General features: G+C 70.5%; 67 protein-coding genes and 3 pseudogenes. 23 read left to right on the top strand and 47 right to left on the bottom strand.

What is annotated here, in order from left to right:
• Positions 1-118 precede the first annotated feature (118 nt).
• Both ACH4SI_RS15850 and ACH4SI_RS15855 read right to left on the bottom strand, forming a co-directional pair.
• Positions 119-517 carry a peptidase inhibitor family I36 protein gene (locus ACH4SI_RS15850; RefSeq protein ID WP_398296281.1) on the bottom strand — a complete coding sequence of 133 codons (399 nt, stop codon included), beginning with the start codon at positions 515-517 and terminating at the stop codon, positions 119-121.
• Between the two features lie 214 nt (positions 518-731).
• Complete coding sequence (locus tag ACH4SI_RS15855; RefSeq protein ID WP_398296282.1) at positions 732-1,187, bottom strand: hypothetical protein; 456 nt, start codon at positions 1,185-1,187, stop codon at positions 732-734.
• 22 nt (positions 1,188-1,209) lie between these two features.
• Here ACH4SI_RS15855 and ACH4SI_RS15860 point away from each other — a divergent pair, with 22 nt between their 5' ends.
• The 4 genes from ACH4SI_RS15860 to ACH4SI_RS15875 all read left to right on the top strand — a co-directional run bounded on the left by ACH4SI_RS15860 (position 1,210) and on the right by ACH4SI_RS15875 (position 4,288).
• Positions 1,210-1,842: a hypothetical protein gene (locus tag ACH4SI_RS15860; protein WP_398296283.1), complete on the top strand. Its 633-nt coding sequence runs from the start codon at positions 1,210-1,212 to the stop codon at positions 1,840-1,842.
• A 606-nt stretch (positions 1,843-2,448) separates the two neighbouring features.
• Positions 2,449-2,622 carry a hypothetical protein gene (locus tag ACH4SI_RS15865; protein ID WP_398296284.1) on the top strand — a complete coding sequence of 58 codons (174 nt, stop codon included), beginning with the start codon at positions 2,449-2,451 and terminating at the stop codon, positions 2,620-2,622.
• Positions 2,623-2,819: 197 nt separating this feature from the next.
• Positions 2,820-3,371 carry a hypothetical protein gene (locus tag ACH4SI_RS15870; protein ID WP_398296285.1) on the top strand — a complete coding sequence of 184 codons (552 nt, stop codon included), beginning with the start codon at positions 2,820-2,822 and terminating at the stop codon, positions 3,369-3,371.
• 122 nt (positions 3,372-3,493) lie between these two features.
• The gene (locus tag ACH4SI_RS15875; protein ID WP_398296557.1) at positions 3,494-4,288 is read left to right on the top strand and encodes an SAM-dependent methyltransferase; all 795 of its coding nucleotides are present in this window, start codon (positions 3,494-3,496) and stop codon (positions 4,286-4,288) included.
• A 6-nt stretch (positions 4,289-4,294) separates the two neighbouring features.
• Here ACH4SI_RS15875 and ACH4SI_RS15880 read toward each other — a convergent pair whose 3' ends face one another.
• The 43 genes and pseudogenes from ACH4SI_RS15880 to ACH4SI_RS16090 all read right to left on the bottom strand — a co-directional run bounded on the left by ACH4SI_RS15880 (position 4,295) and on the right by ACH4SI_RS16090 (position 38,571).
• Entirely contained in the window at positions 4,295-5,245 is a 951-nt protein-coding gene (locus ACH4SI_RS15880; protein WP_398296286.1) for a helix-turn-helix domain-containing protein, read from the bottom strand.
• An 88-nt stretch (positions 5,246-5,333) separates the two neighbouring features.
• Entirely contained in the window at positions 5,334-5,570 is a 237-nt protein-coding gene (locus ACH4SI_RS15885) for a DUF397 domain-containing protein (RefSeq protein WP_398296287.1), read from the bottom strand.
• Positions 5,571-6,026: 456 nt separating this feature from the next.
• Entirely contained in the window at positions 6,027-7,391 is a 1,365-nt protein-coding gene (locus ACH4SI_RS15890) for a DUF317 domain-containing protein (RefSeq protein WP_398296289.1), read from the bottom strand.
• A 61-nt stretch (positions 7,392-7,452) separates the two neighbouring features.
• Positions 7,453-8,568: a DnaB-like helicase N-terminal domain-containing protein gene (locus tag ACH4SI_RS15895; RefSeq protein ID WP_398296290.1), complete on the bottom strand. Its 1,116-nt coding sequence runs from the start codon at positions 8,566-8,568 to the stop codon at positions 7,453-7,455.
• Complete coding sequence (locus ACH4SI_RS15900; RefSeq protein WP_398296558.1) at positions 8,568-9,761, bottom strand: DNA cytosine methyltransferase; 1,194 nt, start codon at positions 9,759-9,761, stop codon at positions 8,568-8,570. The genes ACH4SI_RS15895 and ACH4SI_RS15900 overlap by 1 nt, the downstream gene beginning before the upstream one ends.
• On the bottom strand, positions 9,758-10,621 hold the full coding sequence (locus ACH4SI_RS15905; RefSeq protein WP_398296559.1) for a hypothetical protein: 864 nt from the start codon (positions 10,619-10,621) through the stop codon (positions 9,758-9,760). The genes ACH4SI_RS15900 and ACH4SI_RS15905 overlap by 4 nt, the downstream gene beginning before the upstream one ends.
• Positions 10,622-10,827: 206 nt before the next feature.
• Positions 10,828-11,619 carry a hypothetical protein gene (locus tag ACH4SI_RS15910; RefSeq protein WP_398296291.1) on the bottom strand — a complete coding sequence of 264 codons (792 nt, stop codon included), beginning with the start codon at positions 11,617-11,619 and terminating at the stop codon, positions 10,828-10,830.
• A 29-nt stretch (positions 11,620-11,648) separates the two neighbouring features.
• Positions 11,649-12,086 (bottom strand): hypothetical protein, encoded by a 438-nt coding sequence (locus ACH4SI_RS15915; RefSeq protein ID WP_398296292.1) that lies wholly within the window; start codon positions 12,084-12,086, stop codon positions 11,649-11,651.
• A gap of 142 nt (positions 12,087-12,228) precedes the next feature.
• Positions 12,229-12,576: a DUF317 domain-containing protein gene (locus ACH4SI_RS15920; protein ID WP_398296293.1), complete on the bottom strand. Its 348-nt coding sequence runs from the start codon at positions 12,574-12,576 to the stop codon at positions 12,229-12,231.
• Positions 12,577-12,719: 143 nt separating this feature from the next.
• Positions 12,720-12,932: pseudogene (locus ACH4SI_RS15925) on the bottom strand (hypothetical protein); the annotation flags it as partial.
• Positions 12,933-13,020: 88 nt separating this feature from the next.
• Entirely contained in the window at positions 13,021-13,620 is a 600-nt protein-coding gene (locus ACH4SI_RS15930; RefSeq protein WP_398296294.1) for a hypothetical protein, read from the bottom strand.
• Between the two features lie 473 nt (positions 13,621-14,093).
• Complete coding sequence (locus tag ACH4SI_RS15935; protein ID WP_398296295.1) at positions 14,094-15,878, bottom strand: type IV secretory system conjugative DNA transfer family protein; 1,785 nt, start codon at positions 15,876-15,878, stop codon at positions 14,094-14,096.
• A gap of 275 nt (positions 15,879-16,153) precedes the next feature.
• Positions 16,154-16,687, bottom strand: a complete 534-nt coding sequence (locus ACH4SI_RS15940; protein WP_398296296.1) for a hypothetical protein — start codon at positions 16,685-16,687, stop codon at positions 16,154-16,156.
• 52 nt (positions 16,688-16,739) lie between these two features.
• Positions 16,740-17,561, bottom strand: coding sequence for a DUF317 domain-containing protein (locus ACH4SI_RS15945; protein WP_398296297.1), 822 nt, complete (start codon positions 17,559-17,561; stop codon positions 16,740-16,742).
• Positions 17,552-17,908 (bottom strand): hypothetical protein, encoded by a 357-nt coding sequence (locus tag ACH4SI_RS15950; RefSeq protein WP_398296298.1) that lies wholly within the window; start codon positions 17,906-17,908, stop codon positions 17,552-17,554. The genes ACH4SI_RS15945 and ACH4SI_RS15950 overlap by 10 nt, the downstream gene beginning before the upstream one ends.
• Positions 17,909-17,936: 28 nt before the next feature.
• The gene (locus ACH4SI_RS15955) at positions 17,937-18,737 is read right to left on the bottom strand and encodes a DUF317 domain-containing protein (RefSeq protein ID WP_398296303.1); all 801 of its coding nucleotides are present in this window, start codon (positions 18,735-18,737) and stop codon (positions 17,937-17,939) included.
• Positions 18,734-19,117, bottom strand: a complete 384-nt coding sequence (locus ACH4SI_RS15960; protein WP_398296304.1) for a hypothetical protein — start codon at positions 19,115-19,117, stop codon at positions 18,734-18,736. The genes ACH4SI_RS15955 and ACH4SI_RS15960 overlap by 4 nt, the downstream gene beginning before the upstream one ends.
• A 22-nt stretch (positions 19,118-19,139) precedes the next feature.
• The gene (locus tag ACH4SI_RS15965; protein WP_398296305.1) at positions 19,140-19,265 is read right to left on the bottom strand and encodes a hypothetical protein; all 126 of its coding nucleotides are present in this window, start codon (positions 19,263-19,265) and stop codon (positions 19,140-19,142) included.
• Between the two features lie 131 nt (positions 19,266-19,396).
• On the bottom strand, positions 19,397-19,804 hold the full coding sequence (locus tag ACH4SI_RS15970) for a hypothetical protein (RefSeq protein ID WP_398296306.1): 408 nt from the start codon (positions 19,802-19,804) through the stop codon (positions 19,397-19,399).
• A gap of 16 nt (positions 19,805-19,820) precedes the next feature.
• On the bottom strand, positions 19,821-20,468 hold the full coding sequence (locus tag ACH4SI_RS15975) for a hypothetical protein (protein ID WP_398296307.1): 648 nt from the start codon (positions 20,466-20,468) through the stop codon (positions 19,821-19,823).
• Complete coding sequence (locus ACH4SI_RS15980; protein ID WP_398296308.1) at positions 20,465-21,229, bottom strand: hypothetical protein; 765 nt, start codon at positions 21,227-21,229, stop codon at positions 20,465-20,467. The genes ACH4SI_RS15975 and ACH4SI_RS15980 overlap by 4 nt, the downstream gene beginning before the upstream one ends.
• A gap of 22 nt (positions 21,230-21,251) precedes the next feature.
• Positions 21,252-21,476, bottom strand: coding sequence for a hypothetical protein (locus ACH4SI_RS15985; RefSeq protein ID WP_398296309.1), 225 nt, complete (start codon positions 21,474-21,476; stop codon positions 21,252-21,254).
• 116 nt (positions 21,477-21,592) lie between these two features.
• Entirely contained in the window at positions 21,593-21,949 is a 357-nt protein-coding gene (locus ACH4SI_RS15990) for a hypothetical protein (protein ID WP_398296311.1), read from the bottom strand.
• A gap of 13 nt (positions 21,950-21,962) precedes the next feature.
• Complete coding sequence (locus tag ACH4SI_RS15995) at positions 21,963-22,817, bottom strand: relaxase/mobilization nuclease (protein WP_398296312.1); 855 nt, start codon at positions 22,815-22,817, stop codon at positions 21,963-21,965.
• Positions 22,814-23,239, bottom strand: coding sequence for a hypothetical protein (locus ACH4SI_RS16000; RefSeq protein ID WP_398296313.1), 426 nt, complete (start codon positions 23,237-23,239; stop codon positions 22,814-22,816). The genes ACH4SI_RS15995 and ACH4SI_RS16000 overlap by 4 nt, the downstream gene beginning before the upstream one ends.
• 100 nt (positions 23,240-23,339) lie before the next feature.
• Entirely contained in the window at positions 23,340-23,837 is a 498-nt protein-coding gene (locus ACH4SI_RS16005) for a hypothetical protein (RefSeq protein ID WP_398296314.1), read from the bottom strand.
• Between the two features lie 250 nt (positions 23,838-24,087).
• Positions 24,088-25,278, bottom strand: a complete 1,191-nt coding sequence (locus ACH4SI_RS16010; protein ID WP_398296315.1) for a hypothetical protein — start codon at positions 25,276-25,278, stop codon at positions 24,088-24,090.
• Positions 25,275-25,733: a hypothetical protein gene (locus ACH4SI_RS16015; protein WP_398296316.1), complete on the bottom strand. Its 459-nt coding sequence runs from the start codon at positions 25,731-25,733 to the stop codon at positions 25,275-25,277. The genes ACH4SI_RS16010 and ACH4SI_RS16015 overlap by 4 nt, the downstream gene beginning before the upstream one ends.
• A gap of 32 nt (positions 25,734-25,765) precedes the next feature.
• Complete coding sequence (locus ACH4SI_RS16020) at positions 25,766-26,869, bottom strand: hypothetical protein (RefSeq protein WP_398296317.1); 1,104 nt, start codon at positions 26,867-26,869, stop codon at positions 25,766-25,768.
• A complete protein-coding gene (locus ACH4SI_RS16025; RefSeq protein WP_398296560.1) occupies positions 26,862-27,605 on the bottom strand; it encodes a glycosyltransferase family 2 protein in 744 nt (247 codons plus the stop codon). The genes ACH4SI_RS16020 and ACH4SI_RS16025 overlap by 8 nt, the downstream gene beginning before the upstream one ends.
• Before the next feature lie 49 nt (positions 27,606-27,654).
• The gene (locus ACH4SI_RS16030; protein WP_398296561.1) at positions 27,655-28,212 is read right to left on the bottom strand and encodes a hypothetical protein; all 558 of its coding nucleotides are present in this window, start codon (positions 28,210-28,212) and stop codon (positions 27,655-27,657) included.
• 209 nt (positions 28,213-28,421) lie between these two features.
• Positions 28,422-29,351 carry a hypothetical protein gene (locus tag ACH4SI_RS16035; RefSeq protein ID WP_398296318.1) on the bottom strand — a complete coding sequence of 310 codons (930 nt, stop codon included), beginning with the start codon at positions 29,349-29,351 and terminating at the stop codon, positions 28,422-28,424.
• The gene (locus ACH4SI_RS16040; RefSeq protein ID WP_398296319.1) at positions 29,341-29,511 is read right to left on the bottom strand and encodes a hypothetical protein; all 171 of its coding nucleotides are present in this window, start codon (positions 29,509-29,511) and stop codon (positions 29,341-29,343) included. The genes ACH4SI_RS16035 and ACH4SI_RS16040 overlap by 11 nt, the downstream gene beginning before the upstream one ends.
• A gap of 110 nt (positions 29,512-29,621) precedes the next feature.
• Positions 29,622-30,131: a hypothetical protein gene (locus ACH4SI_RS16045; RefSeq protein ID WP_398296320.1), complete on the bottom strand. Its 510-nt coding sequence runs from the start codon at positions 30,129-30,131 to the stop codon at positions 29,622-29,624.
• A gap of 153 nt (positions 30,132-30,284) precedes the next feature.
• The gene (locus tag ACH4SI_RS16050; RefSeq protein WP_398296321.1) at positions 30,285-30,671 is read right to left on the bottom strand and encodes a hypothetical protein; all 387 of its coding nucleotides are present in this window, start codon (positions 30,669-30,671) and stop codon (positions 30,285-30,287) included.
• A gap of 175 nt (positions 30,672-30,846) precedes the next feature.
• Positions 30,847-32,340 carry a VirB4 family type IV secretion system protein gene (locus ACH4SI_RS16055; protein ID WP_398296323.1) on the bottom strand — a complete coding sequence of 498 codons (1,494 nt, stop codon included), beginning with the start codon at positions 32,338-32,340 and terminating at the stop codon, positions 30,847-30,849.
• 28 nt (positions 32,341-32,368) lie between these two features.
• Positions 32,369-32,788, bottom strand: coding sequence for a DUF6238 family protein (locus ACH4SI_RS16060; protein ID WP_398296324.1), 420 nt, complete (start codon positions 32,786-32,788; stop codon positions 32,369-32,371).
• A gap of 26 nt (positions 32,789-32,814) precedes the next feature.
• Positions 32,815-33,390, bottom strand: coding sequence for a hypothetical protein (locus ACH4SI_RS16065; RefSeq protein WP_398296325.1), 576 nt, complete (start codon positions 33,388-33,390; stop codon positions 32,815-32,817).
• 38 nt (positions 33,391-33,428) lie between these two features.
• Complete coding sequence (locus ACH4SI_RS16070; RefSeq protein WP_398296326.1) at positions 33,429-34,901, bottom strand: SCO6880 family protein; 1,473 nt, start codon at positions 34,899-34,901, stop codon at positions 33,429-33,431.
• A gap of 82 nt (positions 34,902-34,983) precedes the next feature.
• Positions 34,984-36,360, bottom strand: a complete 1,377-nt coding sequence (locus ACH4SI_RS16075) for an ATP-binding protein (RefSeq protein WP_398296327.1) — start codon at positions 36,358-36,360, stop codon at positions 34,984-34,986.
• Between the two features lie 20 nt (positions 36,361-36,380).
• Positions 36,381-37,049: a hypothetical protein gene (locus ACH4SI_RS16080; RefSeq protein ID WP_398296328.1), complete on the bottom strand. Its 669-nt coding sequence runs from the start codon at positions 37,047-37,049 to the stop codon at positions 36,381-36,383.
• Positions 37,049-37,372 (bottom strand): DUF6112 family protein, encoded by a 324-nt coding sequence (locus ACH4SI_RS16085; RefSeq protein ID WP_398296329.1) that lies wholly within the window; start codon positions 37,370-37,372, stop codon positions 37,049-37,051. Before ACH4SI_RS16085 ends, ACH4SI_RS16080 begins: the two co-directional genes overlap by 1 nt.
• Before the next feature lie 71 nt (positions 37,373-37,443).
• The gene (locus tag ACH4SI_RS16090) at positions 37,444-38,571 is read right to left on the bottom strand and encodes a C40 family peptidase (RefSeq protein ID WP_398296330.1); all 1,128 of its coding nucleotides are present in this window, start codon (positions 38,569-38,571) and stop codon (positions 37,444-37,446) included.
• A gap of 512 nt (positions 38,572-39,083) precedes the next feature.
• On the opposite strand from ACH4SI_RS16090, the gene ACH4SI_RS16095 reads away from it, so the two are divergent.
• The 19 genes and pseudogenes from ACH4SI_RS16095 to ACH4SI_RS16185 all read left to right on the top strand — a co-directional run bounded on the left by ACH4SI_RS16095 (position 39,084) and on the right by ACH4SI_RS16185 (position 53,259).
• Positions 39,084-39,839: a DNA-methyltransferase gene (locus ACH4SI_RS16095; RefSeq protein ID WP_398296331.1), complete on the top strand. Its 756-nt coding sequence runs from the start codon at positions 39,084-39,086 to the stop codon at positions 39,837-39,839.
• A gap of 236 nt (positions 39,840-40,075) precedes the next feature.
• Positions 40,076-40,627, top strand: coding sequence for a DUF4913 domain-containing protein (locus ACH4SI_RS16100; protein ID WP_398296562.1), 552 nt, complete (start codon positions 40,076-40,078; stop codon positions 40,625-40,627).
• Positions 40,624-41,109, top strand: a complete 486-nt coding sequence (locus ACH4SI_RS16105) for a hypothetical protein (protein ID WP_398296332.1) — start codon at positions 40,624-40,626, stop codon at positions 41,107-41,109. The genes ACH4SI_RS16100 and ACH4SI_RS16105 overlap by 4 nt, the downstream gene beginning before the upstream one ends.
• An 18-nt stretch (positions 41,110-41,127) precedes the next feature.
• Positions 41,128-41,826, top strand: coding sequence for a hypothetical protein (locus ACH4SI_RS16110; protein WP_398296333.1), 699 nt, complete (start codon positions 41,128-41,130; stop codon positions 41,824-41,826).
• Between the two features lie 17 nt (positions 41,827-41,843).
• Positions 41,844-42,594: pseudogene (locus ACH4SI_RS16115) on the top strand (hypothetical protein).
• 150 nt (positions 42,595-42,744) lie between these two features.
• Positions 42,745-43,092 (top strand): SH3 domain-containing protein, encoded by a 348-nt coding sequence (locus ACH4SI_RS16120; protein ID WP_398296335.1) that lies wholly within the window; start codon positions 42,745-42,747, stop codon positions 43,090-43,092.
• An 86-nt stretch (positions 43,093-43,178) separates the two neighbouring features.
• Complete coding sequence (locus ACH4SI_RS16125; RefSeq protein ID WP_398296336.1) at positions 43,179-43,661, top strand: hypothetical protein; 483 nt, start codon at positions 43,179-43,181, stop codon at positions 43,659-43,661.
• Entirely contained in the window at positions 43,658-44,101 is a 444-nt protein-coding gene (locus tag ACH4SI_RS16130) for a hypothetical protein (RefSeq protein ID WP_398296337.1), read from the top strand. The genes ACH4SI_RS16125 and ACH4SI_RS16130 overlap by 4 nt, the downstream gene beginning before the upstream one ends.
• A 10-nt stretch (positions 44,102-44,111) precedes the next feature.
• Positions 44,112-44,525: a hypothetical protein gene (locus ACH4SI_RS16135; RefSeq protein ID WP_398296338.1), complete on the top strand. Its 414-nt coding sequence runs from the start codon at positions 44,112-44,114 to the stop codon at positions 44,523-44,525.
• Positions 44,526-44,565: 40 nt separating this feature from the next.
• Positions 44,566-45,408: a winged helix-turn-helix transcriptional regulator gene (locus ACH4SI_RS16140; RefSeq protein ID WP_398296339.1), complete on the top strand. Its 843-nt coding sequence runs from the start codon at positions 44,566-44,568 to the stop codon at positions 45,406-45,408.
• Positions 45,405-45,923 carry a regulator gene (locus ACH4SI_RS16145; protein ID WP_398296340.1) on the top strand — a complete coding sequence of 173 codons (519 nt, stop codon included), beginning with the start codon at positions 45,405-45,407 and terminating at the stop codon, positions 45,921-45,923. The genes ACH4SI_RS16140 and ACH4SI_RS16145 overlap by 4 nt, the downstream gene beginning before the upstream one ends.
• Complete coding sequence (locus tag ACH4SI_RS16150; RefSeq protein ID WP_398296341.1) at positions 45,920-47,155, top strand: MFS transporter; 1,236 nt, start codon at positions 45,920-45,922, stop codon at positions 47,153-47,155. The genes ACH4SI_RS16145 and ACH4SI_RS16150 overlap by 4 nt, the downstream gene beginning before the upstream one ends.
• A gap of 34 nt (positions 47,156-47,189) precedes the next feature.
• Positions 47,190-47,470 (top strand): annotated as a pseudogene (locus tag ACH4SI_RS16155) (hypothetical protein).
• A gap of 73 nt (positions 47,471-47,543) precedes the next feature.
• Positions 47,544-48,755 (top strand): ATP-grasp domain-containing protein, encoded by a 1,212-nt coding sequence (locus ACH4SI_RS16160; protein WP_398296342.1) that lies wholly within the window; start codon positions 47,544-47,546, stop codon positions 48,753-48,755.
• A complete protein-coding gene (locus ACH4SI_RS16165; protein WP_398296343.1) occupies positions 48,752-49,621 on the top strand; it encodes a DUF317 domain-containing protein in 870 nt (289 codons plus the stop codon). Before ACH4SI_RS16160 ends, ACH4SI_RS16165 begins: the two co-directional genes overlap by 4 nt.
• A 30-nt stretch (positions 49,622-49,651) precedes the next feature.
• Entirely contained in the window at positions 49,652-50,140 is a 489-nt protein-coding gene (locus ACH4SI_RS16170) for a hypothetical protein (RefSeq protein WP_398296344.1), read from the top strand.
• Positions 50,141-50,200: 60 nt separating this feature from the next.
• The gene (locus tag ACH4SI_RS16175) at positions 50,201-50,986 is read left to right on the top strand and encodes a DUF317 domain-containing protein (RefSeq protein WP_398296346.1); all 786 of its coding nucleotides are present in this window, start codon (positions 50,201-50,203) and stop codon (positions 50,984-50,986) included.
• A gap of 37 nt (positions 50,987-51,023) precedes the next feature.
• Positions 51,024-52,049, top strand: a complete 1,026-nt coding sequence (locus tag ACH4SI_RS16180; protein ID WP_398296347.1) for a SpaA isopeptide-forming pilin-related protein — start codon at positions 51,024-51,026, stop codon at positions 52,047-52,049.
• Positions 52,050-52,419: 370 nt separating this feature from the next.
• Positions 52,420-53,259: a hypothetical protein gene (locus tag ACH4SI_RS16185; RefSeq protein WP_398296349.1), complete on the top strand. Its 840-nt coding sequence runs from the start codon at positions 52,420-52,422 to the stop codon at positions 53,257-53,259.
• A gap of 24 nt (positions 53,260-53,283) precedes the next feature.
• Here ACH4SI_RS16185 and ACH4SI_RS16190 read toward each other — a convergent pair whose 3' ends face one another.
• A complete protein-coding gene (locus ACH4SI_RS16190; RefSeq protein ID WP_398296350.1) occupies positions 53,284-53,790 on the bottom strand; it encodes a DUF6233 domain-containing protein in 507 nt (168 codons plus the stop codon).
• A gap of 242 nt (positions 53,791-54,032) precedes the next feature.
• Positions 54,033-54,593, bottom strand: a complete 561-nt coding sequence (locus tag ACH4SI_RS16195; RefSeq protein WP_398296351.1) for a GNAT family N-acetyltransferase — start codon at positions 54,591-54,593, stop codon at positions 54,033-54,035.
• Between the last annotated feature and the right edge of the window lie 110 nt (positions 54,594-54,703).

Raw genomic sequence — 54,703 nt, forward strand, 5'->3', positions numbered from 1 at the left:
CGGCCGAGCGGCATTCGTCGTTGCTGGGGCCACTTCCCATCTGGCAGGCATGCCTCGCCCGAACACGGCTGCTGTACGACCGGCTGGACGCGCCGCGTAGCGAGGGGCCCGAGGTGGGTCAGCCGCAGTCGTTGCGGTTGATGCGCAGTGAGCGGGTCTGGTCGTTGAGGTTGTAGCCGCGCAGGTCGTGGATCGATCCGCCGCTCTTGGTGACGCACACCCACCGGCCGGCGAAGTTGCGTTTCTCGTAGACGCGTGCGGTGCGACCGGAGTTGTTCCGCACGGCGCTGCCGCGATCGCGGATGGCGGAGGGCAGGTCCTTCACGCTGCCGTCGACGGCGCGTTTCACCCAGGGCTGCCCGCCGAAGTTGATCTCGGGGTAGATGCAGACGTAGCCGTCGGGGCAGTCGATCTCTGCCGAGGCAGCGTCGGCTGGCGCGGCAGCGGGAGTTGCGGCGGTCAGGAGGGGCACGGTCAGCGCGGCGGCCACCAGGCCGCGGGAGAGGAGATGGTTCATGCCCATATTGAAGAGCCGCCGCATCGCTCGCCCGGGTGTCGGAAGACGAAACCACACGGTCGGGGGGAGCGCAGACTCGCGTCTCCAGGCTGGGTGACGCGAGCGCCGATGAATGCGCCCGTCCAGATGATGATTGCTGCAAGGGGGCCCGTCGCAGTTGGTCGACTGCTGTGAGGGCCCCGGCCGCCGTGGGCCGGGGCCTGGTGGCCGTCGGTTAGGGGCGGGCCAGGTACCACAGCTGGGAGGCGGTGGCGTTGCCGCCGGGCATCTCCCGCAAGGGGGCCACGTTGTCGTCGCCGTAGGTGGCGGTGACGGCGAGGTTCTCGTTGAGGTAGGGCACCAGGGCCCTGGCGGATCCGTCGGTGGTGGGCTGCAGGATCCACCATTGCGCGGACTTCCGGTCCTGGCACTTGGCCAGGTAGACCGACGTGCCGGCGTCTCCCCTGACCTCGGCGCAGTTTCCGGTGGTGACGATCGTCCACTTGTAGACCGTCTGGCCGTGCGGGGTGGCGACCGGGGTGAAGGTGAAGGTGCGCGGGAAGGGGTGGTCGGCCCGGTAGTACACCTGCAAGTAGGTGCCCTCGTTGCCCGCGCCGTCGTCGGGGATCAGGTAGTTGGTGTGGGCCACGCTGGTGGCCACCACCGGGTAGCTGGGCGCGGCCGCGGCCACTGGTGCGGCGTGAGCGGCACCGGTGAGGGACAGGCGGGCTGAGCATGGCGAGCCCTCGCCCTGCCGGTACCGCGGTCTGACGCCGGGCGAGCGGGCCTTCGAGCATGAGCACGGCTGGTTCGAGGAAGCTTGGCGGGAGACGGCGGTCTTCGGGAGCGCCCTGCTGCGCCGACTGCTGATCTTTCGCTCTGGTGCCGACTGGCTGGACATGGCGGGCTACACCAAGCACGCCAACACCTACGGGTCCCGCCTGACCTTCGCAGGGGCCCGCTGGACGGACCACGATGTGCTCATCGGGCACCTGACGCACGCGCTCTGCGGGATCGCGCTCAAGGAGGACATGCGCACATGTACTTGCTCGTATGGGGAGCGGGGGTGCCGACTCTGGTTCGACGCCCCTGAAGAGATGACCGGGCGGCTCGACCTGCAGATGCACGAGGCCGGCGCGGACTGCGAGATCGCCGAGTACAACCAGGCACTCACCTTCACGGGCAGCCCGACGGACGAGATCGCACACGTAACCGGTAACCCGCCCGGCATGACAGCCGAGTGCGCCTCGCACTGCCACCGGCGCCACGGCACCCTCGCGCATCTTCAACGGGTGGCTGAGACACGCCGGAAGGAGTACGACCGCTTCCGGCGGAGGGCTCGCTGATGCCGCCGTGGAAGGCCCGCATGGGGCTGGGGCAGCGACGCGGAGCGGAGGTGCAAACCCCTTGGGCTTCAGGTGAGCGTGTGGTCGAGGAGTTCTCGGCAAGTGCGGCCCCGGAGGGGCCCGCCCGGGGAGCACGATCTCCGGTGGCGGATCCGCTGTTTGCAGGGATCGAAGTCGTCGAGGCAGGCGGTTCACCCGAAAGAGTGGCGAGGCTCGGGCCATCCGCGAGGGATTTTCAGGTCCGCCTGACCACTCTCGACCGTGATTGCCAAATACGGTTCGCTCATTGTTCGCGCGAGCGGGCTATTGGGGCGAGAAGTAGTCAACACCACCCGTTCGCTACCGCTCCGTCGGGAGTGCCCGGTTCCGTTTTCACATGGATCAGAGGGCCACCGCAAGCGGGTAATGCGACTAGCGTCCGACTGGGCACGGGAAAGGGCCCCGAGGCGACGTCAACCAACTCGGGACCCCTCCCTTCGTGCCATCTCAACTACGCACCGAGGAGCGCGAACATTGATTCAGCACGTCCGCCGGAAGCTCGCAAGCGTCCTTCCAGCAGCGCCAGAGATTAGCATTCCGCCGTCGGCCTTCCTGCAAACCGCTGGTTTGAGCGTCGTGATGCTCACGCTGCGTTTCAGCTCTCTGTCCCTGATCGGAGTCCTCGCGGCAGCGGTCGTCCGTAAGGAGCCCTTCCCGGTGGAAGTGCTGGCGGGTGTGACGGCTGCCTCCGTGACCGACCGCAGCTGTTTCACCTACCTGAGGGTCCGCCGTACCGTCTGACGGCGCGACCCGGCGTGAAGGGGCCCTCGCCCGCCTGGCGGGCGAGGGCGGCGCCGGCGGCGCCACGGCGAAGCGGGCCGGCCGTGGCCTCCTGTGTCCTGACAACCGACGTGCCCTCTTGGTCCACCGCGGCTTCTCGCCCGCGAACTGGGTTCCACTCCGCCCTGCCCCTGCACCCTCTTGTGAGGTGAAACGTCATGCTGATGTGCTCCAGCCTGCCGGGGCTGCGCGCTGGTTCTGAATTCGGCGACCGGCACCTAGCCCCGTGGGTGGACCCGTCGGCCGCCCGGCGATTCCCGGTCTCCTACGCTGTCTTCTGCTGCGACCGGTGGACGGTCTATCTGCGCTTCGGCACGGCTGCTGCGGGTTCCGTCCGCGGCGGTACGGGTATTGCCCGGGCCGCCCTGCGTGATCTCGCCGAGGAGTGGGAGAGGGCGCTTCGCAGTTCCTCGCCAGCGGCACATGCCTGGGGCTTGCTTTCCCGCAGGGCTTCGGAGCGGCGGACCGCGTCGTTGCGGGGACTTCATCATCTGCTCGGCCGTGATGAAGCAGACGCTCTGGTCCTGCGTTACAAGCTCGGCCTGTCGTCTTTCCAGGCTGGTGATGCGATGGGCCTGCCGGAAGTCGACTTCGAACTGCTGCGTCACCGGGCTCTGCGGGAAATATGCCTGCGTCGTATTCCTGATGAGACAGTTGATGTGAGCCGGAGCATGATGGTCAAGTCTGCGGCTGAAATGCCATCAAAATAGGTGCTGCATTGGGGGGTCCGGGTAGCACTGTCTCGGCGTGTCCTCCTAGCATGGGGCCTCTGCCTTCGGGTACCGGCAGCGTCTCAGGGGGGACGTATGCCTTCCGAGAGTGTGGGGAGTGGATCATCATTGTTGTCAGCAGGCCAAGCGTTGCCAGAATGTACGACCACCTCCTGGGCGGCACGGACAATTATCAGGTCGATCGGGAAGCGTGCGAGGAATTACTCCGCCTTGCGCCCAGCAGTCGCCAATTAGCGCTGGTCAACCGGGCTTTCCTCGGCAGGGCCGTGCGTTATCTCGCCCGGGAACAGGGTGTCCGCAGATTCCTCGACCACGGGTCCGGACTTCCGACACGGCCCAACGTGCACCAGGTCGCCCAGGACGTCGATCCGGCCAGTGAAGTCGTCTACATCGACAACGACCCCGTAGTCGTCGCGCATGGGGAGATCATGCTGGCCGAGGACCCGAGAACTACCTCCGTCCTCAACGCCGACATCCGCGACACCACGAAGATCTTCGAGAGCAGCGCCGTGCGGCGGCTGCTGCGCGACGACCAGCCGGTCGCGGCGCTGTTCGTCTCCGTTCTTCACTGCATTCCCGATGACGACGACCCCTGGGAGCTGGTCCGCCGGACCTGCCAGCAGTTGCCGCCCGGCAGTTACCTGGTGATCTCCCAGCTGGCCAGTGATGATCCGGAACTCCGCCGGAGCATCACCGATTTCATGCAGGAGATCACCGACGACTCCTGGGGAAAGGTCCGCTCGTACAGCGAGGTCAGGCGGTTCTTCGAGGGCTACCAGATCCTGGAGGCCCCCGGGCCGGTTGAGGTCTCCGGCTGGCTGCCGGACAGCACTCTCGCTCCGCGGCCGGGGGGCGGGGAGTGGATCGAGTACGGCGGGGTCGCCCGCATCGGGTGATGGGCGCTACCGCGGGGTCTCGGGGGTGAGCCGGTTGATGTAGTACTGGAGCCGGTCCATGGTCTCCGTCTTCGACAGGGCGTGTCGATACCAATGGTCCATCGACGCCATGTAGGTCTCGACCTGCGGGGTTTCGGTGAGGAGCTTGCCGCCGACGTTCTTGTCCTCCAGGTAGACGGCCCGGCCGGTGGCGTCGTCGTGGGGCTTGCACAGGGTTATGGCGGGGTGCAGCGGGGAGCCCTGCCGCATGGCCGACCCGGGCAGGATCCTCAGGTGCACGTTGGGCTTGTTCTCCGCGATGGTGAACAAGTGGCGCAGCTGCTCCCGCATGACCGGTACGCCGCCCAGTTCCTTGTCCAGCACGGATTCGGCGATGACGGCCATGAACATCGGGGCGTTGGGCTGGTCGAGCAGATGCTGCCGGCGAAGCCGCATCTCCAGGCGGCGGTCAATGGCCGCGAGGTACTTGCGCCGTGTCTCGGGGTCGTACTGTGCCAGGGCGAAGTCCGCCATCAAGGCGCGGGCGTAGCCAGCGGTCTGGAGCATCCCGGGGACGTTGTTCTCCTGGTACACCTGGACCACCTTCGAGGTGGACTCCAGGGCGTACAGCGCCATGAGCGTGGAGTTCGCGACATCAGGGAAGGAGGACCACCAGGTCCGCTCATGCGGCCACTGCAGGAGCATCTCCGCTTCCCTGACGCAGTCTTCCGGCGCCTTGTAGAAGCGCAGCAGCGCGAAGACCTGTTCCGCCTTGAGCTTGACGTTGGCGTTCTCGCAGCGGCTGAGCGTGGATACGGACCCGACCTCGCGGACGGCCCGCACGACGTCGCTCTGGATTAACCCGCGCTCCTGGCGCAGATGCAGCAGCAGAGCGCCGATGAGCTTCTCGGCTGCTTGGGGTGTGGCCGGCGGTGGCTCTTCCTGCCGCCCGACCAAGGTCAGAATCCGACCCGACATGTGCACTCCTTGGCGCGGGCGGGACTTTCCCGCCCGCGCCAAGAATGAACAGCTCTCTGTCTCAGCGGCAACCTATGGCCGACGTATTTTAGACAGTCATGGAGGTGAACTCCCCTTGGCTCGCGCCGTCGAGGAAGGCGACGATCTCCGCGCGGGTGAATACTAGCGCCGGCCCGTCGGGGAATCGCGAGTTACGGACCGCGACCTCGGTTTCATTCACGCGTGCAAGCTCGACGCAGTCCCCGATCCCGTCACTCGCCGACGCCTTCTTCCATCGGGCGCCGGTGATCGCGCTGGCCGGCGTGCCGTTGATGGCCTTGATCATTTTCGCACCTGTCCCTTGTGTCTGGCCAGTACCGCACCCTCACCGGTTCCGGCCGCTTCCCACTTCCCCGCAGCCCCGCTTGCAGCCGCCTCTGAAATTTGCACGGGGCGGTGAAACATGACGGAAGCCTAGCGCTGCCGATCTCCCCACGGTGTCCCTCGAATGGGCGCTCTCACCGATCTGGAAAACTGCTTATATGACAAACAGTAGGGGCCTGAGATCTTGATTTAAGGCGGAGAATGGCTGGAGATGAACCCGTGGCGCAGGGGGTGCGTGGGGTGGCGATTCCCTGGCCCTGCATTCAGAAGGAATTCTCCGGAGCGGTGCAGCACCCCATCGCTGAGTTACCGCCCGACTCCGCTGCTGGACACAGCTGCTGGTGCTGCGAGTCGGGGGATTCGCGTGTGGCCCGGCCGCAGAACGACAACGGACCCACGATGCAGTTGTCCGCGATGGTCACAGGCTCCGGCCGGACGACTGCGCGGGGGCAGTCGGGAGACGCGGTGGCGTGGTAGTGCGCCGCACGGTGCGCTGAGCTGCTGCTCTCTGATGGCCGTGGGTGCGGTGGGCGAGTGTCTCGGTCAGGTCGGCGATCAGGGGCGCAGGGGTGCTGGGCGAGGCACGGAGTGCCCAGGCGGGTCGGCTGATGCTGGGCCCGGCCCAGATGGTCCAGGTGGTGAGGAAGCTTTCCAGCCTGTGAGCGGCAAAGTTGTCGAATCGGACACCTGCGTCGTTGGACGGGTTCATCCAGCGGAGCCAGCGTCCGTCGTCGATGGTGTGCGTCCAACCGGCCTCTGTGAGGGGCTTGGTGGCGGCGGTGATGTGCTTCTTGGCTGCGGGGCTACCGATGGGGATGTCCCAACCGTCGCCGTCGGCGAGAAGGTCGAGCAGGGTTTGAAGCACAGGGGCCGGGGTGGAACCGGTTGCGGTGAGGTGCCATAGGCGGTCGGAGACGGGGGTCTCGTAGGCGGCCACGGTCCAGGCGATCTCGCGGGGGTGCGCTTCGTGGACGCGCTCGATGCGCAGGGTCTGTGATTCGTGGATGGCATGGGTGGTGTCATCGGACCAGGTCCGCCATCTCTCCCAGTCCCCGTGGGCGGTGAGGAATGCATCGAGGATGGCGTCGTGGTCGCCGGGGTCGGCGGCGTAAGCGGGCACGATCTCCACTTCCGCGGCGGGAGGCTCGGCTTCGGCGGTCGGTGTACCGGGTGAGGCACGGGCTTTGGCGGCCTCGCGCTCGGTATCGGTCATCGGCACGGGGCCCGGGCGCATGGTGTCGCCGTGGAGGCGCTCGAAGAGCGCCAGAGCCTGGGCAGGCGTATCGAAGCTGCCGGCGATCTGCCGCAGGTGGTTCTCGCCGTGGAGGTAGACGCTCTTGCCGCTGCCGCGGTAGGTGGCGACCGCGACCATGGTGTGGCTGTCTTCGGCGTGGGCGTGGACGGTGAGCCGACCGTGGCGGATGTCGTCGTAGATCTTCTGGGCTTCGTCGGAGACCTCACGGATTTCTTCGCGGGTGCACCAGGGCATCGGGTAGTTGGCCCAGTCCCATTCCTCGTCGATCGCCTCCCGCAGCCGGGTGGTGATCTGCGTGGTGATCCCCTGGGCGGTCAGGGCCTTGGCAGCCTTTTCGGCCCAGTAGGGCTCCTCGCGATCGATGCGGACCAGTACCAGGGTCTGGTGGTCGAGAGGTTCGAAGCCGTGAGCGGTCAGCATGCCGCGGGCGAGGTCCTGCCGGGTGCCGGTGAGGGCGGCGGTCACGGCGCTGGAGTGCGTGGGGTGGGTGTCGAGGCGGACATGCGCGTCGATGGAGGGTGTCGTCACGAAGGGGCGCTCGCTTCTGCCGGTTGCCGGACCCAGGGTCCGGCCACCGGCGGGTTCGGGGTCAGCGGGAGAAGCGGTGGGCCTGGGGAGGCGCGGTCCGCGGCGGGCCGGCTCGGGGCGAGCCCGCGGTCCTGGTGCGTGTGGGTCTGGGCGCCGGGCCGGGGGAGGGGGTGGTGGCGTGGTGCCAGCGGCTGCGTACGGTGGACAGGGAGGCGAGTGCGCGACGGCTGCCGACGACGAGGTGGTGCGGAGTGGTGGCCGGGTCGTCGGTGAACGCCACGATGCAGCGGGCGGTGTGGTGGGCGGTGGCCAGGACGGAGCGCTGGAGGACGCGCTCGCCCCAGTGCTCCGGGGAACCGGCTGGTGAACCAAGGAGATCGATCAGGTGCGTGGGGTCGGCGTCGGGCGGGATGCCGTGACGGGCCTCCCAGAGGACCGTCACGGGGTCGACGGGAACGCCGCGCCGGGACAGGGAGGTGATGCTCTGCCACAGCTCGCCGTGCAGGGGCCGGGTGAAGTCGCGGGGGGTGAGCCAGCGCATTTGTGCCGCGTCGTCGGGGTGTGCGGTCGCGGTCGCGAGCAGCAGACGCTCCTCGTCGGATGCCTGCTCCTGGTCCTGAGCGGCGGTGGGCGGCGGTGTGGCGGTGCGGGGCCGGGAACCGGAGTGCGGGGGGAATTGGGCGGCGATGTTGTCCACGACGGTGGCCAGGGCGTCGGCCTCGGCGAGGGTGGCGGTCACGGGGTGCGGGAGTGAGGTGTCCTGTGCGGTCTGCGCGAGGCGTTGGGCGGCGGTGCGCAGGAGACGGCGGGCGTGTTCTCCCTGAACGAGCCGGGCGTAGGCGGGCGCGTGCGGCGGCCACAGGCACGCATGGATCAGGCTGTGCAGGTAGGAGGCGGTCAGTCCGCGGGCCTGCTCGTGGGCGGCTGCGAGTACCGCGTCGAGCCATTTGGTGTTCTTCGCGTGCTGGGCTGGATCGGGGGTCGGCAGATAGCGGATCGCGGCGAACAGCGCGGCGTGGTGGCGGTGGGCGAAGGAGTCGGGGCCGATCCCCGGTACATCGTTGATTCGCCAGGGTTCGGTCAGGAGCGCGCCGAGGAGGGACTGCTCGACGTAGTACAGCAGCTGCGGGGAGGGGGTGGTGTCGAGCTGGTCTTCGTCGGGGGTGGGGAGGGGCATCAGGCGGCCAGAGTGAAGTCGTCGGGGTCAAGGGGAACGCGGAGGTGTGGGGCGAGGAGGTGGGCGGCGAGCCGCGGGGGGACGGCGTTGCCGATCTGGGAGAACTGCTGGCCTTTGTTGCCCTGCCAGGGGTAGTCGGCCGGGAAGGTTTGGAGGATGCCGGCCTCGCGGGCGGTGATCCGGATCGGCTCCGGGACTACCGGGGCGCCCGGCGGCACCGGCGCATCGCCGCGCGGTGCGGCCACCCAGGTGCACTCGTTGGCGCGGTGCCCGAAGAACAGCGTCCCCGCAGGCTCGTCAGCACGGCGGACAGTGGCGTTGGCCTGGTTGTTGCTCCGCAACGACCACGCCCACCCAGCGCCTTCGCGGCGGGCCTGCGGGACGGCCCCGTCCGGGCGTGGTGTCCAGGTGCCGCGGTCTCGGGCGTCGGACAGCGATTTGCGGGAGCCGGACGGGAAGGGCTCCGGACCGCCCCCCGGGCCGCCGCCCGCACAGATGGTCGGGACGGGCCGGTCGGTGGCGCCCCAGCCCAGTGCCTGAGTCATACTGACCCAGCGGGCGCGGCCCGGCCCGAACAGCGACTCGGGCTCGGTGACCCGGGCGTGTGTGGGCTCCGGCGGCTGGGCGGTGCGAAGCCGGGAGGCGAGTAGGATCGCCCGCCGCCTCGTCTGCGGTACACCGTAGTCGGCGGCATTGAGGATGCCGGTCCATATGGAGAACCCCCAGCGGCGCAGCACAGCGGCGTATTGCGTCCACAGAGGCAGGACATCCGGTACTTCCTCCATCGCGACCCATTCCGGCCCGCCGCCGGTGTGGAGGGCATGGAGATAGCGCATGGGCTCGGCCGCCAGCAGGCTTCTCTCGTCCCGGCACGCGCCGAGCAACTGCTTGCGGGTGTCGCGGCCGGCGGCGAGGTCGGCGACCGCCTGGTGCACCAGCGGCTGGTCCACCAGGCCCAGGCGCTTGCCGGCCATCGACCACGCCTGACACGGAGGACTCGCGATCAGCCCCCGCGTCCGGCCGACCCACGGCCACGTCGGGTACATCGCCACATCGGTGCGGATCGTCGCTTGTCCGGCAGCGGCACGGGTTTTGCAGGCCCATGGGTCCCACTCCAGGCCGACATCCCGCACGCCGAGGACGGTCAGCGCGTGGCTCCATCCGCCCGGCCCCGCGAAGAGGTCGAGAATCAGGAGGCCAGCCCGAAGTCGTCCTGCGCCAGCGCGTCGGCCTCTCCGCGGCAGGCCCACGGCGAGCAGCCGTCCACGGTGCCGTGCTCCAGCTCCTCCGCGTCGGCCAGCTCGTCCTGGAGAGCGGCCCGTTCGGCGGCGGTGACGTGGTCGATCGGCGCTTCGGCGAGCGGCACCCGCGAGCGGTGGAGGAACGCCTGGCCGAGCAACTGGTTGCCGCTGGCGTTGGCGCGGGCGTTTCCGTTCCGGATCGCCGCGTCGAAGTCGACCACGTCCCTCCACTCGTCCGGGCTGGTGTCGCGGATGTGCCGCCACTGCGCGTTGCCGTGAAAAGGGCAGCCGAGACACGATGATTTCGGGGTGTCCGCGAGGCCGAGGGATGTCAGGTAGCGGACGCAGTCGCTTCGGGTCCAGCCCATATCGATGAGGGGATGAACGTTGCGCATGTAACGGACGCCGGAATCCTTGGCGCGGTGGAATTCGTCGGTGGAGATACCCACCCACTGCTCAACGAACACGTCCTTGGGGATGCGTTGCGGGTGGGGGTATCCGAGGAGTTCGCGGATCTGCCTCTTGATCGGCTTGATCTTGTATTCACCCGTGCACTGGCGCCGGGTCATGCCCTGCCCCCCGTCCTTGTTCAGGATGTACAGGGGCATGGAGGCGAACCGGTGATCCGGGTCGAGGGCGTCGGCTCGAATGTTTCCGGAGGAGACCCGCAAGACGGGAATTCCGGCAGGTGTCGCGATGTCCCTTTCGAGACGGTCGAGGTGGGCGTATACGGCGGCGGGCTCCCAGCCGGTGTCCGCGAAGATCGCGACATCAGCCTTCGGGAGGATTCCCTTGGCGGAGAGGGCGAGCATGGCGCTGGACTGAATTCCCGCGCCGAGCGATATGGCGCGGAACTGCGGTATGAGGGTGGGGATGGCGATTCCTGGTGAGATCTGCGGGGGAGACGAGGGGCGCCCGGGCGGCTCTGCGCGCAACGGAGCGAGCGGGGGATGGGGGCGATTGGCCGTATGCCGTCGCGAGCCGAGTGAAGGGGGGTACCGCGCTCTGCGGTCGATGGTCAGCGCGCGGCGACGCGGGTGGCTGTTGCCGCCGGTCGGGCAGGTGGGCGCGTGGCGGCGGGTGTCGTGGCGCTGGTCTGGCTCAGCGCGGTGGCCAGCGCGTGGCATCCGGCCGCGGTGAGGTGGACACGTTCGTCTTGCAGGATGAGCGCGCAGGGCTCGCGGTGGACCAGCTTGCGCGTCTCCAGGGAGCGGATGGTCGTGATGGGGATGCGGGCGTCGCCGCGCCTGAAACGCACTTTGTCCAGGAGGCGGTCGAGGGTGATGTGGCCGGCGGCGATGGCCTCCAGGGTGGAGCGCTGGAGCGGCGAGAGCGCTGGCGGACGGTGGCGGGTGCCGAGGTCCTGGCGGTGTAGCTCTCGGGCGATCAACCGGGCGGCGGCCAGGCAGTCCTCGGCTCCCAGGGAGGTGAGTCGTCCCGCGAGCGTGGTGTGCCGTCCGGCCTCCAGCAGGGCCTCCCGCGGGACGGGAACCGTGTTCTGCCCCCGGAGGAGGTCTACGGCGTCGATGAGGTGATCGGCTGCAAGGGTGGCCAGGGCGCCGAGCTGCGTGGCCCGTTCCATCGCGGCGCGGACATCAGGGGAGTGGTAGAGCTGCGGTGCCGTGCGCAGGGCATCGGCCATCTCCAGGGCTCCCCGGGCCAGGGCCTGGGCGGTGGGGATGTGCCGCAAGAGGGATCCGGCCGGGTTCGCCCCGTGCAGGAGGTGGATGTCCTGGAGGGCATCATGGTGCCGGGTGAATGCGGAGCCGAGGGCCAGAAGGCGGTCGGGGACGGTGGAAGTGGCGGCCATCGTCTCGGGCGTCGTTCGGTGTGCGCGGGTCAGCGGTGACGCCCGGCCGGTGGCGCCGGAGGGCTGACGGGGGCGAGGGCACGGTCCAGGTCCTGTTCGTGTCCCGGGCGGGGTGACGTATCAGGGCGGTTACTGAAGGCGGGAGCGACGCGATCGAGGGTTCGCACGATCTGCTGGGCTTGGTCGTGTGCTTGGCGGACCTGCTCGGCGATGTCCGCGGGGAACCGGTCCCATCGGGCTCTGTCCCCGTAGTCCTTGATGATCTCTACGGCGTTGCGGAGCTGGTCGGCGAGCTGCCGCAGGACGGCGGCCTCCTGCTCCCCGGTTTTCGCGGTGTGCGTGGCTTGCAGGAGTGCGTCGAGAGCGGTGGGCAGCGGTCCGGGGTCGGTGGGGAGGCCGTAGAGCTGGGTGTGCAGGGCCTGAGCGAAGGTTGTGACCGGCCCGCCGGTGGATCGGTGGCCGTACACGGCTCCGGCCTGGCGTCGAACGCCGAACCTGACGGTCACATCCCGAGGCGCAGCGTCGGGGTGGAGCTGAGCGGCAAGAGCCCGCGCGAGGTCATGCGCGGTGGGAGTGTCGGAAGACATCGTGACTCCAGGGGTGGGGCGGTCAGCGGCGGCGAGCGGCGAGGGCACGGCCGGCCTGTGCCGCGTGGTGATGGGCGTGGGAGTTCACGCTGGCGCCTCGTACGGGGGTGATGAGCGTGTCGCCGAGGTCCCGGGCGAGGTAGGGGATTTCGCGGTACTCCCGCTCCACCGGCTCGGCGGTGGACAGGTGGGCGAAGAACTGCGCGACGACCTGCTCGGGGGCATCGATCGTGAAGGTGGCGTGCCATTCCGTGTCGAAGCCGCCGTGGATGGAGTTGTGCACGGCGTACGAGGTCTCGGCTTCGGGGGTGTGGCGGAGGGTGCAGTACCGGTCCGCGGAGGTGTGCTGCCGTCCGGTGAGGCCGTCCAATGGTTGAGGGCGGCGGTGTCGGCGATGCTGAAGCGGGTGAGGTGGATGCGTTCGGAGTGGCGCTGGTCCCCGAGCATCTGGGGGAGGGACTGGGTGACGGGCGCGACCGCCTCGGCGGGCGTCTGACGGGTGAACTCAGCGGCCCAGTAGGGCTCGTGGTGGGTGATGGTCCACCAGGAACCGTCGAAAGTCGTGGGGTCGAAGGCGACTTGGAGGCTGTGGTCGGGACTGTGGACGCGGACGCGTCCGGTGGCCGCGTCGTGGTCGGCGTTCCAGCCGAACTGGTGGATGAGGGGGCCGAACGCGTCGCCGACGCGGTCGAGCCCGGTTCCGGCGAGGTGGCGCGGGGACACCATCACGCGGTCGGTGCGGGAGAAGGCTGTCAAGATGCTCCTAGGTTGCGCCCGGCACGTTCGGCCGCGGTGGGGACGGAGAGTGTGGCTGTCAGCGGGTGTGGCGCTTGGACATGGCGGGCTGCGGGGGATGGGAGGGCGCGGGGGCGCTTACCCGGGAGGGCGCGGGAGAGATGGCGTCGGGTGTAGGGAAACCGAGGCTGACCTCGACACCGTGGCCGAGAGCCCACAGGTGGATCTCGGCGCGGACGACGATGCCGACACGTTCCCGTTCGCCTATCTCGCCAGGCAGTGCGTAGCCGGTGGGCGTGCGCTGGAATCCGTGCTGCTCCAGCACCTCGCGGGCCACATCCGTGTCAGCGGTAGCGGTCACGCGCCCGTCGGACAGGTCGATATGGGCGCCCGTCTGCGGCAGCGGACCGGAGTCCATCCAACGCGTCGTCCAGCTGAGATCGGCGAAGTCCATGGTGTGCGGGAGCAGCTCGTGGAGGACCTGGCCGGTGCGGTCGTGTGCCTCCGGCGCCGAGGTGGGCGGCAGCAGATACAGGGTGCGGTCCTGGTGCTCGCGGGCGGTGAAGCCGTTGCGTGTCAGGATGCGGTGGGCTGCGGGAAGGCTGCGGTTGAGGGCGATGAAGGTGTGCCCGTCGGTGGTCGAGCCCACGAACACATCGTGGTGGTCGATGAACGCCATGGTGATTCCTCTGGGAAGATGCGGCGGGGCAGGGATGTGGGATGTGTCTTCGGGGGCCTGCCAGAGAGGGCGGGCGATGTACTCGGTTCCGCGTGTGGTCCGTGGCCGGGAAAGGGGTGGGCCAGCCCGGTCTGGGCGGGCGGCGGGCGAGGATGCGCCAGTCTGCTCCGGGCAGGGAGGCGCCGCTCCCGCCGTCCGGGGTGTCTGTGATCAGCTGCCGGTATCGCCGGGGCCTTGGCCGCCCGCCACGCGGTGCCGTAGAGAGGGGAGTTGGTGGTGCGGGGACTTCGAGGGCGCCGTCGTCGAGGTGGGGGGCGACGGGGCGGCTGATTATGGCCACTGCCCGCAGAAGACCGGCGTCGTCGGTGGCTCCGACGGAGAAGACCTGTCGGGCGGGGAGCGGATGGTGCCGGTGCCGGGCACGGACGCAGTCCTTCACACGCGGGAGCGGACCGGCACCAGATGCGGGTCGCTCATGCCGCCTTGTGGAAGTCGGACTGCTTGGGATCCTTGGCGATGGCGCGGGTGGTGATGGCCTTCGAGGCACGGGCGGACGCCGCGGACAACTTTTTCGCTCCGGGTTCCAGGTACCAGGGACGCAGGTCCAGTACGGCGACGCGCATGCCGGTGGCGAAGGCGAGCGCGGTGCCCTTGGGCAGGGCCCGGATGGCGTCGGCGGGCAGGATCCGCTCCTGGCGCATGCTCACGGAGGTGGACTTGCCGGACTCCGAGTGCGAGGTGGAGGTGCTCTCGACGTCGTGGTCCCCGATCATCCGGGACAGCTTGTCGGCGAAGTCGGGGTCGTCGATACCGGAACCGACCACCTTGATGGTGGCGGCGGACCACATCGCGTCCATGCCTGCGTCCCCCCAGACCTTCTGGCCCTGGCGGTAGGACTGCAGGATCGTCATCGGGATGACACCACGGGAGCCCAAGTGCGAGTACAGGTCCGGTAGATCCGAGATCTTGCAGACGTTGGCAGCTTCATCGAGGATCGCGAGCAGGGGCGGGTCGAGGCGTCCGCCGACGCGCTCGGCTGCTGCGGTCGCGGCCCGCATGACGGAGTCCGCACACGCGGCGATGAGCGCTGATCCTCCGCCGCCACCATCCTTCGACAGCAGGTAGAGGGTGTCCGTGCTGGTCACGAAGTTGGCGGGCGTGAATTCCGCGACGCCGGTCTGGGGGGTGACCCAGGCGGCGATCTCCGCATTGAGCAGGGGCGCGGCGTACTGGCGGGCGGTCTCGTAGATGCCATCCCGTGTTTCCGGAGGTCCTTCCACCGTTCCTTTGAGCTGGGCGGCGACGGCGGCGAAGCCGTGGTCGCGGAGGATGTCGAGTGGGGTGCGGTCGGCCGGGAAAGCGAGCCACTGCATGATGTCGGTGATCGGCCTCTTGTCGAGCGCTGCGCCCAGCAGCAATTGGGACAGGATGTTGCTGCCAGCCTTGGACCAGAAGTCGCCCTGCTGGCTCGCGTCTACCGAGGCGGCGACGAAGTGGCCGGCCAACCGTCCGGCGCCGTCCAGGGTTTTGGCGTCCGCCAAGGGGTTCCACCACATGGTGCGCTCGGCGTGGGCGATCTGCTGCGGGTCCATCGACCACACCCGTCCCACGGCCGCGCGGGCGTCGAGCGTGGCGGTGTAGGCGTCCCCTCCGGCTTTGTTGGAGGTCAGCAGGACCGCGCCGGGCGCGGAGAGGATCGAGGGGATCGCGAGCGCGGTGGTCTTGCCCGAGCGCGGGGCCATGATGGCGACGGCCACGTCCTCGTAGCCCATGCGCACTTCGTGCTTGGTGCCTTGCAGGTTGCCGAGCAGGATGCCGGTGTCGCGGGCCTCGATGTGCTGGGCGTTCTTCAGGCTCGGGCGCAGGGAGCGGGCCTTGTCGGTGATCGCCTTGGCCATCAGCGGTTCGATGTCCCGGGCCTTGGCCATGCCGGTGATCTTCTTCCGGCCGCCGCTGCGGTTCTTGTACCGGGCCCACAGGATGCCCGCGGCCGTCCCGAGGGCAAGGAGGAGGAGAACGGGGATGATGCGGGCGCCGATCAGCAGGGACGTCTCTCCTGCGTCGGGCCAGAGCTGCTCGGGGTGGAGCAGGGCGGTGGTCGGCTGGTAGGGGGCCCAGCTGGCGCCGGTGAGGTAGGCGGTGATGTTGCCGGACAGCCAGGCGAGGTGGGCGAGGGGGACGACGACGGCGAGCACGCCGACCAGGAGGCGCAGGACGAGGTCGTACCCGTCGGTGTTGCTGTTGGAGGAGGGGGGCAAGGGCTATGTGCTTCCGGGCGGGGACGGGGAATTAGCAGCTGCGGTTGTTCCTGGCCGGTGGCCGTCGCGAGGGGATCGGTTTTGTCGTCGGGATGGTGTGCCGGGCAGTGAGGGAGTGGACGCGGTCTTCCAGCGCCCCGGCGACGTCCATGGCGAGCGTCGGTGGTCCTACGGGTGACGACGTGGGACGGTGATCCAGGCGGGGTCACCGCCGCCGGCGAGGTGGCGCGGGGCGATGAAGTCGACCTCGACGGTCTCGGGAGTCGGGGGCATGCTCACTTCCGTGCCGCACTTCGCCGGACAGGTGCGCGCGCCGGTATGGAGGCCAGAGGTGAACGGGCCTTGCGCGCGGCGGAGTTGACTTCCCGGAGTGCCTTGCCGTGGGTGGCCCAGTCATCGAGGTAGCTCCACGATTCGGCGTGATGCTCGGCGAGGGCGTCGTCGAAGTCGGTGGTGCCGGGCTTGGCGGTGGCGGGCAGGGTGTCTCGGGTCTCCAGCCACTGCTCGTGCAGTTCGTCGAGCCGGTCGAGGGCGTCGTGCAGGACGCCCAACTGGTAGGCCCAGCGGCCTTGCACCGTGTTCTTGGGCAGGTGGGCCAGCTGCGTCTGGGCCGTGGCCAGCAGGTGACGGGCGCTGTAGCGGAGCGGCTCGAACGCGGTGTGGATGTCGGCGTCGCGCTGGCTCGCGCGCGTGCCGTAGGCGTGGTCGTCGTGGGGCCAGCCGTCGAGGTCGGAGTGCTCGTCGGAGTAGGCATCCCAGGCGTTGAGGATCTTCTTGCTGTCGCTCAGATAGTCGTCGAGGTGGCGCAAGAGGTCGTGGTGTGCGTGGTGGTCGGTGGAGATGAGGAGGGATCCTGTCGGTTCAGCGGCGAGCGGCCGGATGGGCGGGCCCGGCGTTCGCCGGGGGTGTCGCGGGTTTCGTCTGCTGCCGGCGGGTAGAGCGTGCCCGTGCGCGAAGTGCCTTGATGCGGGCGGTGTGGGCGTCGACCACCTGCTGCGGGCGCAACGGACTGGGCTCCTGCACGGCGCTGTAGTGGCCGGTGCGGTCGTACATGCCGCGCTGGAGCGGGCCACGGTCGGCCAGCGCGGTGAGGAAGGAGCCGACCAGGTGGGTGGGGGTGTGCTCGTCGAAGTAGGCGTGCCAGATGCGCGGGCCGCGGAACCCTCCATAGCCGGGCTCGCGGGTCTCGACGTGCCAGGACGGCCGGGTGATGAATTCGTTCAACTGGCGCAGTTCGATGCGGCACATGACGTCCGGCGAGTGCGCCGTGTCGTCTGAGTCGCGGTGCCAGCCCGCCGAGGTCACCGGCTCCCACAGGTCCGGATGCTGTGGCGGCGTGACGATGAGGGCGTCGGTGAAGCCGGAGAGGACCTCGGCGGGCACGAGTTCGCCGAACTCGGCGTACCAGCCGGGCTCGGTGTCGGTGGGCTCGGCCCGCAGCCGCCACCACGCGGAGGTAGAGGACTGCGGATCGAACTGGAGATGGTGGAGACGGTCGGGGCTGCGCAGGACGATCTCGGCACTGAGCGGATCGGAGACGGCGCTCCATCCGGCGGCGGCCAGGCCGTGGGTGACGTGGCGGGCATCCCCGGGGCCGGCGAGGTGGCGAGGACTGGTGTCGAACGGGACCTGCCAGGCGTGCTTGTCGGCGAACGTGGCGAGCTGCCGTTCGTTCAGCGGCACCAGCAGCCACCCGGCCCGCTCGCGCCGACGCTGCCGTACAGGGCACGCAGGTCGTCCAAGGCGTAGTGGAGAGTGTGCTGGTCGGTCAGCTCCCACGCGGCCGTGCGCAACTCGTCGACCAAGAGGTTGGTCGCCTTGCCGCGCGGTGTGTCCGGGTGGTCCTGCACGGCGCGGGCGAGGGCGCGCAGGGTGTCGGCGAGCTGGACGGGCAGGCCCGTGGACTCGTCGAGGAGGGGCTCGACGAGGGCGAGGGCCTCCACGGGGTCGGGGCTGTCGCGCAGGTAGTCGGTGAGGCCCGTCAGAGTTTCGGTCGCGGTGCGGATGGTGTCCGGGGTGAGTGCGGGCATCAAGTTCCTTGGGACGGGGGCGTCGGGGTCAGTGGCGTGCCCGGGCACCGGCGGGGGTATAGGGACGGGCGGTGGCGCGTGGCCGGGTGCTTTGGGGGCTGTTGCGGGCCCAGGTGGCGGCGCGGGCGGCGGTGATCCGGGCCTGTTGCCACGCGCGGAGTTGGGAGGGCTTAACGGAGACCGACCAGGTGCGGATCTGCGCGCTCAGCGGGACGCGTCCGCGCGGGCGCATCACGGGATCGGGGCTGGCGAGTTCAGCCGAGAAGGCTTGCACCAGATGCATCGGGGTGTTGGGCGAGAAATGGGCCGTCCAACTGTTGCCTTGCTGGTCCTTCGCTCCGGTCCACCACATCGCCGTGCCGTCCGGGCTGTGGTGGTACTGCATCCACGCGGTGCCGTCGGGGCTGGTCGCCCTGTAGTGCTCGCCCTCGAAACGCGTGCGCCAGTTCTGCTCCTCCAACGGCGCCCAGACGTTGGGGGCGTGGGCGGAGCGGGGACGGGTGAGGGCGTCGGTCAAACCGGCGACGATCTCCACCGGCGTCTGCCGGCCCAGATGCGCCGACCATTCGCCGCGCACGCCGTCCGCTTGGCCGTGGATGGTCCACCCGCCGGGCAGGACGTAGGGGTCGTAGGCGACACGGACGGTGCGGTCCGGGCTCTCCATGAACAGAACGCCGCCGGTCTTGGACTTGTCCCGCCATCCCGAGGCGCGCAGGAACCCCGAGACGTGCCGGACGTCGCCGCCGCCGGCCAGGGCCCGGGGCTGGACGAGGTAGTGCTGCTCGGCCTGCTCGTCTGGCCCCCAGCCTGGCCACTGCTTCTTCTTCACCGGCGCCGCCGGACGACGAGCGGCGCGGGTGTCGGCGGCTTTGCGGCGGTGGTGGCGGGCTGGGTGCCGACCTGCTGCAGGGTGTCCTTGTGTTCGTCCAGGTTGAGGGCGACGTCGTGCAGCTCGTTCGAGGCGCGGCCCAGAGCGAGCCACACCTCCGCGGGGAGGGCGCCTCGCTCTGCCTGGTCCTTGGCGAACACGCTGCCGGTGGCGACGAGATGGGTGACGCCGCCGAGGACTCCGGCGTCCGGGTCGAGAACGCGGGCGATGACCTGCGCGGCCTGTGGAGTGGGGAGCTGAGAGAGGTGGTCGGCGAGCTGGCCGAGTTGGCGGGTGATCTCGTCGGCCAGTCTCACCGGGTAGGGGGCGGGGTGGGACATGCTCCTCCGGGTCAGGGGACGGTCAGTGGTGGTGGCGGTGGCCGGCGCGCTGGGTCTCGGCGAGGACGGCCTCCGGGCGTGCGCTGGCCAGCGGGGAGGAGCGGTCGGGGCCGGTCGGGATACAGGCGCGCAGGTAGCGGCGGAACACGGCTGTCGCGAGTCGGGGCTTGAGCCGATGGCTGATGGGTGGGGGCGTGTGGGCTGCTACGGGCTTCTCCGGGGGAGCGAGCGGGTGCGGGTGGGCGGCCCCGGCGGGGCGCCGGGGCCGCCCGGGTGGTCTTACGGGGTGCGCCGGGCCGGTGCGGGGCGCGAGGGGGAGCTGGCCGGTGCCGGATGCTGCGCGGCGGGGTGGGCCGCACGGGTGCGGACGTCGTGCACGGCTTGCCGGTAGGCGGCTTCGTCGAAGACTTCTGGCGTGCAGTTGACCTCGTACCCGGCCAGGAGCAGGGCGGGGATGGCGCGGGTCGCCAGGCGCTTCTGCTCGTCGGCACCGAGGTGTTCGGGCACGGTGTGCCAGATGTAGAGCGGTGTACCCGTGGGGTATTCGTGGCGTTCCAGGCCGAGCTGTTCCAGCAGGTCGTGGAGCTTGGCGGGGGCGCCGGTGGGGGTGTCGGCGTGGATGGTGGTGGTCAGGGCCTTGATGTAGATCTCGACGTCCGTGCCGTATTCGTCGGCCATGTTGGCCATGGATGTCTCTCCGGGGTCAAAGGTGGCGGGAGGCCGAGGACGGGGCGGGTCTCGGCGCAGATGCGGTGGCCTGGTGTTGCGGAGCGCGGCGGGCGTGGTTGCGGGCGCGGAGGATGACGTGCGCGGCCTGGCTCATGAAAGTGGCGGTGTCCCCGAGCCGTGCGAGGGGTTCGGGTTCCTCGCCGTAGGCGGCGCCATGAAGGTTGCTGGCGGCGATCCAGGCCCGGACGACCACTTCCCTGGTGAGGGGCAGCAGCCCGCTAACCGGGGCGGCGATCTCCGTCAGGATCTCGGCGACCTCACTGTTGGTCCTGGCGGCAGAGGCCCGCTCGGCGAGATGGGCGAGGTAGCGCAGCGCCGCGTCGTGTTCGCCGTCCGGTGTGGCCAGCGCGGTCAGGGCGGGATCGAGGTGGACGCTGTGACCGGCGGCGAGCAGGGCATGTGAGGCGGTGGTCGCCTTCAGCCGCTGCTGCTCGACGGGCAGGCCGTAGGGAAGCCGGTGGTAGTCCCCACGAGGTCCAGGGACGGAGAGGAAGCCGCCGCTTCGCTGGAGGATGTCCGCCGCCCTCTCGGTGCCGCCGATGGCGACGACCAGGTCGGTACGGGGGTCCTTGGTGATGGTGACGTACTCCAGCACCCAGAACTCAGGCTCCGTCTGCGTCATCGAGCCCTGGCGGCCGGCGGCGTACGGCTGCCGGCCGGGGAGGGCGGCATGGAGGCTGGGGCGGAGGTGGGAGCGGTCCGGCCTGCGGGGTGCTGGAGGGCGGTGCCGATGCCGAGCGTGTCGAGCTGCGGGCCGATCTCTCGCAGGGCGCGCGCCTGCGCCCTGGTGTCGTCGCCGCTGAGGCGGTAGATGCCGCTCTGCGGGTCCTGGATGAAGCCGTTGGCCACGAGGACGGCACCGGCACGGTCGCCGACGGGGGCCGTGGCGACGCTGCCGTCCGGCTGCCAGGTCAGGACGACCCGGTCGGGCCGGGAGGGCTGGATGCCGCCCAGGGCGTTGTGCCGGACCTGGGCGAGCGCGCTGTCGTAGCGGGCGAGCAGATCGCCGGCGACCTGCTCGGCGCTCAGGAACGGGTCGTCCACCGACAGGGCGATGCCGTTGGGCTCGGGAACGTCGCGGTATGCCTCATCGGGCAGGGCCTGCGGGGCGACAGCGGCGATGAGGAATCCGTCGCTGTCGTCGTGCCGGTCCAGAAGGACGAGCTGGGCGCCGTCGGGGCGGCTCAGGACGGCTGCCTGCTTCAGCGGGTGTTCGGCGAGGGCGGCGGCGACCAGGTCCAGGTCCCAGATGCGGTCGGCCAGTTCGGCGAGGTCGTCCTTGGCATCGGCCGGCAGGTAGAAGCTGGTCCAGGTGTCGGGGAGTTCGCCGGCGAGGACGTCGGCGTACGAGGCGAGGCGCTCGGAGGTGTCGTGGTCGTGCATGGTGTCCTTGGCGGGATAGGGTTCAGCGGCGCATACCGGCGGCCATAGGAGGCGGCGGCGGGGTCGCAACGGTGCGCGGCAGTGGCGGGCAGGCGCACACGGCCGACCGCTCGCGCTCGTTGGCGGGGACCTCTTCGGTGCAGGTGGTGCGGCCGGGGTGCGGGGCGTGCCGGTCGGCGAGGTCGTTGCGGGTGTGGGCGAGGTCGGTGCGGATGATGTGCAGGTACTCGCTGGCGAGGTAACGCAACCGCCGGGCGATGTAAGGGTCGGCCGCCTGGCCGAGGCCGTCGTGGAAGTCGGCGGTGGCGGTGAGGACTTCCTCCAGCGCGGCCAGGATGCCGTCGTGGGCGGCGGTCAGCTCGGTCAGCCGTCGGCCGCTTCTTCGGTGGTGGTGGCCTCGCGGATCCGCTCGGCGAGGTGAGCGACGCAGGAGCCAAGCGGCAGGTAACTGGCCTGACGGGCGTCGGTGTCGAAGTCCGTATCGCAGTCGACGTGGTACCCGGCGGCCCGGAGGCGAGCGACGGCGTCGGTGGCCAGACGGGACTCGTCGTCCTGGGGGAGGCCGGTGGGGGCGCGGTGGTAGGTCTCGTGGACGCGGACGACGGCGATGAACCCCGCGCGCTGCAGGATGCTGTGGGCTTCCCTGTCGCCGCCGCGGGCGAGGACCTCCTCGGAGTGCGGATCGCGCCGGATGGTCAGGAAGCGGTCAGCAACGTACAAGGAAGCGTTGCTCCTACGTTGAGCGTGTCGGGGCCCGGGCAGCAGGCGGGGCTGGGGCGGCGACGCGCGGTGGGGCTGGAATTTCCAGATGGCCGGCTGCCATGTCGAGGTCCTGCTGGATGTCGTGGAGGTGGCGCGCGACCAGCTCCAGGCGGTAGGCCACATAGGCATCGGCGGGGCCCGGCTGGTGGGCGATCCGGCGGGCGGTGTGCTCCACGAGACTGCGCATGGTGGTCAGCGGGCCGGTCCGCTCGTCGGCGAGCTGGGAGAGGGCCGTCGCGAGCTGCGCCGAGGAGGTCGTCACGGCCCGGGCGCTGACGTGCTGCTCGCGGGCGGCCGGTCCGGGGACGAGGCGCAAGTCCTGCTCGATACGGCTGGCCTCGTCCGAGAGCCGCCGCAGGAAGTTGGCGGGCCGCGGCTGCCAGGTGCCGTCGAGCCGGATGAGGTTGGCGATCAGGTCCAGGCGCCCGGGCTTGCCCTGAACGGCGATCCACCGGCAGCCGTTGTTGTCGCCCGGAGTTTCGAAGCCACTGGCGCGGGCGAGACGGTGGGCGGCCTCGGCCCACTCCGCACCAGAGAGGTCACGGTCGTCGGGGTGAAGCCGGACGTGGAGGTGGAAGATCGCCCGCCGGTCGTCGCGGGGGCCGGTGGTGAACGGGTTCTCAAAGAGCGGGTCTTCGAGGTGCTCGGCCCACTGGACGGCGGTCCACGTCGCCTGTTCGTCGTCCAGGGCGTAGGAGTCCAGGCCCGGCCAGTAGGCGACGACGCTGTACTCGGGCAGGCCACCCTCGACCGGCACACCGCGCCCCAGTGCCTCGCCGAGCGGGTCGTGCGGGCGGTGTGTGCGCTCGTTGATCCGGGGGATCATCGGCCGCCCCGGGCGTCAGCGATGTGCACGAGCTGGCCGAGGGCCGTGGTGGTGTACCAGCCGCAGTCGATGAGCGCGTCGTGTCCGGCGTACGTGCGCAGGAGACGGTCCTCCATGGCGCGCAGGTAGATCAGGCAGTCCGGGCACCGGTACGAGAGGTGCGCGAGGTAGCGGGGGTGGGCCGTGACGTAGGTCTGCGCGCCACCGGTGGCGTCGCGCAGCCGCCACCCGTCCTCGTCGGTCGGGGTGTGCCACGACGGGGCGACGACGCGCATCGCATCTCCCCACAGTTCCCCGCCGGCCACCCCCTTCAAAACGACGACGGTGTCACCGGCCTGGAAGTGGGCGTGGGTGATGTCCCGGTCAGGGGTGAGCGGGTCAGGCGTCGGCGCGAACGCCGAAGTGGGCGGGGGCTGGGACATGCGGTTCCTTCCACGCAATCGGTGGCGGGGTGGGAGGAACAATGGTCCGCAGGAACGCCGGTTTGGCTAACCGGCGTTCCCCGGCTATGTTCCCCCGCCGTCAGCGGAACGGGTTCTCCGTCCCGCGGTCGTTCTCGCCTGCGGCGTCGAGGAGTTCAAGCAGGTCAGTGCCTTCGGCGTCGCGCTGATCGATCCACCATCCGGCGCGGGTGACGGAGCGGGCCTTGTCCTCCAGCTCCGCCCAGTCCGCCTCGTCCCAGGACCCCTCCACGACCAGCGCGGTGTGCGCGGCCGTCATCAGCTGGTGACGGGAGCGCTCGCCCCAGTCCAGGGCCTTGGCCGGGCCCTCCAACTGCGCCATGTCGAACTGCTTCGCCCACGCGAGGGCAGCCTCCTGCTCTGCGGCGCGCTTGGCCGCCAGCCACTCCTCCTTGGACTCGGTGTCGGCCTCGCGCGCCGCCTTCCAGCAGTCGGTGCAGTCCTTGGCCGCGAGCCAGCGGGCGAATCCGGCCCGCTTGTCGGCAGGACGACCGGACAGATCATGAACCACCTGGTGGGAGCAGGCGTGCTCCACGGTCCACTGCGTACGAACAGCCATAAATCGATCTCCTCCAAAGGGTCGGAAAGTAATCGGGGGTTGCGCCCTGACCAGGGCGACTTGTGCCGGCCGCGCTGCGGCTGTCCGGTGGTGCCCAGACGTCGGCGCACGGCGAAAAGGACGGCGAGAGCAAAGGCCGCGCCGGCGCCGGGGAGCGCCGCGCTGGCGAGTGGATGCTCGGCAAGGCGCCCGGCGAAGGCGGTGCCTGGGCCGAGGGTGCGGTCAGGGACAATGGGCGCTTGCTCGGTGCTTAGCGGTGACGGGCGGGCGTGCTGGCGCGGGGCGGCGGCGTGGGCGGGGTGGTGTCCACAGCGGGGCGCGGGCGTACGCGCAGCACGGGGGTGCGGTGCGGCGGCAGGACGGCGACGGTCGCGCCGAGGTCCTCGGCCGCCTCCTCGACCTCGCGGGTGAGGAACTCGATCTGCCGACCCAGCGCCGAGAGGCGGGCGGCGATCTGCCGGCCCTGCATGGTCTCCAGGGCGCTGGCGAACTGACCGCTGGTTTCGAGAAGTTCCTGGAGACGGACCATCGGCCCTGCGTCGTATCCGCGCTGGGTGGCGCCGAGGAGAGCGTTGGACGCGTTACCGGCGTGCTGGGCCTCGACGACGTCGCGGATGAGTTCCTGCAGCGACACCTCGGGTGCGAGCGCTGGGCGGTTGTGCTGGGAGACGTCCGCGCGCAGTACACCGGGCGGGACCGCGGCAGGCAGCGCCTGCCCCGCCTCGTACTCGTGGGCGTAGTGTCCGATCACCTGCCAGCCTGGTGCGTCCGGGGCGCCTCGCAGCGCGACCACCGTCGTGTCGTCGTCTTCGACGAGGTAGGCGAGGGTGATCGGCTGCCCGTCGGCGGCGTACCAGGACTCGGTCGGATCCAGCTCGCCTCGCCTCTGCGCGGCCTGGGCCCTTTCGGTCCACATCCGCTGTTCCTCTTCGGTCAGCGGGGCCTTGTGGTGCTGGCCATTGCTCTGGTCGGCGAGGTTGCTGGCGATGTAGCTGTGATCCGCCCAGGCGGCAAGGTACGGCCACAGGGCCGAGTGCTGTGCGCGTTCGGCTGCGGAGCCGGGGGTGGCCGGCCGGTCGAGCGCCCGGCGGATCTCGGTGGCGGAGGTGGCCAGGCCGTCCAGCACGGCCCGCCACCCGGCCAGGTGCCGGGCGGGTGGCAGGTCGTCGAGCGCACGGCGGGCGGCATCGAGCAGAGCGTCGGCGTGCGGGGCGAGGTGGGTGGTGTATGCCTCCACCGCCGCCTTGTCGCGGTGGGCGCGTGCGGCTGCCGCGGCGTCTGTGTGGAGGGTGCGGCCGTAGCGGTCGCGTGTCATGTCGAGCGCGGTTTCGGTCTCGTGGTCGATGACCGCCATCCGCAGCTGGAAGCGGCGTGCACCGTCCTTGAGTTCCGGTGTCATGGGCAGGGAGCTTTCGGGGGGCGGAGTGTTCGCGGGCGTCATCGGGACCGTCCATTGCCCGAGGCCGTCAGGTGGACGGTCGGTGCGTAGGTGGGTTTCGGCGGAATGGGCCGGGCCGAGGTCAGGGAGGTGGTGGGCGGTGTGGCGCGCTGTGTCGTTCGGCCTGCGGCGGCCTGGGCGAGACGGCTGCGGCGTTCCTGCAGTGCGTTGGGCCGGGCCGGGCGTGGTGGGGCGGCGGAGGGGGACGGGTTGAGGCGGATGTCAGCCTGCACGGTGTAGCCGTGGCGGCGAAGATCGTGGATGGCCTGGCGGGTTCGGCGGGGACCGTCGAGCTCGGGCTCGGTGAGCCGGAACAGGCCCGGCTGTTCAGAGATGGGCTCGAACTGCTCCCGTACGAGGAACCAGTGAGCCAGGTGCGCGGGCATGGAGGTGGTGAAGGCCGCGACGAAGCCATGCTGGGGATGTGTGCCGAAGGCGAAGTGGGTGCGAGAGTCCACGCAGATGGGTCTCCTGATGGTGGTGGCGCGGGTCAGCGGCGGGGTGCGGGCCGGCCCGGCGGGAGGGTGCGGGGCGTCGCGGTCCCGGCAGGGGCGGACCGCTGACCGGGGGTCGTCGCCCGGGCCTGCCGCAGGAACCGTTCGCCGTGGGCGAGCCAGGTTTCGATGGCCGGCCACGTCCGCGTGATGCGCTCGGTGCGGGTGAGCAGGATGCCGCGGGCCAGTTCCTCGCGCACGGTCTCGGCATCGTTTAGAGCATTGGCCAACTGGGCGAGAGCATCGGTGTCATCGGGCCACTGAGCGGCGGCGGGTCGGCACCGTTTGAGGAGGGCGGGGGCGTGGTCCATGACGGTGAGGAAGCCTCCCCAGGCGTTGTCCAGAAGCCGTGCGCTCGCGGTGCCCAGGGCGTCGATGCCGAGCGGGCTGGTGTCGCTGTGCCAGCCGGAGGCGACCTGGGCGGTCCAGGCGTGGTGCTCGGTGCGGATGCGGTCCAGAGCGTCGGCGACGGCTGCGGTCTTGCGGGTGTGGACGGCCCGGTCGTAGCCGGGGAGGTACTGGTCAGTGATCGTCTTGGCCGCGGGGCCGGGTGAGGGCGGCAGGACGATGCCGTGCGGGGCATGCGGATCGCCGTACCCGCCGTCGAACGGGCCTGGGGCGAAGGCGCCGACGAGATAGTCGTGTTGGTGGCCGGGGCGCTCGATGAGCAGCAGATTGGTGCCCGAAGCCGGGTCGGTGAGCGTGGCGGCGTAAGGAATGCGCTCGCGCTGGAGGGCGCGGCCGAGTTCGCCGCTGTCCCAGATCCAGGGCACGAGGTCTTCCTGCCAGGCGGGGTGGGAGTAGATCCCGACCGAGGTGTTCCACTGGCCGGGCAGCTGGCGCGCAAGGTCGCACGCGGCGTCGCCGATGAAGCGCCGGCTGCTCGTGTGCACGCTGGTGCGGTGCCGTTTCGCGCAGGTGACCAGGTCGGCCACCGTGGTCCCGTTGCCGTCCGCCGGCAGGTGGTGGACGCCGGCGTCGTCCCGCTTAAAGCCGCTCTCCGCGAGGGCGGTGTGCGCCCACGGGTACTGCTCGCCCGAGGCGATGGCGACGATGCCCGAATCCCGGCTGTGCGAGAGGATGATCTGCGCCTCAGCCACGGGCCAGCTCCACGTCGCCGCGCAGGATGGCTCGCAGGCTGCGGCCGTACTGCCAGGCATGCTCCCGGGCTCCGGCCTCCAGCTGGTCGTATTCGGCCTGGGCTGTCATCTGCCCGTCCCACTTGCGGTATCGGTACACGGGGACCGGCAGCAGGATCCCGGGCGCGAGACTGGTTGCGCCGAGGGCCGCGCAGTAGTCCTCGCCCTGGACGAGGCCGCCCATCGGAGCGGCGCGCACGAGTTCGGTGCGGGCGAGGATCGTGGTCGGCCCGATGGGGATGGTGTCCGCTGGGGACTTCCAGTACGTCCACACGTCGCCGGCCGCGTGCCGGCCGGGCGGGGTGGGGCATCGCCACAGGGTGGTCGAGCCGTCGGGGTGCTGGTCCTCGCTCCATCCCGCACACCAGCTGACCCCGGTCGATTCCAGGGTGTTCAGCCGTACGGACATGGCGTCGTCGGTGAATTCGTCATCGTCGTCCGCCCAGTTCGTGTAACGGGTTCGAACGTGGGCGAGGGCCAGGTTCCGGGCGCAGGCGGCGCCGACCGGACGGGGCAGAGCAAGGGTGCGGACGCGGGGGTCTTGCGCGAGTGGGGCCGGGAGACGGTCGGGCGAGGCGCCGTCGAGCGCGATCACGGCCTCCCACGGCACGGACTGCCGGGTGAGGCTGGCGTGCATGGCGGTCAGGTAGTCGAGCCGGTCGTCCCGCAGGCGGCTGGCGATGACGACGGTGATCAGGGGGGTGGAGTGCGGGGGCAGGGAGGGCTCCGGGAAGACGAGGGGGGAACTAACGGCGCGTGGCGGGACGCGGGGCGCCGCTGCGGGCGACTGGCACGGCGGGAGTGTTCTGGGGCGGCGTGCTGTGCGATGCCCGGATGGTTGGCGCGGGGGCGAGGGAGGACCAGGCCGCTGGGTGGTCGCTGAAGGCGGTGCGCGGGTCGGTGGCCCAGTCGACAAGCGGTCCGATGTCCTCGTGGAGGAGGCGGATCACCTCGACTCCGTGCTGGTGCAGGACGTAGCCCCACTGCATGTCCTGCGCGTCGGCGGTCTCGTCGGTGACCGTCATGCGCACCGGCGGGGAGCTGTCGGAGGTGATCAGGTGGTCGAGCGTACGGCTGGGCCACTGCTCGCCGCCGGTTAGCGCGGCCACGAGCGTGGGCGGGGCATTGTCAAGGAGGTCGGTGCCCAGCTCGTGCCAGCCGACGGCGACGTCGTCGATGAGGTGCTGGCACATGGCCTCGACGTTGCGCCCGAACTTGTACTGGTAGGCGGCCACGAGCAGGGGGAGGTGGTGGCTGGGGACGCCGTCGAGCTGGACGTGGATGCCGCTGTACCCCGTGCCGATGGTGGGGCGGGCGATGAAGGAGCGTGTGGACAGGGAGTTCTCCAGATCGAGCAAGGCAGCGGGGACGTTCGGCGTCCATCGAGGTAGCGCGCGGGAAGGGACGCGTCCACGCGCGGTCCGACCGCCAGGAGGCCACCGGGGGCCGGTCGGTCGGACAGGTCGGTGCCGGGTCAGGTCATGTGTTCCTGGAGAGAGGCGGTGGTCCCGCGTCACCGCGTGTGCCGCGGCGGTGCCGTCGGGAGGGCTCGCGGTGGAAGGACCGGAGGACGGGCCGGGGCGGACGTGTGCCGCGGTGCCGGCACGAGCGGAGTCAGTGCCCGCATCCGGTCCTCGGTCACGTGCAGCAGCTCTCCGAGGTTGCGGATCTCGGCGGCGGCGTCGGTGAGGTCGTAGGACAGGTCGAAGCCGTCGTCCTCCTCGGCTTCCTTGGCCTTCTCCCCGGCTGCTTCGAAGAACTCGCCGAGCCCTTCGAGTAGACCGTTGACCGGATCCAGAATCTGGTGCAGCAGGGCAGCGGCGTCCGCGTGCGACTCGGTCCCATTGAGCCGGTCGGTCAGAGCGCGCATCGCATCGCCGTAGACGTAGACGGGAGCGCGGTCTGCTGGGTCGGAAACATCCGGGCCCTGGGGCGCGTGGAGCGTCGGCGTAGCCGGGACCGCGTGCGGGTCTCCGGTGGACGGGACGGGATACGGCAGCAGCCCGAGCTGGGCGAGGCGATGGTCGAGCGCCTCGATCAGGGGCTGGGCACTGCCGCCGTGGCGGGCTTCGGGCCGCTGGGCGGCACCGGGGTCGGCCGGGGGAGCCGAGTTGTAGACGACTTCGAACAGAGCCTGGTCGTCGGGGTGCTCCCGGGTCGCGATCCAGCCCTCCGGGTCTCCCGGCAGGCGGTCGGAGGAGGGCTCCTGCGGTGGACTGATGAGCAGGTAGCTGCCGTCGGGGAGGGATACGCGCACGAGGTAGGCGCTGAGGCTGAACTCGATGTCGCATTCCAGCCCGCGCTGCCGCAGTGGTGTGGTGATGTGCGCGTGGCGGCGCCACAGCTCCTGCCACCACGGGGTGTCCACGTGGCGATGGTCGGGAAGCGGGGCGAGCGGAGCCGCGTGGCGGGCGTCTGGGGTACTCGCTGCGTCAGCGGCCATGTCTCCTCCTGCGGGAGGTCGGCGTGCGGTGCGGCGGAGGCGTCCGGCGGGCGGGGGTGCCTTCCGGTGTCGGCACCGTATGGAAATCGAGTTCGTACTCGTCGTAGGTGGCGATCAGGTCGTGTTCCATCTGGGCTTCGCGTTCGGCGATCTGCGTCATGAGGTCGTCGTGCTCGGCTTGACACTGCTGGTACTCGGCCCAGTCGGCGTCGCTGAAGTGGGCGGGGCGGTTCAGGGGACTCCTCGTGAAGGGGTGGGGGCCGGCCCGGGCTAGCGGTGGCGACCGCTCGGCCTGGGCGGTGGCGGCACAGGGCTCTCGCGCTGGGCGGGCGCGGGAAAGGCGTGGTGGAAGTCGAGGTGGCTGTCGAGTTCCTTGGCCGCGTCGCGGAGCGATTCTGATGTGAGCCGCAGGTACGCGCGGGCTGTGCCATGGTCGCCGACCATGCAGTTCTTCAGGTAACGCTGATCGGCTGGGCTGGAGGAGTGCAGCAGACCGAGGGCGGCCTCTGCAGTCTCCGCGAAGTGCGCTGTCGCGTGGGCCGACATGGTGCTCGCCATCGCGAGGTGGGCCAGGGTGACGCGGCCTGCCCGGTTCGTGCTGTGAGGACGCGCGGCGAAGTCGGCAGTGAGCCGGAGGACCTCGCGGGAAGAGTCCTGCGCGTTGGTGGCGTGCTGGAACAGCTCGGTGAAGGAGGGCTCGGCCGGCACCTGGCCGCTCTCGTCCAGCAGCCGCCACTGCTCGGCGTTGTCGGAGCACTCGGACTTCAACGAGTTGAGCATGCTGATATAAGGCCGCGCGCGTCGTCGCGCGGTATCAGTTCACGCTGGATATCAGGTTTCATGAGCCTCTGGTGGTTGTCTGCAGGGCTGTCACTTCGTTCGGGCCCCGTCTGAGCTGGTGAGGGTTTTGCGGGTGGGGTCGGCCCGGAGTGACTAGCGCCCCCGTCTTGGGGATGGTGAGTGAGGTGGCACCGGCGGTGCGGCCTCGGGGTAGCGTGGCGCAGACGCCGGGCGGGCCCCGTACCCGTGGCCCGGGAGTGCCTGGCCCTCTTCGGTGAACAGCATGTCCACGAACTCGGTGTGCGTGCGGCCGTCCGAGGTGAGCAGTGTGGATCCCCACCGCTTGAAGATGCCCTCGATTTCCAGCCATTGCCCGCCCGGGCTCATGGCTCCTGTGTGGATGACCATCACCCACTCGCCTTGGATGGGCTCGGGGCGAGGGGGATGGCCCCCGTATTCGCGGTAGGCGGCCATCAGATCTTCGAGGGTGGCGATGTCATCCGAGGTCAGGGTGCGGTGATCTATCCAAGAGAAGGTCACTGACGTGTATCCGTGTTGTCGGCGGTGTTCAGTTGCGGCGGCGGTGTGGTGGAGAGTCGGCTGTTCCGGTGCGCGTCGCGCTGTGTGTCAGCCAGGGGGAACTCAGCACTGTGTGTGACCCCACCCGTGAGTTCATAGGGATCAAGGGCCCAATATCCGGGCACTCGCGGGGGACTCACTGCATGCGGGCGTCGGTGTCGAAGAGCGCCAGCTCGTGGGCGTGCAGGAGGTGCTGCACGATGAAAGATCGTCCGGAGACTTTCCACAGGCCACGCCCTCGGTTGAGGTGGGCGATGGCGTCCATTTCGACGGAGGTCAGACCGAGTAGCGAGGCCGCGGCGTGGAGTTGGTCGGTCTCCTGGCGGTAGATGATGCGGGTGGAGCAGTCCGCGAGGAGTCCCTCGGCCAGGGCTCGGCCGCGGGATCCGGCGTCGCCTGCGGTGAGCAGGTCGGACAGCCGGTGGATCACCATGAGGTTCGCGATGCCGAGCCCGCGGCTGAGCTTCCATTGGGCCTGCATGCGCTGGAGCAGACCGACGTGCCGCATCAACCGCCACGCCTCGTCGTACACGATCCAGCGCCGGCCGCCGGATGGATCGGCCAGGGCGGATTCCATCCAGGCGGAGGCGCAGGTCATCGCCAGGACGAGGGCGGTGTCGTCGCCGGAGCCGCCGAGCCGGGAGAGGTCGATGGTGAGCATCGGGGCGTTCGGGTCGAAGGCGACGGTGGAGGGGGCGTCGAACATGCCGGCCAGGTCACCGTGGACGAGGCGGCGCATGGCGTGGGCCAGGTCGCGGGCAGCGTCGCCGAGTTGGCCCGACATCATCCCGGCGGCTTCGTCGAGCGCGGCGGGGTTGTTGAGGGTGGCGGCGATGTCGCCGAGGAGCGGGGTTTGGTTGGTGGTGGCGGCGCGGGTGACGACGGTGTCCAGGGCGATGTCGAGGGCGGTGTGCTCCATGGGCATCAGGTCCCGGCCCAGAACCGTCCTGGCGAGAGAGCCGAGCAGGAGCAGGCGCCGTTTGCGGATCTCACCGACCCAGTCGGCCTCCGCCACGCTCTCCGGGCGCGGGGCCCCGTCCAGGGGGTTCAGCCGTCCGGGCAGTCCGGGGCCGAGAGCGACGGACCGGCCGCCGAGGGCTTCCGCCACCGGCGTCCACTCGCCCTTCGGGTCGCACGGCACGTAGACGCGGTATCCGAAGGCCAACGAACGCAGCGCGAAGCTCTTGGCGAGCGCGCTCTTGCCCTGACCGATCACACCGGCCAAGAGGATGTTGGGGTTGGTGAATCCTTCGATGCGGCCGTACAGCGCGAAGGGATCGAAGACGAAGGACGCTTCGGCGTGGACGTCGCGCCCGATGTAGATGCCGTCAGCGCCGAGCCCGCCCTCGGCGAGGAAGGGATAGGCGCCTGCCGCGATGGCGGTGGTCATCCGGTGGGCGGGCAGGCGCAGGCGGTCCCCGCGAGCGGATGCCGGTCCGGGCCGGCCGCTCGGCGGGTACAAGGGGGCGGGGGTCCCGTGCTCGGCGGGTGCGGGGCCTGCTGGGGGGAGGGTGGCTTTGGCGGTGGCTTCGGCGAGCTGACGGCGGGCGGCTTTGCGGGCGGCCCGGTCGGTGCCGTGCGGGGTGAACAGAGTGCTGGCGGAGGCGCGGTGGGCAGCCCTGTGGTTCATCAGGGGCCTTTCGATCCGACGGCAGGGTTTATCGCAGGTCAGTGGGGGTGTTTTTGCGGCGCGCGATGTGTCCCGCGGCCAGGTGGCGCTGGCAGATCGTGAGGACTGGCGGCCCCTCGGGGAGCCGCTCGGGCCGGCACTCGGCGGATTCCGCCGATCCGGGCGGCAGGAGGTGGAAGGCGTCGTGCACGGCGGCGGTGGCCCGCCACAGCCCGGTGCGCGCCGTGGCCAGATGCCGGCCCGCGCCGGGAAACGGTGGGCGGGTGGTGGTGGCGAGGTGGTCCAGGAGCCGGTGCAGCGCGTCGAGGTGGGCGTGGAGCGCGTCGAGATGTGCGCGGTCCACCGGCTCCGGCGGCGGTGGCCGGTCCAGGCCGCGGGCGTGGTGGCGGATGCCCGCGGTGGCGGCACGCAGGTAGGGGTGCGCCGTGGGAGGGGTGGGAGAGGTCAACAGGGTGGTCCGTGGGTCTGTGTGTGTCAGCGGGGGCGCCGGGGCGGCCCGTAGGACGGTGCGGGGCCGGGGGATGCAGGGGCTGCCGATGTGGTGTGCCGGAGGGGTGCATGGGCCTGTTCGTGGCGCAGATCGATGTACGACCCGGATGCCCGGATACCGGGGTGGCTCTGGCCGGGCACCAGCTGAGCGTCGCCCGGGATCTCGTAGCCGTCGGGGGGACGGTTATCGGCCTTCCACTGCTGGAAGGAGGGCAGGCGGGTGAGGGCGCGGTGGGCGTCGTCGAGGCTGGTGCCGGTCACGACGAACAGCCACGCGGCGGCCCCCTCCGCGTGACCGGGGCCTTGGAGGGCGACGGTGAATGGGCGGCGTGAGGGCACGACCACCAGGTTCTCCAGCCGGTCCATGAGGGTGTCGAGCGCGTCACCGGCTTCCATGGCCGTGGTCTGGCGGGCCTCGTCGTAGTCGGCGTACCGCTCCTCGATCACTTCCCCGTCCGCGGTGCGGTAGAGGTCCAGTTCTGCTCGGTGGCGGCGCTGCATCTTCCGCAACGCCAGGAGCAGTGCGGTGATCTCGTCGGTGAGATGTGCGGAAGGGGACATTGCTGTGGGGTGCGGGGGCTGGCGGTGGGGTGTGCTGGTCACAGGGCGCTCCGGGCGAGCGGGAGCGCGGCGAGGGCGAAGGCGTCCGACTGCTGATAGTTGAGCCGTCGCAGGTCGACGCCGGAGGTGACGGCGTGGGTCTCGATCTGCGCGCAGGCGGCGTCCAGGAGCGCGTCGGTCTCGGCGGTGACGGTGACCAGGCCGGTCAGGGCCACGTCCGCGTGCCCGGCGATGAGCTGGCGCTCCCGTGTCTTGACATCGGCGTACTCGACGGAGTCTTCCTCGCTGTCGACCTGCCCGCGGCGGGCGCGCTCGTTGGCGTCCGCGAGGATCGCGGCCTTCTTCCGCTGGACATCCCGCAGCGCGGACTCAAGCCCCTGCGGCACGTAGATCAGGGACAGGCTGCGCCGCACGCCGGCGGTGAACATGATCCCGTGCAGGAAGCCGGCTCCCATCTCGGTCCTTGGCCAGTTCTCCACCCAGTACGTCGCGTGCCGTGCGCTGTCGGTGGTGAGGCGGTCGTACTCCTCGAACTGGACGACGGGACCTGCGGCTGCGGGGTCGGCCTCGGCGCGGCCGGTCTTTGACCACTGCTGGAGTGCGGCGAGGGCACCCGGGTCGTAGGCGGTGCGGATGACGGCGGCGATCTCCCGCGCGCTCAGCCATCCGGTGACCTTCAGTCCGGCGTTGCGGGCGGCCTGGGCGATGGACGCGGTGGTCTGTCCCATGACGGTGAACGCCCCGGGCAGCCCTCCACCAGCCTGGCTGATCAGGCGCCGGGCGGCCTTCAGGTCGAGGGAGATCGCGAGATAGGTCTCATGCGGAGCAGCGGCGGGTCCGGCGGAGGCGACCAGTTCGGAGTAGATCTGTCCCGCGACGGGAGCCTGGGGCTGACCGCTCTGGGCCCAGTGCCGGGAGAGGGTGTCGCCGCTGTCGGGGACGGTGCGCTCCAGCACCTGCACGGTGGCGATGTGCCCGGTGCGGGCGATACCGGCCAGAGCCCGTCCCCAGCTGCCCACGTTGTGGTTCTGGGCCGCGGGATCGAGGAGGGCGAAGGCACGGCTGCTGACGCGGGCGATGACGGTCAGCGTCTGCTGGTGGGGGTCGTGGACGGCCGCGGCACCGTTGGCGGAGTCGCCGGGGGTGACCACCGTGAGGGAAGCGGCCGTGCCGGGCAGGTGGAGGACGCCGTCCTGCCGGGGCCGGGTGACGGGCCGGGCCAGCCAGAGGGTCTGGCCGGTACGGCGTCGGTGGGCGTAGCGGGCGACGATCGGTGCCCAGTCGATCAGGGAGCGGCCGTGTCGGCGGATCGCGACGAGCGCACCGGATGCCGCCCACAGCGGGGCCAGGGCGACGGCGCCGAGCAGCCCAGTGGAGACCACCGTCAACAGCAGCAGCGCCAACGTGCAGGAAACAAGTACGAGTTGGGGTAGGGAGAGGCCGAGGAGGATGCCGCGGCGTGACCGGTGTGGGAACTTCACCGTGACCGGGGCGACGGACAGATCAGTCATGGGGCGGGTCCTGGAGGCGCGTGTGGCACCCGGGAGCGGGAGGTGCAGTGCACGTCCCGCCCCCGGTAGACGGGCAGGGGATTCAGGGGCCGGTCGGAGGCGGCGGTGGCCCGCTCGGCCCGCTGGAGGTGGTGTTCGGTGAGCTGGAGGACGGCGGTGCGCCTTGCGGCGGCGGGGTGGTGGCAGGCGCCGTGGACTGCCATCCGTCCTGGCCGGAGGTGGCGCTCGCGCCGGGCCCGCCAGATCCCGGGCTGCCGCCCACCTGGCCGCTGGTGTCCTCGGACACGCTCGTCGGCGCGGGCTGAACGGCACTCTCCAGACCGGACTTGATGCCATCGCCACCGGGCGAGACGCCCGTGCCGCCGCCCTGCGAACCTTCCTTGCCCTCTCCTCCGCCGCCGGTCGGGTTGGCGGCGATATCCCCGGGGAATCCACCCCCGCCAGTGGCGTCGGGGCCTTGCGGGGCACCGCCTGCTCCGGCTGCCGCGCCGCCTGTTGCGGCGGTGGCGGCCATGGGCGCAGCCTTGCGGGTGGCCTTCTCGGCGTGCTGCTTGGCGAGCTGGGCGCCGGCGCCACCGGCCCGGTGGAGCGTTTCTCCGTCGGATCCTTCGGCGGCCCAGTGCACGAACTTGAAGGTTGCGTACGGGCACAGCAACACCATGACCATGATCACGATGCCTGCGAGGACGTCGGCGAGGGCGCCCACGCCGTCTGTCGCCTGGGTCTTGCCCATGGCGGCGATCCCGAGCACGAAGATGATCGTCATCAGCAGCTTGCTGACGACGAGGGTGGCGGTGGCTTCGATCCAGCCCTTGCGCCAGCGGCGTGCGGCCTCCCAGCCGCCACCGGCTCCGGCGAAGACCGCGAGGGTCACCAGCACCAGGATGCCGACCTTGCGCGCCATCATCACGCACCAGTACAGGATGGCGCCGATGGCGGCTCCGATCCCGGCGAGAACGGCGACGAGCCATCCGAGCCCGGCGAGCCCGGGGATCTGGCTGACCTGCACGACGCGGCGGACAGCGGAGGCGATGTCCATGTTCGCGGCCTTGAACAGGCCCGCGGCCAGGGCGTCGACCGCTTCGATGGCAACCGTGGTCAGGGAGATGGCAGCGAAGGCGAAGATGACGCCGGATGCGGTGCCAGTGAACGCCTGCGTCAGGGCCTGCCCGTCGCGCCTGATGGCGGCGCGGACGAGCTGGGCGCAGAACGTGGCCACGAGCAGGACCAGGCCGATGGGAAGGATGGTCTCGTAGTTGTCGCGGAACCATCCGGCGTTGAGATCGACGCGCGTGGTGGCGTCGACGGCCTTGGCCGCCAGGTCCGCGGAGGCGGCGGCCAGTTCTCCGGCGCTCTTGGCCATCCAGTCGCCGATCGCTTTGCCGGGGTCGGAGGCGAAGTCGACTGCCTCCCCCACGTCGCAGACCTTGTCCGCGACGGGAAGATCACAAAACCCCATAGGGGGCTACCTCCCTTGGGTCAGGGCGCGACGCGCGGGGCGATGGCGACGAGCGAGCAGTTCTGGGAGGGCCGGCACTGCACGGCCAAAGTGATGGAACGGTCTTCCGTGCCACCGCCGCCCTTGGACCAGGCGATGGACTGCTTGCCGGTGACGGTGACGGCGTAGATGTACGCCTTGGTGATCTCCGAGGGGTCCTCGGCCAGGGCCTGTTTGAAGGCGGCCGGGTAGTGGGCCTCGGCAACGGTGGCGGTGGCGTGCTGCTTCTGGTCGGCCATCCGCGACCACAGGACGGGGCCGGGCGTCTGCGCGGAGACCGAGACCCAGTCGCTGTACTGGCCCTCCTGCGTCATCCACGCCTTCGTGCCGGCGAGCTGCTGGTCGTGGCTGGTGGTGCGGGTGTCGTAGGCCCACAGCATCTGGGCGGCGGCCCTGGCGAACTGGACCGGATCGGAGATCTTCGGCGGCCGAGGTACCGAGCCGGTCCCGGACACCGGCTTCCGGATGTCGGGAGCGGAGCTGTGCGTGGGGGACGGGGCGCTGGCGGTGGCGTGGTGCCGTTCGCCGCGGCCGGTGAAGTAGGCGGTTGCGGCGGCGAGGATCAGCAGGCAGGCCAGGCCGACCGTGATCACGGTGATGCGGCGGTTCGGCGACCATCCGATGCCGTACTTCGAGAATCGTTTCCGCATCAGTGGACCTGCGACCCGAGGGTGGAGAAGAAGGCGACGATGCCGTTGGCGGCGCCGAGGCCGAGCGCGGCGCCGGCGGCCACGGTCGCGCCCTTCTTGCCGTTGGCCTCAGCCTGGTGGCCACCGGTGTGGTGGCCCCATGCCCAGACCGCGAGGCTGACGGCGAGGGCTCCAACGACGGTGATGATCCCGAAGAGATTGATCGAGTTGACGATGTTCTTCAGGACGGACAGGCCCGGCAGGCCGCCGCCCTTGGGGGAGATGCCCGGGTCGTAGGCAAGGTGGATGAAACGGATGGCGGGCTCCTTGCGTGCGCAGGCCAAAGAGACCCGGCACAGGGGAAGTTGAGACAGCGGAGAAAGGGGCGCGCGAGCGGCGCGAGAAGGAACCGGTGTCAGGCGACGCGGCGGGCGGCGAGGATGTCCCAGTCCTTGATCTGCGTGATGCGGACGGGTTTGCCGGTGCGCGGCGCTTCGATGACCAGGCCCTTGCCGAGGCTCATACCGACGTGTTCGGGTCGGGTGGCGCTGCCGCGGCTGAAGAGCAGGTCACCGGGCTTCAGGGCCTTCGGCGAGATGGCCTTGCCCTCGCGGACCTGGGTGTACGTGGTGCGGGTGAGGGAGATGTCTGCGTGCTTGTACGCCTGCTGCACGAGGGAACTGCAGTCGCAGCGGGCCATGGCGTCCTGGCCGTGCGGGTTGGTACAAGAGCCGCCCCACTGGTACATCGTCCCGAGCTGCCGCATCGCCCAGGTGATCGCCTTGCTGACCTTCGGGTCGGTGCCTTTGGGGATCTTGTAGCCCTTCGGGATGGTGCCTTCGGGGATCGTCCCGAACGACGAGCCGTCGCTCGCGGAGCAGCCGGAGGCGCCGGAGGCGGTGGTCGGCTTCCCGGCGGTTTTGCCGGTGTCGCCCTTGCCACTACCGGGGAACGTGGCGGCGATGGCCTTCTGCAAGGCGGTGGCCAGTGGCTCCCAGCGCGCATACGCGTCCGGGTAGCCCGACTTCTGTACCGCCTGTGCGGCCTGCGTGAGGGTCATCTGCTGCCAGCCGTGGACCTTGAGCAACGCCTTGTAGAACTGCTCGGTCGCGTTGACCGGGTCGCGGATCTGCTCGGCGGTTCCCCAGTCCTGGCTGGGCCGCTGCTGGAACAGGCCCAGGCTGTCGCGGTCACCGGAGGACAGGTTGCGCAGTCGGCTCTCCTGCATCGCGGTGGCCAGCGCGACGATCTGTCCGCGCCGGGGCACATCGGTGCTGAGGCCGGTGGCGACGATGGTCTGGGCGTTCGGGATCTGCTCACCGGGCAGGTCCAAGCCCTTGATGTGCACGGCGGAGGCGTCTGCTCCATCGAGGATCTTGGTGACCTGCGCGGTGACCTTGCCGGTATCCGGGCCGGGACGACAGGGGCTGGTGGCGTGGGTGGACGTGGTGGCTTCGCTGGAGCTGACCATCATCATGGCCGCGCCGCCCAGGAGGAACGGGGAGAGGAAGACGACGCCGATGCCGGCGGCAACCCCCTTCAACCGGAGCGGACCACTCGGGGGTCGGCGTTTTCGGGCATGGGCGGGTAACGAGAGGTCATGAGCGTTTCCTTCGGGGGTGCGGTGTCCGGCGTGCCGAGTGCGCGAGGCGTGGTGGAAGGGCGCGGCGGCCGGGGGGGGCGATCGAGGCGGGCCGGTGTGGGCGAGTTGCCGCTCGCTCCGCGTGGCCGGACCGTGAGCTAGGTGTCCCGGGGCAGGGGGTATCTCCGTGAGGTGTTGCGGGAGTAGCCAGCGACGGTGTGCGCCGGGCGGTTCAAAAACAGTAGGCGCGGACCGGCGGTTGACCAAAAAGTAGGCGCGAGGTACCGGAATCCGGCACCTCGACGGAGCACTTCTTGGTCGTCGGCGGATTCGCCTCTACAGTTTTTGGACTCCCCCTCGCCTTCCTCGGTCTGCGGCCCCGGGCTTCTGCATGCCCACTTCCGGCCCGCGAGGACTCCTGTGCGAGGCGGTCAGTTACCTCCGCGCTTCCGCACCCGAATAGGGGTTCCTCTTTGCCTTTTTCCCTGCACCAGGGTGACGCCCTCGGCGTTCTCGCCGGCCTCCCGGACGGCTGCGTCGACTCCGTCGTCACCGACCCGCCTTACAACAGCGGGGGCCGGACTGCTAAGGAGCGCACGGCCCGCTCCGCGAAGCAGAAGTACACCTCCGCCGATTCCAAGAACGACCTCGCCGACTTCACCGGCGAGAACATGGACCAGCGCAGCTACTCGTTCTGGCTGACGCAGATCATGACCGAAGCCCACCGCCTCGCGAAGACCGGCGGGACTGCGCTGTTGTTCACCGACTGGCGTCAGCTCCCGACCACGACGGACGCGATCCAGGCGGCCGGCTGGCTGTGGCGCGGGGTGCTGGCCTGGCACAAGCCGCAGGCCAGGCCCCAGAAGGGCCGGTTCACCCAGAACTGTGAATTCATCGTCTGGGCATCGAAGGGAGCAATCGACGGCTCCCGCAACCCGGTCTATCTGCCCGGCCTGTATTCGGCCTCGCAGCCCTCGGGGGCGAAGCGCCAGCACATCACGCAGAAGCCCGTCGAGGTGATGCGCGAGCTGGTCAAGATCAGCCCTGAGGGCGGCACCGTGCTCGACTTCTGCGCCGGCTCCGGATCCACGGGCGTGGCCGCCCTGCTGGAAGGCCGAGACTTCATCGGCGTGGAGAAGACCGAGCACTACGCCTCGATCGCGGCCGACCGGCTCACCGAGACGATCCGCGAGACCCTCACCCAAGACGACGTGATTCTCACCGCCTGAGCCGCGAGCGCCGCTCCCGTCAACGCGACCGGCGCCCCAGGCGGCAATCCGACGAAGCGCATCTGTAACTTGCTGGCCGGTCCGCGCGCCGCCGCTTCGCTTTCCACTCATTCCGCGTCTCGTAGGAGGCAGAATTCTTCATGCCCGAATCCACAAAACCGTCTGACGATGAGTTGGATCCGGTTCGCATTCCCGATCCGCAGCTGGAGGGAATCGAGGCGAGCGTCCGACGGCTCATGGAGCAGTCGACGCAACAGGCGCAGCAACTCGACCACCTCGCGTCCGCTCCAGCACCGGGCGGATCGCCGTTCGCCGCGTTCGGCGTGCCGGGCCTTGGCGGGCGGCCTGCAGCCGCTCCGCCGGAGCCCCGCCCGATCCTGGAACTCGACGGAGAGGAGCGCGAGGACGAACTCGACGCCCTGTCGGACTGGGTCGACGACTTCCTCCTCCCGGTCTACGGGGCGGAGGTCACCACCGCGGCGCCCTGGTGTCTGCGGTGGCAGGAGCACGACGATGTCGTGGCCTGGCTCCATGCCCTGTGGCTCGCCTACCAGCAGCACAAGGACCCCGAAGCCGGGCTGTCCGGGCTTTTCGTGTGGCACCGGGACTTCCTCACCCACGCTGTTGCGGCGATCCGTGCGCCGGGCGGGCCGCTGTCGGCCTGCATGACCTCTCCCGATCGGCCCGCGCACCGGCTTCTGCCCGGCCCGCCGCCGTCCGTGCGCACGGAGACCGCGTCCGCGACTGAGGCCGCCGGGCTCGCCGAGCCGGATGAGCCGACGTCATGACCGCGGGAGTGGGACAGCCCGCCTTCGGACTGAGCTTCGACCCCCGCGCGCTGACCGATCTCCTCCAGGCCCCCAGCGATATCCGCGACCTCGCTCTCGCCGGCTTGCAGGAAGTCGTCAACGCGCAGCGCTTCGGGTTGCGCCTGGACGGTGACCTGGAGGGTTTCCGCAAGCTGGTCGTGGACTCCCGGAAGGACTGGCGCGTCGTCTACGGCGTCCGCCCGGCACCCGCGGAGTCCGCGCACCACAAAGAGATTCACGTCGTCGCGGTCCGGCCGCGTGCGGGCAACGACATCTACGACGAGGTCGGCCGCCGCCTGGGGATGACCCGCCGGCCGCTGAGCGCCCGCACTCACGCGGCCCGCTCCCGCTCCCCGCAGCTGAGCACTCGCACTCCCGCGCCCCGGCCCGGTCCGCCGCCCACCGCGCTGCAGAGTCTGCCCCGTCCCGCGCAGAACCCCCAGCACCACCACACCCGCTGAACGCACGGAGCGTCTCCCATGCCCTCTGAACCCGCGCCGAAGCCAACCCGACGTGTGGTCTCCCCGCTCGACCATCGCATCGAAGCCGTCACCGGCCACGACACCGACACCCTGTGGGCCTACCGAGACCGCGGCGTCCTCGACGAGCCACATGCACACCTGGTCGACCGTCACCGCGAGCTGGCCAAGACACAGACCAGCGTCATCTTCTACCTCCGCCTCCTCAACCGCCTCTCCAGCGGCGAGTTCGACGTCGATGACGCCCTGTTCACGCGCATCGCCCGCACCGTGGACCAGCTGGAGGAAGCCACCGACGCACGGGACGCCGCTGCCCGGAAGGTGCTCGCCGCCCTGGAGCCCATCGAGGCCGCCGCGGCGCCCTCCACACCCGACGCGAAGCCTCTCTCCACGGACGACCCGGCGGCGCTGCTCGCCATCGCCGGCGGCGCCAAGCTCTACGAACACCTGCTGACCGGCCGGATGTCCGTCACCGCCGCCTCCGGCACCCGCATCCCTCACGCCAAGCTGCAGCGGCTGGAGGAGGCCGGCCTGGTCGTCCGGGATACCGACCACCCCGTGCACGCCGGCCAGTCGGTCTCCCTGACCGACGCCGGACGCGCCGCGCTGTCCGCCGCCCGACGGACGCCCACGACCCAGGCGCCGAAGGTCCCGGCCCGCCCCGGCACATCCCCGTCCACCTCGGCACAGCGGCGCTGAACTCCATCGAAAGGCCCTTGTTGGCTCCCACCGAACCGGCGGCGCCCCGGAAGCCCATCCCGCAAGTCGACTTCGAGCTGGACGACTTCGACGCCGACGAGGAGACGTACCTCGACTTCTACCGCCAGGTCGCCGTCCACGAGGACATGCTCGTCCCCCTCGCCGAACACCACACCCCCAACGGCGCGCACAGCTACTACGTCCTCTTCGACCGCACCGCCACCTACGGGCACCCAGGCGTGCCGCACTACGTCGCCGTTCACCTGAAGCGGGACCGGGAGAAGGAGACGTTCGACTTCGAGCAAGCGCTGCTGCCACTGCCCGCGATGGCGCAGTCCTGGCTCATCCACCGCGGCTGTCCGCACGATGCCATCGGCCTCGACCCCGAGCTGGGCCCCCCCGCCGGCGGACGAGGCGACTCGTGCGCTGGAGCGCCGCCTCGCGGGCGACGGCGACCACTACGCCATGGGCTACTCCTACACCGCCGACGACCCGGACGACATGGTCACCGTCGTGGCACTGCGCGCCCTGGACGAGCGAGCCCCCTCGCCCTTCCGCGTCATCGTCGAGGAGGTCGACACCGACGCGTGGACGCGCACACTGCGGGAGGGCGGCTTCGCCACGGTCGAGGATGCCTTTCAGTGGTGCGACGACCGGCTCACCGGCGAGGCCGGTCCGCTCCCACCGGTCCGCCCGGCAGCCGCGGCCGTCCGCCCGGCCGGTGTGGCGAAGGCCCCTGTTCCGCGCCCGTCCGGCCGATCGCGCTGAGCGCCAAGGCCGACGCGGGCGGCGAAACATAGCCGACGATCGCCGGTTAGCCAAACCGGCGATTCTCCGGATTCTTATACAGCCGCCGGGACAACACTTCCGCGGCGCCATTCCACGCAATCCCTATGCCATCACGGAGGTTTCTTCCGCATGCGCTCCACCCGAATTGCCATATCCGCGGCGATGCTCGGCGCGCTCGCCCTGCCGGTGCTGTCCGCTACCACCGCCAGCGCGGCACCCGCCGCCGTCTCCGCAGCCCCCGCTAGCAGCTGCTCGTCTCTGCCCCCGCTGCCGTACGCGGTCCACGCCAAGGCCGTGACCATCCGGTCCAAGGCCAGCTCGAAGTCCACCGCGCTCGGCGTGCTCTACAAGAGCCACACGTTCAGCGTGGCCAAGAAGAGCGGCAACTGGCTCTACATCACGGACAAGTCCACCGGCGTCAAGGGCTGGGTCTCCGGCACGTACGTCTACCGCGACATCCAGATGTGCCTGGACTGACAGGCATTCAGCAACTGCCCCTCAGCCGCTGAGAGTCCCCCTCGCATTCCTCCAGGCATCGGCCTTTTCAGAACAGGAGCATTCCTTTGTCCGACGGCATATCCGATGACGCTGAGGATCTCGTGGGCGTGCTCACCGAGCGGATGGAAGCGCGCTTCGCCATGGACATAGACCGGTTGAAGGCCGCAGTCGTCGCCGCGCCTGCCGTGAATCCTGACGCCACCGACGTCGTCAGGTGGCACGGCCTTCTCGTCGAGGCCCAGTCGGTGCTCGACCGCGCGGAGGACGATCTCCTTGCCGCGCTGGAAACCCAGCCCAGCGAGGTCGACGAGCCGACGATGGGCCTCGCGCACCGCGTGAACACTGCCGTCGCCGTACGCGACGGGCGGGCCATGGTGGTGCGGTGGCTCCTTGACCCGGACGCTCCGGGGAAGAAGGGGCTAGCGGCCGAACGGCTCGCCCGTCTTCGTCCCCGAACGGGGCCGGCGGTGCAGACCAGCGCGCCCCGCCAGCCCGCGGGTACCCTCGCGCCTGCGTCTGCGTGGCGGGAGGGAAGGCCCGCGCGATGAGCCGGTTCAAGACCAGCACCATGGATGGCGACCTGCGGAAGGTCTTCGGTAACCCGCTGCCCGAACTGTACGAGGTGGCTGCCGGGCCCGATGCCTCGCCCGCGCTCACCCGTGCACTGGAACTGCGCTCCTTCCTGGCTGCGGTCGAGGAGCAGGTTGCCCGGGTCCGCGACCGCGTGCACGCGGATATGGATCCGGACCGCGACATGGGCGAGCTGTCGGCGGACAAGCTCCGCTTCGACGCGCAGTGGCTGGAGGCGGCGCTGGAGGCCCGCGACGGCTACCGCGCCGCCCTCGGCGAGTTGCTGCGCACCATGCCTCCGCCCGACCAGCGGGCCCGGCCCGTCCGCACGACGCAGCTCAGGGCCACTGCAACCCTGCCCCCGTCCGCCGCCCCGGCACCTCAGCGTGCCGGGGCGGCCCGGGCCCGCCGACCGTGAAAGCCCCCGCTTGTCTCACCTCACGTCCACCGAGATAGCCGGACGGATCGAGGACCTGTACGGCGCGCCGCTCGCCGACCTCGCAGCCCACGCCCAGGACCAGCCGCCCGGCATGCTCTCCGCCCTGCTCGGCATGCACGACGACCTCGCCCTCGCCGAGCGCAGCATCGACGTCCACCGCGACCACCTCGCCCGGCTCCTCCATCCCGAGCGCCAGATCGGCCGGCACCAGGTCTCCCACCTCCTCGACGGCTCCCGTCGGCTCGCCGAAGCCGTCGCAGTCCGCGACGTCCAGGCCAAGTCGGTCGCCGCCGTTCTGCAGAGCCTGGCACGCGTCCCGGCCTCAGCGCCGTCCCCGCCGACTCCTTCGCCGCCCGTTCCGGCTCCACCCCCTCCGGTCCAGAGCACGGCGCACAGCCGCTGATCCGCAGGCGATTCCCCTTCTTCACCCAGGAGTTCCTCCCTTGGCCATCACTGCTCTGCCTCCTGACACTGACGCTGACATCGCCCGGGTCACCGAGGCCCTCGCCATGATCACCCCGCGCTGGAACGTGAGGATCCTGCTGGCCCTCTCCGGCCCGCCGCTGCGTTACAGCGAGCTGGCGGCCAAGGTGTCCTGGCTGCAGAACGGCCAGCTCCACCCCAAGCTCAAGGCGCTGTGCGACGCCGGGCTTGTCGAGCGCACCGAACACACCGCACGACATGTGACCTACCGCCAGACCGAGCGTGGCATGGCCCTCCTGCCGGTCCTGCCGATGATCGCCACCTGGGCCGAGGAGCATCTGGAAACCGCGGACCGCCCGCTGCCCGCCATCGAGCAGATCGAGGACAGCCTCACCCTGCTCACCCGCCGCCACGCCGCCACCATCCTGTGGGTGCTCAAGTCCCGCCAGGAGGTGAGCGGCCGTGCCCTGGCCCGGATCGCCATGCCCAGCAGCGACGGGACCAACATCTACCCGCCGCTGCGGCAGCTCGTGGCCGACGGCCTGGTCGACACCGAGGGCACCGGCCGGCCCTACCGGCTGTCCTCGGCGGGCGACGGCCTGGGCCCCGTTCTGGGCGCCCTGTCCGCGTGGTCCGCCGGGCAGCCCCTCAACCAGGCAACCCAGCACCCGATCTGGGGGCACCCGAAGGCGAAGCCCGCGCCAAGGCCGTGGGTCAGCAGCCAGTCCCGGCTGGCCCCCGCAGCGCTCCCGCAGGCCCGGACGGGTGAGTCCTCTCCGGCGTGGCACAACCGCGACCTCTTCTCCCATGCCACGACTGCCCGCCCGAAGGCGGCCGTCACGGCGGGAGGCCCGCGCCGATGACCACCCTCTTCACCACGGTCGAAGTGCGCAACGCGGTCGAGCTGCTGGCGTCGCGCTCCTTGATCCGCCTGGTCACCGAGATCGACGACAACGGGGCGATACCGCCGCGACGGCTGGCCGCTACCCTCCCCGACATCTCCTCCCACCAGCTGCGGCGCGCCACCGAAGCAGCCCGCGCTCACGATCTCATCCGGGGCGCACCCGGCTCCGCCCTGGAACTCGCAGACATCGGTGCGGAGTTGGCCGATCTCTATGACGCGGCTGCGCGCTGGGCCCGACGCCACGCCTACCCGGCCCCGGTCTGCGAGTTCAGCAGTCGCATCCGACACGTCCTCGACCTTCTTGCGCCTTCGCTCACGACCGAGCGCGCCGACGGTTTCACACGGCCGAGCACCGCGCCCCTGCCCAGCGCCGAGGCCGAGGTGGACCTTGCCCGCCCCCGCGCTCTGCTGATCCAGTGGCTGAGCGATAACCCGCAGGTCACCCGGGGGTCCGAGCCCGAGCCGGTCGCGTGAGCGCAGCGGTTACACCCCGGCACGCGCGCCACACTGCTTGGCTGATGCGCAGCATCTACCTGCCGCGCACGGCGGACGCCCTCGCGTTCGCCATGTCCACTTACGGCATCCCGCTGCTGGCCCTGGCCACCACGCGCTCGGCCACGCTGACGGGAGCGGCGTTCGCCCTGGAGTGGATCCCGCGGCTGGCGGCGTTCGGGTGGGCCGGATCGATCGTCGACCGGCGCGGGGCATCCGTGGTCTTTCATCTCGCCTCTCTGGGACGCGCGCTGGCCCTCGCCGCCGGCGCGGTCCTGCTCCATCTCCACCCGTCCGGCGCCGTGGCGAGCGTGACCGTGATGGTGCTCGCGGCGGCAACCGGCGTGCTCACCGAGTTCAGTTACATCGCGGTCGAGACCGCCGGCGCCGCCGCCGGCCGCCGAGCGGGTGCGCGGGCCCACCGCGTCCAGGCCGTCCTACTCGGCATCGACCAGACTGCGACGCTGGCCGGCCCGGCGCTCGCCGGAGTGGTTCTGCTCGCCGGGCCGCCGTCGATGCTTGCGGTGATCACAGTGCTTTCGCTTCTCGCCGCGCTGCTCGCCCTGCGCACACCCCCCTCGCCTGTCGCCGCGGCCCGCGCGCCGAAGGCGCAGTCCGGCGCCGGACTCCTCGCCGGGTGCCGCACCATCCGCTCGCTTCCCGCGCTCGGCTGGCTCGTGACCGGGCTGACCCTGTCCAACCTGGCTACCGGGCTCCTCCAGGCGGCCGGCCCGGTGATCGTGGTCCAGCACTTCGGGCAGTCCACCACTGCCGTCGGCCTGGTCTGGTCCGCCGCTGCGGGAGCGACGCTCCTGAGCGTCACGCTCTGCCGGTTCGCGCTCGACCGCCTGGGCCTGTGGCCGGTCGGTGCCGCCTGCGCGGCCCTGGCCTCGCTCGCCTGTCTCGCCGCTGCCCAGGCTCCCGACTACCTGTCCTACCTGGTCCTGGTCGCGGTCCTCATGGCGGCCGAAGGCGGCATGACGGTCGTCCTGCGCACCCTGCGCTCCCGCCTGATCCCCCCGGAGAAATTCGGCAGCACCCTGTCGGCGACCATCCTCATCCTCCTACTGCCCTTCCCTGTCGCCGGCGTACTCGCCGCGCTCACCCCGCCCGACGCGATGGGCCACGTCATCACCGCCTGCGCCGCCTTGCAGACCCTCGGTCTGTTTCTCGCTTTCGCCCGCCTACGCACCGATCCAGCCCTGCGCACCTGACCCTGTCGTGCTTCCCCAGCCTGTGGAGAACCCCATGCCCACCGCTGCTCTCGGCCCGCGCGGTCGCACCATCACCGAACAGTTCCACGCCTTCGATGCGAACAACCCGCACGTCTACCGCGCTCTGGAACGCATGGCCGCCCTGGCACCACACGGGTCAGCCTCAAGGACCTCTTCGAAGACTTGCGCCGCCAACTCCCGTATGGCGTCGCCGGACTGAACAACAACTTCACCGCCCTCTACGCCCGCCGCTTGATCGACGACCACCCCCACTGGGCCAGCGTGTTCGAGCTGCGCCGCCGCCGAGCCGCCTGACACACCCCTTTTCTCTGCTCTCGTCCTGCCGTTCACTGATACGGAGACCCCCTTCTTGTCCGATCGTCCTCTCGTGCTCGTCGTTTCCCCTGGCGATGAGACCTATCGCGGCTACTGCCTGGAGCAGGTGGCCGCCGCGTACGATGTCGTTCTGCTCACCGGTGCCGAGCCGTCGTGGGAGGCACCGTTCATCGTCGACCACGCCGTCGTCGACCTGAACGACACCGCCGCGCTGCTCGCTGGTGGCCGGGCCCTGGCCGAGCGCCACGACCTCGCTGGCGTGGTCACCTGGGACGAGTGGCGCCTCGTCCCCACCGCCCGCCTCGCCCGCGCGCTCGGTCTGTCCTCGAATTCTGTCGAGGTGATGCGGGCTTGCCGCAACAAGGCCACCGCCCGCACCAGCTTCGCACGCCACGGGGTGCCGTCGGCTGCCTCGATGAAGGCGCGGACCCTGCTGGAGGCTGGCCTTGCGACGATGACCCTGGGCTGTCCCGCCGTCATCAAGCCCGCCGCATGCGCCGGCAGCATCGGCGTGATCCGCGTCGACCACCCCGAAGAGCTGCCCGCCGCGTTCGCGTTCGCCTCGGCCGGCGCGAGCCGCAGCCGCGAGGACACCGGCGTCCTGGTCGAGGAGTACCTCGACGGATCAGACGTCTCCGTCGAGTGCGTCACCCACCGCGGCGAGACCACCGCGGTCGCCGTGACCCGCAAGCACCTGGGCCCCGCACCGTACTTCGACGAGACCGCGCACACCGTCGATGCCACCGACCCGCTCCTGGCCCAGGTCGCCCCGGCGGCCGCTGCAGCGGTCAAGGCCCTGGGGATCCGCGACGGCGTGCAGCACGTCGAGCTGCGCCTCGTGGACGGTCGGCCCCGGCTGATCGAGGTCAACGCGCGTATCGGCGGGGACATGATCGGCCACCTCGTCCGCCTCGCCACCGGCATCAACCTGCCGAAGGCCGCCGCCGACCTCGCCTGCGGCCAGGCCCCGGACCTCACCCCGACCCGCAGAGGGGCAGCAGGCATCCGCATGTTCTACCCGGCCGCATCCGGCACGCTCACCGAGCGGCACATCAACCAGCCGTTCGCCGCCCAAACTCCCTGGCTGCGGCAAGTGCAGTGGACCCGTGAGATCGGCGACCCGCTCCTCCTGCCGCCCGAAGGCGACCTGTTCACCGCCCGGGCCGGGTTCTACATCGTCACCGGCCGCGACACCGCCGAGGTCACCGAACGCCTCGACACCGCCGCCGACGAGATCACCGTCACCACGCGGGCGGACCGATGAACCGGCCCGATCCGCGCCTCGACATCGACGGCGACGTCTACGTCTCCCCGCGGCATCTCGCCTCCACCAACGGGATCGGTGACCCCGCCCTCGCTCCGCTGCTCGACCTCGGCTGGGACCTCCAGCACGACGAGTACTCCAACGTCTACGTGACCGCCCTCGATCGGCGCGTGCGCCTGGGCTACCTGCCCGAAGGCGAAGACGACGGGCTCTGGCGCATCAACGCCTACAAGGACTCGTTCGGTCCGCCGGCGTGGGGCGTCTGTTTCAACGACCGCGTCCCCACCGAGTTCGTGGCCGCGTTCACCACCGTCCTCGCCGCGGCGTACGAGCAGGGGCCGGATGCCTACCTCGCCCGGCCGGTTTCCGGGACCGACGGGCACGACCCGTTCCTCGCTGTTGTCCCGCTCCTGCAGCAGGGCTGGGAGATCGACCGCCCGCGCTGGGGCGTCTTCGCCGTCCAGGCCCCGGACGGACTCGCCGGCATGGAGTTCACCACCGGCGACCTCGATCCGGAAGCCGAGCTGACGACGCGGGATGCCCGCTGGCAGCTGTGGGCGGGCAAGTCCATCGACCGGCCCCTCTGGTACGCCACGGCCAGCACCGACACTCCCGTCGCACTGCTCACCGCCGTCACCCAGTGCGTCGCCGATCCGGCACCGCTGCCCCGGTGGCGTCAGGACACCTTCAGCTACGCCAAGGGCATGGCCCAGCTCACCCCGATCCTCCCGCCCCGGTCGCCGGCCCCCACCCCGCTCGACGTGCAGCGGGCCGCCGCGTCCCGCCGCCCGGCCGCGCTGCCCGCGGCCAGCGTCCCGCGCTGGAGCACCACCAGTCGACCCGCCCTGCCCGGCCCACGCCGGTAGGACCAGCCCGACCCCTACCGGAGACCCCTCTTGTCCCTGCAAGCCCCCGAGTTCTTCGCCGAGCTGCGCCTCCCCTTCCACGACAACACCGTCGTGGGCAACACCTACTACGCCACCCCCGTCCCCGGCGCACCGCTACGGCTGCGGATCGACTTCAGCCGCACCATCTACGCGGACACCTACGGCGGCCTGCGTGTCGCGGTCGTCCACCCCGAACGCGGCGAGATCGACGCAGTCGCCCTCAGCTTCGAAGATCACGGCACCTTCCACCGCCGCGACGAAGCCACCAACACCCGGCCGAACACCAAGCAGTACGGCACCTTCGACAAGTACCACCGCCCCGGCCGACCCCCGTGGGAGGGGGCCGTCACCACCGGGCTGCGCGACGCCATCGAGCAGTACACCGCCATCTGGTTCCCCGGCGCCTGGACCACGTCCGAACCGAGCCGCGGCGCAGGCCGGACCGCGCTCACGACTCCCGCTGTGCCGGTCGTCCGCAGCGCTGCCCGCGCCCGCTGAGCCGCGCCGACACCGCCAGCCCCGGCGTTCCGCACTCTCCCAGCAGAAGCCCTGCCCGTGATGACCCACCCCGTTGAGAACCTCGACCCGGCCCAGACCGTGCACGTCCTTCCCCGCCACCTCGCCGGGCCCGGCGCCGTCGATCCGCGCACCGCATGGCCCTTCCCCTTCGACGAGGGCTGGCCGTTCGCCCAGACCGACGCACGCACGGCCGCGGCTTTCAGCCCGTGCCTGCGACTGCAGACCACCTACGACCCCCAGCCCGACATACCCGGCAAGGGCACGTGGACCATCAACGCGCACCGGGCCCCGTTCACCCCACCGGCCTGGCGGATCACCTTCGACGCCACCACCCCCATAGAGCTGCTGCACGACATCCACACCGAGCTGCTCGACCTCTACCTCGAAGACCGGCACAGCGACCAAGACCGACTGTTCCAGGACGATACGGCGCCGAACGAGGCGTACACGCCGCTGCTCACCTGCGGCTGGAGCCACGACGTCAAGACCGACGGCACACAGACCTTCCTCACCCCCGAAGGACTCGGCGGCGTACGCCACCGCTACGCCTACAGCGGCTCCAGCGATCCGGTCTGGCGGGCCTGGGGCGGGTACCCCAGCGAGCCGCACTGGAAGGCACGCATCTCCTTCGGTACGCCCGCCACGCTCGTCGCGGCCTTCACCGCCTCGCTGGTCTCCACCGAGCCACTGCACCGCACCGTCCAGGACGTCCCCGTCCGCACCCGCCGCGCCCTCTACACCGCCGCCGCGACAACCAAGCAGCCGCACGGCAACACTCCTGTTGCCCCGCCGCCTCCCGCCCCGGTCTCTGGCCGAACCCGATGACTTTCCTCGCCCCCTGATCCAAGGAGTCCTCCTCCTCGTGCACGCACGTTTCGTCCGATCCGCCGCTGTCGCCGTCGCGGTGACCGGCGCCCTCACTTGGGCGCCGGCCGCGAGCGCCCAGCCCTCCGGACCGGCCCCCTCGGCCTCCGCCGCTCTCGCCCAGACACCGGCCCCGGACGCGGGCAGCGTCGAGATCACCACCAAGGACACGACAGGGGACGCGCTCCCCGGCGCCGCGTTCCTGCTGCTCGACTCCGCCGGCCAGGAAGTCGGACGCGGGAAGACCGACCCACACGGGAAGCTGACCTTCCCCGACCTCGCGCCGGGGGTCTACCGGCTCAAGGCGACGGGGTCCGGCAGCCCGCTCCCCGAGGCCGTCGCCGACCAGGACGTCATCGTCACCCCGGGCGCGACCACACGGCCGACGATCACCGACCCGTTCAAGGCCGCCAAGGTCCTTCTGCAGGCCAGGGACGACAAGACCGGAAGGCTCCTGCCCGGCGCGACCGTGAACATTGGCACCGGTACCTCGGCGCTGCTCACCCTGACCACCGGAGCCAAGGGCATGGCCTCCGGAAAACTGCCGGTGTCGAGCCGGAAGACGCAGTTCTGGGTGAAGGAGATCAAGGCCCCCGCCGGGTACGACCTCTACAAGCCGTCCAAGATGTTCACCGCGGGCGCCGGCGCCCCGGTCACAGTGACCGTCACCAACGCCAAGCCCGCCACTGACCCGAAGCCCGACCCCTCGGAGAAGCCGACGCACCAGCCCACCAACACCCCGTCCACCCCAGGTAAGCCGAGCAGCGGTATCGGCGGGGCCACGCCCTCCGCGCCGGGCACTGGCACACCGTATGCCCACTCCTCGTCCACCGCCGCCGCGATCCCGGCCGGCGACTCCACGCCGGAGGCATCGAAGGGTTCCCTCGCCCACACCGGCGCCGACGCAACACCGTGGCTGATCGGCGGCGCGGGAGTGTTGATCGCCGCTGGCGGAGGCGCCCTGGTCATGGCCCGCCGCCGTCACGCGGATGAGTCCACCGACGACGGCGGCACCGAGAGCTGACCTCACCCCCTTCACGAGCCAAGCCCCCGGAATCCGACCTTGTGGATTCCGGGGGCTTTGTCGTCGGTGAACGCAGGGATGGACGAGTGGTTCGTTTGCTGAGATTTACGTTGGCTTAGCGGGCCTGGAAGATCACCGCCAGATGCCGCTCCGCCCGCGCTGCTGTGGAGTAGCCGAACTGGGCGGCGAGAGCTAACCCACGATCACCCCTCGACCAGCAGGCCCCTGGGATCTCCCCCAGGGGGGCGTGCCGCGTATACCAGCGTCCGCAGGCCAGAGCCACGCTTTCAGCGATAGCCCGCGGCAGCGCCGGGGACTACGCCTAGGGTCCGGCGGCAGACGGACTGGGCGAAGAGCTGAGGAGGGGCGTGTGGCACGACGTGCTGCTGCTGGAAGGTACCGGTACTGGTCGGGCCGCCGGGTTCGAGCCGTCGCCGAGGAGGTCGGTGTGGCTCTGGATCGTGGCTGGCGGTGGTCGTTCACTCTCAGCCTGCCCATGACGCAACTCCAACTCGGCGAGGGCACCGGCGCCCAGAACCGCCTGATCACGGAGGAGCGGATCATCAAGAAGCTCGGGCCTTTGGCTGCCACCGCCTTCGACCGTCCGGCGCCCGTTGGCTATGCCCAGGGCATCGGGCACGTTGAGTTTGCGGAGTTCGTCGGCAGCTATGCCGCCAATGAGGCCGTTCTCTGCCATGTCCGTGCCCGTTGCGGCGAGGGGCGGTCGGTGGACGTTGTCCTCTTCGGCAGCATGGAGAACGTCGAGGGGTTCCGGTCCGGCGACGCGATCGACGGCGGCTGGGTCTCATCCGCGGCCCCGGCGATCGAGGAGCTGCTGCGCAGCCGAGGGGCTGAGAACACTTCGCAGTGGGACGACGATGAGTCCCTCGCGGTGGAAGCTCTCAAAATCGCCGTTCAGCAGGGCAAGCTCTTCGGACAGGACCACGAAGGGCGTCCCTGGACCCGCGGTTACACCCTCGGCAACGACCGTCAGGCGCACTGGTGCGCCGAGGTCTACGCCGATGTCGTCCTGGACGATGATCGGTGGGATCTCGAAGGGGAGCTTGGCCTCGCCGACGCGCACCGGATCGTGATCGGGGCTCCGCTGTGGATACGGGCGCTGCAGCGCGACACCCTCGTTCGGTACCAGCAGGGGGCTACCGGGCGCTTCCGCCGACTCCTCGGTCGGCGACCGGCCTCCGCGCTTTGACCATGACGGACGCAGGTCCGGCTGCTAGGCGTAGCCTTCACCGAGTTCGAGCGCCGGAATGAGGACGGTCGCGGCGTCGCAGTCGTAGCAGGCCCGCGCACCTGGCCGCATCAAGGTATCCAGGGCCTCCATCGTGCCCAGCTCCTTGCCGCCCTTGTCGATGACGTGGCGGCAGGCGGCGTCGTGCACGATCGTACGCCCGCGCCGCTCCGGCGCCGGCCGTACCAGCCAGCCAGGTGCTGGCGGAGGCGGACGCTTGGAGAGTCGGCGGGTCGGCACGGCGTCGAGGGCCACGTCTTCGATGGGGGTGAGCTGCTGGTCGGTTACCCAGACCGTGTACTCGGCGGCCTCGACCCCGTCAGGTGTGGCGACCCAGGCCGGCACACCGATGAGGTATCGCCACGGGAAGCGGCCGGGGACCTCCTGGCGCTTGTGGAGCCGGACCCGCACGGTCTGCCCGTCGGGCAGCGTCAGTGTAATGGCGGCCGGGACGGCACCGGTCGGCTGCGGATCACCACCCGTACCGCGCATCTACCCGCCTCCGGACTCCAGCTCACGCGCCCGCATGCGCAAGGTCACCCGGTGACCAGACCCGGCCGTGCGCCAGTAGGGGTGCCACCACACCCGCGCCGACAGCTCCAGCAGTCGCCGTCGCAGCGCCGTCGTCCGTTCACGCTGAGCCGGATCGGGAGCGCCCGATAGGTACGCTCCCAGGCACTCTGCGCGGCGATCAGGTCCTCGGGAAAAGCAGGGCATCGCATAGAAGTATTGCATCATGTGTTCGATTTCCGTTGCATCTGTGCAGGTGAGGCCGTGCGGTAGACCGTCTGCGGCTCGCCGTACTCGACCACCTCGCCGTCCGAGGACAGGCCGATCGCCTCCAGCAGGCGCCGGGAGCCTGTGTTCGCGCTCTGCGTCACCGCCACCACCGGAAAGTCGCCCGGCAGCTTCCGGGCCCACTCGACCGCGGCGGCGACCGCTTCCCGGCCCAGGCCGTGCCCCCACCACTCCGGGAGGAGGGTGTAGGAGATCTCCGTACCGCCCCGGGGTGAGCCCGGCTCGACGGTGACCAGTCCGATGAACGCCGCCGTGGTGCGGTCCTCGGTGGCGAACGCCCCGGGCAGCCCGGGCAGACGTTCGCGTCGGAGCGCGATCTTCGCCTCGGGCACCGGGCCGCCGAGGTAGCGGCGGACCCGCTCGTCGCGCCACAGGCGCTCGACGGATGTCAGGTCCCCTGTTGCCACCGGCCGTAGTGTCAGGCGGGCTGTTTCGAGGCGAGTGGGCCACCAAGCGTGCGCCTGAGCAGTCGAGTTGGAGGTCATCTGGCACAGCATCCCAGCCGACGGCGGCCGGGATGCTGTGCCGCGCCGCTGTAGGTTCTCAACTTCAGTGTCAGGCGCCGACCCTGTGACCTGGATATTTCCCTTGAGTCTCACGATGTGTC

It is taken from the genome of Streptomyces sp. NPDC021212 (assembly GCF_044332925.1).
In the GTDB taxonomy this organism is placed as follows: Bacteria; Actinomycetota; Actinomycetes; order Streptomycetales; family Streptomycetaceae; genus Streptomyces.

Coding starts and splice junctions, on each gene's coding strand:
- ACH4SI_RS16045 (WP_398296320.1), bottom strand. CDS start 30,131: ATGCTCAACTCGTTGAAGTCCGAGTGCTCCGACAACGCCGAGCAGTGG.
- ACH4SI_RS16110 (WP_398296333.1), top strand. CDS start 41,128: ATGCCCTCTGAACCCGCGCCGAAGCCAACCCGACGTGTGGTCTCCCCG.
- ACH4SI_RS16080 (WP_398296328.1), bottom strand. CDS start 37,049: ATGCGGAAACGATTCTCGAAGTACGGCATCGGATGGTCGCCGAACCGC.
- ACH4SI_RS16120 (WP_398296335.1), top strand. CDS start 42,745: ATGCGCTCCACCCGAATTGCCATATCCGCGGCGATGCTCGGCGCGCTC.
- ACH4SI_RS15930 (WP_398296294.1), bottom strand. CDS start 13,620: ATGGCGTTCATCGACCACCACGATGTGTTCGTGGGCTCGACCACCGAC.
- ACH4SI_RS16100 (WP_398296562.1), top strand. CDS start 40,076: ATGGAGCAGTCGACGCAACAGGCGCAGCAACTCGACCACCTCGCGTCC.
- ACH4SI_RS15870 (WP_398296285.1), top strand. CDS start 2,820: ATGCTGATGTGCTCCAGCCTGCCGGGGCTGCGCGCTGGTTCTGAATTC.
- ACH4SI_RS15885 (WP_398296287.1), bottom strand. CDS start 5,570: ATGATCAAGGCCATCAACGGCACGCCGGCCAGCGCGATCACCGGCGCC.
- ACH4SI_RS16175 (WP_398296346.1), top strand. CDS start 50,201: ATGACCCACCCCGTTGAGAACCTCGACCCGGCCCAGACCGTGCACGTC.
- ACH4SI_RS15970 (WP_398296306.1), bottom strand. CDS start 19,804: ATGGCCAACATGGCCGACGAATACGGCACGGACGTCGAGATCTACATC.
- ACH4SI_RS16070 (WP_398296326.1), bottom strand. CDS start 34,901: ATGACTGATCTGTCCGTCGCCCCGGTCACGGTGAAGTTCCCACACCGG.
- ACH4SI_RS16035 (WP_398296318.1), bottom strand. CDS start 29,351: ATGGCCGCTGACGCAGCGAGTACCCCAGACGCCCGCCACGCGGCTCCG.
- ACH4SI_RS16010 (WP_398296315.1), bottom strand. CDS start 25,278: ATGACGCCCGCGAACACTCCGCCCCCCGAAAGCTCCCTGCCCATGACA.
- ACH4SI_RS15995 (WP_398296312.1), bottom strand. CDS start 22,817: ATGATCCCCCGGATCAACGAGCGCACACACCGCCCGCACGACCCGCTC.
- ACH4SI_RS15975 (WP_398296307.1), bottom strand. CDS start 20,468: ATGACGCAGACGGAGCCTGAGTTCTGGGTGCTGGAGTACGTCACCATC.
- ACH4SI_RS15880 (WP_398296286.1), bottom strand. CDS start 5,245: ATGTCGGGTCGGATTCTGACCTTGGTCGGGCGGCAGGAAGAGCCACCG.
- ACH4SI_RS16000 (WP_398296313.1), bottom strand. CDS start 23,239: ATGTCCCAGCCCCCGCCCACTTCGGCGTTCGCGCCGACGCCTGACCCG.
- ACH4SI_RS16075 (WP_398296327.1), bottom strand. CDS start 36,360: ATGGGGTTTTGTGATCTTCCCGTCGCGGACAAGGTCTGCGACGTGGGG.
- ACH4SI_RS15960 (WP_398296304.1), bottom strand. CDS start 19,117: ATGTCCCACCCCGCCCCCTACCCGGTGAGACTGGCCGACGAGATCACC.
- ACH4SI_RS16065 (WP_398296325.1), bottom strand. CDS start 33,390: ATGTCCCCTTCCGCACATCTCACCGACGAGATCACCGCACTGCTCCTG.
- ACH4SI_RS15980 (WP_398296308.1), bottom strand. CDS start 21,229: ATGCACGACCACGACACCTCCGAGCGCCTCGCCTCGTACGCCGACGTC.
- ACH4SI_RS15850 (WP_398296281.1), bottom strand. CDS start 517: ATGAACCATCTCCTCTCCCGCGGCCTGGTGGCCGCCGCGCTGACCGTG.
- ACH4SI_RS15950 (WP_398296298.1), bottom strand. CDS start 17,908: ATGCCCGCACTCACCCCGGACACCATCCGCACCGCGACCGAAACTCTG.
- ACH4SI_RS16165 (WP_398296343.1), top strand. CDS start 48,752: ATGAACCGGCCCGATCCGCGCCTCGACATCGACGGCGACGTCTACGTC.
- ACH4SI_RS16105 (WP_398296332.1), top strand. CDS start 40,624: ATGACCGCGGGAGTGGGACAGCCCGCCTTCGGACTGAGCTTCGACCCC.
- ACH4SI_RS15905 (WP_398296559.1), bottom strand. CDS start 10,621: ATGCTCGCCCTCTCCGCCAAGGGAATCCTCCCGAAGGCTGATGTCGCG.
- ACH4SI_RS16040 (WP_398296319.1), bottom strand. CDS start 29,511: ATGACGCAGATCGCCGAACGCGAAGCCCAGATGGAACACGACCTGATC.
- ACH4SI_RS16195 (WP_398296351.1), bottom strand. CDS start 54,593: ATGCTGTGCCAGATGACCTCCAACTCGACTGCTCAGGCGCACGCTTGG.
- ACH4SI_RS16190 (WP_398296350.1), bottom strand. CDS start 53,790: ATGCGCGGTACGGGTGGTGATCCGCAGCCGACCGGTGCCGTCCCGGCC.
- ACH4SI_RS16130 (WP_398296337.1), top strand. CDS start 43,658: ATGAGCCGGTTCAAGACCAGCACCATGGATGGCGACCTGCGGAAGGTC.
- ACH4SI_RS15895 (WP_398296290.1), bottom strand. CDS start 8,568: ATGCCCCTCCCCACCCCCGACGAAGACCAGCTCGACACCACCCCCTCC.
- ACH4SI_RS16005 (WP_398296314.1), bottom strand. CDS start 23,837: ATGGCTGTTCGTACGCAGTGGACCGTGGAGCACGCCTGCTCCCACCAG.
- ACH4SI_RS15910 (WP_398296291.1), bottom strand. CDS start 11,619: ATGGCCGCCACTTCCACCGTCCCCGACCGCCTTCTGGCCCTCGGCTCC.
- ACH4SI_RS16145 (WP_398296340.1), top strand. CDS start 45,405: ATGACCACCCTCTTCACCACGGTCGAAGTGCGCAACGCGGTCGAGCTG.
- ACH4SI_RS16055 (WP_398296323.1), bottom strand. CDS start 32,340: ATGAACCACAGGGCTGCCCACCGCGCCTCCGCCAGCACTCTGTTCACC.